Origin of the sequence: Chitinophaga sp. W3I9 (assembly GCF_050434025.1) — a bacterium.
Taxonomy (GTDB): domain Bacteria; phylum Bacteroidota; class Bacteroidia; order Chitinophagales; family Chitinophagaceae; genus Chitinophaga.
In genome coordinates this window covers 5,154,734-5,212,404 of sequence record NZ_JBNPWC010000001.1, presented here as the reverse complement: position 1 = coordinate 5,212,404, position 57,671 = coordinate 5,154,734, and the positions used below count along the sequence as shown (strand labels likewise).

Annotated in this window: 22 protein-coding genes and 1 tRNA gene (2 of these 23 running past the window's edge); 17 read left to right on the top strand and 6 right to left on the bottom strand. The window is 43.9% G+C overall.

Annotation, left to right across the window (positions count from 1 at the left end):
- The 4 genes from QFZ51_RS21135 to QFZ51_RS21120 all read left to right on the top strand — a co-directional run.
- Positions 1–456: the 3' end of a glutaminase domain-containing protein gene (locus QFZ51_RS21135; RefSeq protein ID WP_429048625.1), read on the top strand. The gene continues 2,013 nt to the left of window position 1, outside the view; only the last 456 of its 2,469 coding nucleotides appear in the window; the start codon falls outside the window, past its left edge; it ends in the stop codon at positions 454–456.
- 138 nt (positions 457–594) lie between these two features.
- Positions 595–670: transfer RNA gene (locus tag QFZ51_RS21130), tRNA-Lys, on the top strand.
- A 668-nt stretch (positions 671–1,338) separates the two neighbouring features.
- A complete protein-coding gene (locus QFZ51_RS21125; RefSeq protein WP_429048623.1) occupies positions 1,339–5,154 on the top strand; it encodes a DUF7149 domain-containing protein in 3,816 nt (1,271 codons plus the stop codon).
- A 323-nt stretch (positions 5,155–5,477) separates the two neighbouring features.
- On the top strand, positions 5,478–6,080 hold the full coding sequence (locus QFZ51_RS21120) for a master DNA invertase Mpi family serine-type recombinase (RefSeq protein ID WP_429048621.1): 603 nt from the start codon (positions 5,478–5,480) through the stop codon (positions 6,078–6,080).
- 60 nt (positions 6,081–6,140) lie between these two features.
- Here the strand turns inward: QFZ51_RS21120 and QFZ51_RS21115 are convergent, their stop codons facing one another.
- From QFZ51_RS21115 to QFZ51_RS21105, 3 genes are all read right to left on the bottom strand, one after another.
- Positions 6,141–7,337: an IS256 family transposase gene (locus QFZ51_RS21115; protein WP_429048619.1), complete on the bottom strand. Its 1,197-nt coding sequence runs from the start codon at positions 7,335–7,337 to the stop codon at positions 6,141–6,143.
- Positions 7,338–7,434: 97 nt separating this feature from the next.
- Entirely contained in the window at positions 7,435–8,100 is a 666-nt protein-coding gene (locus QFZ51_RS21110; RefSeq protein WP_429048617.1) for a hypothetical protein, read from the bottom strand.
- Positions 8,101–8,515: 415 nt separating this feature from the next.
- Positions 8,516–8,854: a hypothetical protein gene (locus tag QFZ51_RS21105; protein WP_429048615.1), complete on the bottom strand. Its 339-nt coding sequence runs from the start codon at positions 8,852–8,854 to the stop codon at positions 8,516–8,518.
- A 728-nt stretch (positions 8,855–9,582) separates the two neighbouring features.
- Between QFZ51_RS21105 and QFZ51_RS21100 the strand changes: the two genes are divergently transcribed.
- Positions 9,583–10,458 (top strand): cupin-like domain-containing protein, encoded by an 876-nt coding sequence (locus QFZ51_RS21100; RefSeq protein ID WP_429048613.1) that lies wholly within the window; start codon positions 9,583–9,585, stop codon positions 10,456–10,458.
- A gap of 32 nt (positions 10,459–10,490) precedes the next feature.
- Here QFZ51_RS21100 and QFZ51_RS21095 read toward each other — a convergent pair whose 3' ends face one another.
- The 3 genes from QFZ51_RS21095 to QFZ51_RS21085 all read right to left on the bottom strand — a co-directional run bounded on the left by QFZ51_RS21095 (position 10,491) and on the right by QFZ51_RS21085 (position 13,148).
- Positions 10,491–11,672, bottom strand: a complete 1,182-nt coding sequence (locus tag QFZ51_RS21095; protein ID WP_429048611.1) for an alpha/beta hydrolase-fold protein — start codon at positions 11,670–11,672, stop codon at positions 10,491–10,493.
- A gap of 93 nt (positions 11,673–11,765) precedes the next feature.
- A complete protein-coding gene (locus QFZ51_RS21090; RefSeq protein ID WP_429048609.1) occupies positions 11,766–12,473 on the bottom strand; it encodes a thioesterase II family protein in 708 nt (235 codons plus the stop codon).
- 36 nt (positions 12,474–12,509) lie between these two features.
- Positions 12,510–13,148, bottom strand: coding sequence for a response regulator (locus tag QFZ51_RS21085; protein ID WP_429048607.1), 639 nt, complete (start codon positions 13,146–13,148; stop codon positions 12,510–12,512).
- An 872-nt stretch (positions 13,149–14,020) separates the two neighbouring features.
- Here QFZ51_RS21085 and QFZ51_RS21080 point away from each other — a divergent pair.
- The 12 genes from QFZ51_RS21080 to QFZ51_RS21025 form a co-directional block, all read left to right on the top strand.
- Positions 14,021–15,487 carry a PfkB family carbohydrate kinase gene (locus QFZ51_RS21080; protein WP_429048605.1) on the top strand — a complete coding sequence of 489 codons (1,467 nt, stop codon included), beginning with the start codon at positions 14,021–14,023 and terminating at the stop codon, positions 15,485–15,487.
- Between the two features lie 288 nt (positions 15,488–15,775).
- Positions 15,776–16,324, top strand: coding sequence for a UpxY family transcription antiterminator (locus QFZ51_RS21075; protein ID WP_429048603.1), 549 nt, complete (start codon positions 15,776–15,778; stop codon positions 16,322–16,324).
- 53 nt (positions 16,325–16,377) lie between these two features.
- Positions 16,378–18,408 carry an AMP-binding protein gene (locus tag QFZ51_RS21070; RefSeq protein WP_429048602.1) on the top strand — a complete coding sequence of 677 codons (2,031 nt, stop codon included), beginning with the start codon at positions 16,378–16,380 and terminating at the stop codon, positions 18,406–18,408.
- Between the two features lie 7 nt (positions 18,409–18,415).
- A complete protein-coding gene (locus QFZ51_RS21065; protein ID WP_429048600.1) occupies positions 18,416–28,012 on the top strand; it encodes an amino acid adenylation domain-containing protein in 9,597 nt (3,198 codons plus the stop codon).
- Positions 28,013–28,016: 4 nt separating this feature from the next.
- Positions 28,017–28,901 (top strand): DUF6734 family protein, encoded by an 885-nt coding sequence (locus QFZ51_RS21060; RefSeq protein WP_429048599.1) that lies wholly within the window; start codon positions 28,017–28,019, stop codon positions 28,899–28,901.
- The gene (locus QFZ51_RS21055; protein WP_429048597.1) at positions 28,898–30,766 is read left to right on the top strand and encodes a lanthionine synthetase LanC family protein; all 1,869 of its coding nucleotides are present in this window, start codon (positions 28,898–28,900) and stop codon (positions 30,764–30,766) included. The genes QFZ51_RS21060 and QFZ51_RS21055 overlap by 4 nt, the downstream gene beginning before the upstream one ends.
- Positions 30,767–30,817: 51 nt before the next feature.
- Positions 30,818–46,732, top strand: coding sequence for an amino acid adenylation domain-containing protein (locus tag QFZ51_RS21050; RefSeq protein WP_429048596.1), 15,915 nt, complete (start codon positions 30,818–30,820; stop codon positions 46,730–46,732).
- Positions 46,719–50,402, top strand: coding sequence for a type I polyketide synthase (locus tag QFZ51_RS21045; protein WP_429048594.1), 3,684 nt, complete (start codon positions 46,719–46,721; stop codon positions 50,400–50,402). The genes QFZ51_RS21050 and QFZ51_RS21045 overlap by 14 nt, the downstream gene beginning before the upstream one ends.
- Before the next feature lie 37 nt (positions 50,403–50,439).
- On the top strand, positions 50,440–51,159 hold the full coding sequence (locus QFZ51_RS21040; protein ID WP_429048592.1) for a phosphopantetheine-binding protein: 720 nt from the start codon (positions 50,440–50,442) through the stop codon (positions 51,157–51,159).
- A 2-nt stretch (positions 51,160–51,161) separates the two neighbouring features.
- A complete protein-coding gene (locus QFZ51_RS21035) occupies positions 51,162–54,527 on the top strand; it encodes an amino acid adenylation domain-containing protein (protein ID WP_429048591.1) in 3,366 nt (1,121 codons plus the stop codon).
- Positions 54,528–54,560: 33 nt separating this feature from the next.
- Positions 54,561–55,823 carry a diaminobutyrate--2-oxoglutarate transaminase gene (gene ectB, locus QFZ51_RS21030; protein ID WP_429048590.1) on the top strand — a complete coding sequence of 421 codons (1,263 nt, stop codon included), beginning with the start codon at positions 54,561–54,563 and terminating at the stop codon, positions 55,821–55,823.
- A 34-nt stretch (positions 55,824–55,857) separates the two neighbouring features.
- Positions 55,858–57,671: the start of an amino acid adenylation domain-containing protein gene (locus tag QFZ51_RS21025; protein ID WP_429048588.1), read on the top strand. 4,282 nt of this gene lie beyond the right edge of the window; the window shows 1,814 of its 6,096 coding nt (coding positions 1–1,814); the start codon lies at positions 55,858–55,860; its stop codon lies beyond the right edge, outside the window.

Sequence of the window (57,671 nt, the reverse complement as noted above, 5' to 3'; positions counted from 1 at the left end):
GAAATGGCCGCCAACTGGGTGAAGCTCGCTGATGATGGCGATCATTTCAGTCTTGCTTTCGAAAGCAAAAACACCTGGAGCCAGAAGTACAATATGGTATGGGACAAAGTGCTCAACTTTAACCTGTTCCCTGCGGCGGTATACAAAAAAGAAACAAACTTTTACCTGACTAAACAACAGCATTTCGGGCTTCCACTGGACAGCCGTAAGACCTACACCAAATCCGACTGGATTATGTGGACAGCTGTACTCACTGATAACTCTTCCGACTTTGACGCCCTGGTAGCGCCTTTATACACCTATGTAACGGGCACGACTACACGGGTACCACTGAGCGACTGGCATGAAACAACTGATGGGAAGATGGTGGGATTTCAGGCGAGGAGTGTAGTAGGAGGGTATTTTATGAAGATGTTGGATGCGAAGTTTAATCCTTCGTCAATTTCTTCTAGGTGATTTGCATTGCGCCCTTTCTGCGTTGCGTAGAAAGGGCGTTTTATATATTCATTTCAATTGATGTGGATAAATTATTCAAAATGAGTTTGGAAGTAATTTAGAAATTCCTATCTTTGCACTCCGTTAAACAAAAAAGAAGATTCCCTAGCTCAGTTGGTAGAGCAATACACTTTTAATGTATGGGTCTTGGGTTCGAGTCCCAAGGGGATCACCATCAGGAGTAAAACAAAGTACTCTTACGTAATTCAAACCTTGTAGAAGCTGATTCTACAAGGTTTTTTTGTTTTTAGGGGTAAAGATGTGGGGATCAAGTTCAAAACTTGGGATGACTAGAACTGGTAATTTTTATTTTAATGTATTACGTTTGAGATTCAGATTTTGAGCATATAAACTAATAGTTCATTTTTTGTACAGTAAAGGTCACTGGAAAGTTTCAAAGCCTATGCGGTGTAGACTGGTAATTCATCAAGCACTATTATATAATTCTTACTTTTTTGCTTAGGACCTATGTGCGGATTTTTACAAGAAGTTGTTAATAGCTTATCTCGCACAGTATTTCATTGAGCAAATTAGAATAATTATAAAGAATGTTATTAATATTTTTTATAAGAAGTTAAGCGCGAAGGTAACAATTAAGTCTATTTTTCTTTTATAAACGATGTATTTATCGTTATATTAATGTACATTATTTACAAAAGAATAGCTTCTTTGTGTAACCTTAACTACAAAGAATAGTTTATTAGATCAAACGTTAGAAAAAACTATATGAAGCTGACATAGAATATAGCTTACTTTCAATTTGAATCGAATTTATCCTAAAGAGTAACTATTTTATATTTACAAGCCTCGAATTTTTAGTGATATCAGGAAAATCTTAGTACTATGGAATTAATAGCCCAAAAAGTAAAGAAAGCCTTAAATAAAGCCTACCTCAAAGAAAAGGTAAGTCGGGATAACATCAATGTTTTAAAAGAGAATCTGTCTAAGTTATTTAGTAGCATTGGGCGTGTAGGAGATGAAGAACATCTTAAATCTCAATTGACATATTTCTTACGTGATACCTGGTATAGAGACAAATACCAAATTAATCCAATAGGGAAAAATGATTTGGGGATTCACAGCGGGAAATCTGTTCAGGAACCCTTATCTGCAATTATTGAGGTTAAGAGTATTACGAATACAGTTGAAATGCTCAGTATAGATAAGCCTAATGTTAAAGCTTTACATGAATTGATTTTATATTATTTTAATGAGAGGCTGGTTAATAGAAATAATATATTGAAGTCACTAATAGCTTCTAACATCGAAGAATGGTTTCTGTTTGATGCGAATGAGTTTGATAAAAAGATTTTTCGCAATTCAAGAATTAAAAAGTTATATGAATTAAAAAAAAGTGACAATAAAGATAATCCTTTCTTTTATGGAGAATTAAAAAATATTTTGGATGATTCGGATATACATTTGGAGTGTACGGTATTACATCTAAGAGACTTTAAAAAGGCAGCTTTAAATAGTAATGAACTGGATGATGATAAGCTTATTCCGCTTTATAAAGTATTATCTCCAGTTCATCTTATTAAGGAAAAATTTGCAAATGATAGTAATTCGTTGGATACGCGATTCTATTCGGAATTACTTCACATAATCGGATTAGAAGAAATAAAGGAAGGCGGAAAGAAAATAATTAAGCGTAATGGGAAACCTGATAATGCTTCTCTATTAGAGAATACAATCTTGAAGCTGAATGATCGTGATGCGTTACACTATATTAAAAATGTTTCTGTCTATGGCATTAACAGTGAAGAGCAATCTTTTCACATAGCGCTAGAGCTATGTATTACTTGGATAAATAGAATTTTGTTCCTAAAGTTACTCGAAGCTCAATTATTTAAGTATCATAAAGGTGACAAAGCTTATCACTTTCTCAACAAAAGATTTGTCGGTGATTTTGATCAATTGAATAACTTATTTTTCCAAATCCTGGCCGAAAAACCAGATAATAGAAGAGTTGAGCTTAAAGAAAAATTTAAGTTTGTTCCTTATCTTAACAGTTCCCTCTTTGAGCGAACAGAATTAGAGCGACAGACAATTGACATAGGGAGCTTAGACAATGATATGTTGTTGTCATTTCACAGTGCTACTGTGTTAATGGATAGTGATGGGAAGAAAAAACGTGTCGGTAGTTTACTTACACTTGAGTATCTTTTTGAGTTTCTAGATGCTTATGATTTCACTAGTGAAGGAAGTGAAGCTATACAGGAGGAGAATAAGAACCTCATTAATGCTTCCGTATTGGGACTTATATTTGAGAAGATTAACGGATATAAAGATGGCTCTTTTTTTACACCCGGGTTCGTGACGATGTATATGTGTAGAGAAGTTTTACGCCGTGCAGTTGTACAAAAATTTAATGAAGTAAATGGATGGGAATGTGATGGGTTAGAATCTCTTTATAATAAAATCGTTGATAAAAAGGAAGCAAATAAAATAATAAATAGCATTACGATTTGTGATCCAGCGGTAGGATCTGGCCATTTCCTGGTTAGTGCCCTGAATGAAATGATTTCGATTAAAAGTGAATTGGGTATATTGTTAGACAAAGATGGTCGGATGTTGAGAGATTATGATATTGAGGTTGTGAACGATGAGTTAATTGTTTCTTCGGACGGAGAAGTGTTTGAATATCATTTTAATAGTAAAGAGAGTCAGCGAGTACAAGAAACTATTTTTCATGAAAAGGAAATCATTATTGAGAACTGTCTTTTCGGAGTAGATATAAATCCTAATTCAGTAAAAATTTGTCGACTTCGCTTATGGATTGAGTTGTTAAAAAGTGCATACTATAAGCCCAGTGACAGCGATCAACAGTCTCAACTGGAAACATTACCAAATATAGATATTAATATTAAGTGTGGCAACTCGCTTATAAGTCGTTTTGCATTCGATGCTGACCTACAGCCAGCATTAAGGAAGAGCAAATTTACGATCGATTCATATAAAAATGCGGTTCAATCATACAAGCATGCACACAGTAAATCTGAGAAGCGTGAAATGGAAGATTTGATTAAAAACATTAAAAATGATTTTAGAAAAGATATACAACTTCGTGATAGTAAGTTCAAAACTCTACAAAAACTTAGAGGTGAGTTATTTCAACTAACCCAAACTCAGGATTTGTTCGGCTCAACCCAAAAAAAAACTAACGATTGGAAGAAAAAAGTCGAGCGGCTATCAATTGAAATCGAAGAGCTAGAGATAGAAGTTGAAGAGATTCGGAATAACAAGATTTTTGAGAATGCCTTTGAATGGCGGTTAGAATTTCCTGAAATATTGAGCGTTAATGGTGATTTTATGGGTTTTGATGTTGTAATAGGAAATCCACCATATGTTCAACTACAGAAATTGAATGATCTAGATAAAAAAGCTTTAGAACAGCAAAAATTCGAAACTTATATAGGTAAGGGAGACCTTTATCAACTTTTCTATGAGCATGGAATAAACTTGCTGCGCCCCAATGGACTATTATGTTATATTACCAGCAATAAATGGATGCGCACAGATTATGGGAAGGTCACACGTGCCTATTTCTCAAGAAAATGTAATGTTAGATTTGTTGTAGATTTTGGTATGGCTCAAATGTTTGACAGTGCAACAACCTACACGAATATTCTTCTATTAAATAAGGAAGTCCCTGAGACCTCTATATTAATGTGTAGAATAGGAAACGACTATGACGTAGCACAATCCTTAGATATTTACGTACCTCAGAATCTTGTATCTATTGACTATCCCGTTGAAGGCGGTAGCTGGATTGCATATGATGAACAAGAATATGAATTGATAAAACGCATTGAGGCTGTTGGGAAACCATTGAAAGATTGGGATATACAAATAAACAGAGGGATATTGACAGGTTATAACGAGGCGTTTATTATAAGTACGGAAACCAGGAATGAGCTAATTGCGGCAGATGCTAGGAGTGCGGAAATAATTCATCCCATATTGAGAGGAGAGGATATCCAAGCTTATAGTGTCAATTGGCCCGGGAAATGGATAATCGGGACTTTCCCTGCCTTAAATATTAGAATAAGTGATTACCCTGCTATTGAAAAGCACTTATTAAAATATAAGAAGCGTTTGGAGCCTAAGCCCAAAAAATATATGGGAAAATGGGAGGGGAGGAAAAGTGGGTCTTACGAGTGGTTTGAAACACAAGACAGTATTTCCTACTATCGGGACTTTTTAAAACCCAAAATCATTTATCCTAATATGACCAAATATCTACCTTTTGTATACGATAAACACCAGTTTTTTACCAACGACAAATCCTTTATCCTTACAGGAAGTTCCTTAAAATATCTTATAGCCTTTTTCAATTCTAAGATATTTCGATTTGCTTTCAAAGAATATTTCCCTGAGCTACTAGGTGAATCGCGTGAATTGCGCAAAGTTTTTTTTGAAACAATACCCGTACTGCCCGCTCAAGATGAGGATTGGTTTGAAGAGAAGATAAATTTGTTGCTTGAAATAAAGGCCCTAAATCAATCATCAAAGGAGATTGAAAATATAATTGACGAAAAATTTTTTGATCTTTACAATTTAACAGATAGAGACAGACTTCTGCTGCTTTCCCGTATTGACTTTCCTGAATTTTCTCGTAAATCTATCAATGCTCTATCAGTTTCAGAAAGCGAATAGATTTCTGTAAGAATCTTCTCCATTTCTTGCTCGATAGTTTGAGTTTCTTTGTTTTCTGATTTTAATAGTTGTATCTGAGCTACCAGTTGTTCAAAGATGACATTCATTTCCGCATCAATGGGCTTAATACTTAAAGTTTCAAAGAAGACTTTGCTTAATTCCCGTGTATCGCCTAGTAGCTCAGGGAAATATTCTTTGAAAGCAAATCGAAATATTTTCGAGTTAAGAAAAAGCTGTAAGGTAAGCAAGATTACAGCCAGTTATAATGAAGCATTTCTGGTTGGTAAAAAACTGGTGTTTAAATTATACATAATTCTAAAGAAATGGTTTACGCATACGTCAGAGTAAGTACTGATAAACAAACAAATGAAAACCAACGTTTTGAAATTAAAAGATTTGCATCGCAAAGGAAAATTAATATTTCTAAATGGGTAGAGGAAACAATCAGTTCTCGAAAAAATCTTAATGAAAGAGCTTTTGGAGTATTATTGAGAAAATTGAAACAGGATGATATCCTTATCGTTTCCGAAATATCCCGAATGGGACGGAATTTAATGCAGATAATGAGTATCTTAAACATTTGTATGGAAAGACAGGTAAAAGTATTTGCGATAAAAGAAGGATATGAACTTGGAGATAATATAAATTCAAAGGTCTTGGCATTCGCATTTGGACTTTCAGCAGAGATAGAAAGAACGCTCATTTCACAAAGAATAAAAGAGTCCCTTGCAAGATTAAAATCCGAAGGAAGAACGTTAGGAAGACCTACTGGTAGTAAAAAGAGATTTCCAAAGTTAGCGCCACACGACGGGTATATAAGAAAGCGGCTTGCTGAAGGTGCGAAGCAGATTGAAATTGCGCGTGCATTAAAAGTACACAGACATACATTAAAAGACTGGATTGATCAGAATAATCTTTTAGCTTGATCCTAACGGGACTATTTCAATAAGTGTGTAAACTTAAAAATCGGGGAATCAGGATAATAATTAGATTCTCACTCTTTTATCAAAAATAGTTAAAAATTGATTCAGGATCATGCCCCAGTTTCTAATGGGCATGGTCCATTTTTTTGACACTTCCCGTAAAGCCAGGTACACCGATTTAAGCACAGCTTCATCAGTTGGGAAGGACAGCTTGTTTTTGGTGTATTTTCTGATTTTGCCGTTCAGGTTTTCGATGAGGTTTGTGGTGTAGATGATCTGTCTGATCTCCAGGGGAAAGTCAAAAAAGACGGTCAGTTCCTCCCAGTTCTCACGCCAGCTTTTGATGGCATAAGCATACTTTGTACTCCATTTAGCATCCAGAGCGTCAAGAGCAGCCATGGCAGCCTGCCTGGTCGGTGCAGCGTAAACATCTTTCATGTCCGTGGTAAATTCCTTTTTATCTTTCCAGACTACATAGCGGCAGCTGTTACGTATCTGATGGACTACACAAACCTGGGTGGCAGATTGAGGGAAGACTGATTTTATGGTCTGAGTGAAGCCATTGAGATTATCCGTGGCTGTTATCAAAATATCTTCCAGGCCACGGGCCTTCAGGTCCGTAAGTACAGTCATCCAATAGGCGGCGGATTCGTTCTTAGCCAGCCACATTCCCAAAACTTCTTTGAGCCCATCCCGCTTTAGTCCTACAGCGATATAGACCGTTTTATTTACCACTTTACTGTTCTCTCGTACTTTAAACACAATGCCATCCATCCAGACTATGAGATAAACCGGTTCTAATGGCCGGTTTTGCCAGGCGACAATATCTTCCGCCACGCGGCTGGTTATACGGCTAATCGTGGCCGTGGAAACCTCAAATTTATATACTTCCCTTATTTGCTCTTCTATGTCTGATACGCTCATTCCCTTGGCATAAAAGGACACAATTACCTCTTCCAAACCTTGAGCCATCCCTTCCCGTTTAGGTACGATCATAGGGTTAAAACTGGCATCGCGATCCCTAGGGACTTTTATCTCAGATTCACCATAGCTGGTCTTAATCTTCTTCTTGCCATAGCCATTACGGCTATTAGCACTATCATTGTGTTCATGCTTATCATAGCCCAAATGGCTATCCAGCTCCCCTTCTAACATCTTTTCAATGCCCCGTTTCTGAATCTGGGCAAGAAAATCATTTAGCTGATCTGCTGTCCTAAACTGCTTCAGAAAGTCGTCTGATAAAAAATCTTCTGTCTTCATAAAACTGTATATGATTTAAAATTAAAAAATCGAGGTGGAAAACCCCGATTTTTAATATTTACACAGTTTATGAAATAGTGTCATCCTAACTTATTTTTCATTCGTACTCATGTCTTTCAAAGCAAGTAAGACATATAACGTCTTGTGTATAATCCTTATCATCAAAAAGTACATTTCCTTTACATTCTTTGATATTGCATTCTTCCCTTTTTACATCAAATGTTTGGTGGCAATTAGAACAAGATACTTTGGTTGAAGTAGGTTCATTAGGATTAAGAAAGGCCCATTTACTTTCAAGTGTTCCGTAGTCTTTGTCAATATCATGTTTACATTCAGGGCAGAAATACGCATGCCCCTTTATATTCAAAGATAAATGTTTTTGTAGTGAAATTCTGCCAATTAGGGTGAGAGCAAAATCTAAAAACTTGTACGAAGTCTTACTTTCGTAATCAACATCAATGTATCCAAATAATGGGTTTTTCAAAATATTTTTTTTAAGTTCTTTATGCCATGCGTCTTTTCCAAACCAAATCGTGAAGGTTTTTAAAATATTTTCTATAATATACTTTGTGGATATGTCTTTGAGAGTTGTTCCATGAACGGCTTTATTTCTTTTCTGTCTGACTTCCTCGATAAAGCTTATTAATTTGTTGTCTCTTGAAATTTTCAATGGCAGAGCACAAAATGTTATCAATAGTATCTCTCCGCCTATTGTATACAAACTATCAAAATCTTTGTCGGGGGATGAAGGTAAGGAGGCCATTCCTTTCGTTGTTTATCAATCAGCAAAAGCGGAGAAGTTTCGCAGATAACTGATTTCATTAGGCTTTCGATGGCCTGATGCAATAAAATCAATGCTGTGCGTAGTGTGCCGTGATGATGTTTCCATATAGTTTCAACAGTAACCTCTTGCCTAATTATCTCCTCATTGTAGTTAAGATAATTTTCATATATTTTGAATAGAAGATCGAAGGCTTGTGTTAAATTTTCTTTGGATATATTCTCAAAGTCTGACGTCATTGGAGGATTGACAATCATGGAAATTTTTATTTAGGGTTACAGCTTGCCTGAATTTTTATATTGATGCGTGTTTCCAGATATATATTTATACGAATGTAAAAATATTGACTTAAATAACAATACCATTTTTTTCAATTTTTTACGTTCTTGTTTAGAATTTATTTAGCCGAATTTTCCAGCTTTTCCCACGATATGGCCAGGCATATAGTAGGCTCCTTGGCAACCAGCTTATCCATACTGGCTACCTGGTTAAAGAAACTCTTTACCGAAATAATCATATCATGTTCCGCAAAGAACCATTTCGCCTTTTCAGTACCATCTTTTATATATCTTCCCATAACCAGTCCTTTAATACAAAAGTAGCAGTACCGGCAGGTTTCGTCATAGTCCAGCAGGATAGCATTCCTCTTGAAAGAAAATACTTCACAGCTATCGATAATAGCATTTTTTAATGAGTCAGAGAAAAAGGGGAGATGTACTTTTAAATCTTTGAACATTATCTCAAAATAATGCTGAACTTCCGGGGACATGGAGGTAACTGTATGCAGCATGTTTCAGCCACGAGGCTTTCTTTTCATAGCAATGCGTATGTTTTGGGATGATTCAATTGCCGTGAATATGGGGGAATGATGTTAATGACAACCAGCTATAGCAGTAAATTAAACATTTTTATAAAAACTAACAATCTGGCAATCCTGAAAAAAACTTCTCTCAAGCCCGTTAGGCTCACATCTGCCGAATTCGCAGGGATTAATGCCTCAACCAAGCTACTTGGTTCCTTTTTCTCCAGATGGAAGAGGTAATTTTTATTGTTTTGACATAAGTTTTGTTGATTGGGTAAGCGAAGTGGGGTGTAAAGGTCCATGGAACTGCTGAATGGTAACATAAAATGAGGAGCGCATAATTTTATTTTGCTCCACTTGATTTTTAAATTTATTCTCTTATCTTTATTAGGCTGGGTTGTTTCAATTGTGTTAATCTAACGCGCAGTCGCTTAAAGAACGAGTTTAGTCTACCCCGGCATTATTTAAGTAAATATTTTCAATTTATTAGCGCTTATAACAATAGCCTGTTACGACTGGTAGCGGTAGCTATTGATATTAATGACGTGATCTCTCTCTCATCCGCCATGAGCTACAGTTACCCGCTTCGGATGCCGGTGACCGGTAGCCGTATGCCTGCTTCCCCGGGAAATTCAATTTATTTTCATTTTACGCTTATTGTTATGATAGAAACAGTTAATAATATTAGCAGAAGTACCTTTTACAGTGACTTTGTAATTCCTGGTAAACCGGTATTAATAAAGCATGCCCTGAAAAAATGGCCCGCCCTGGAAATATGGAATTACGAATATTTTAAAAAATTTGGCGACTCACTGCAGCTGCCTATTAAAACCGGTGATGTTTCTAAAGGAAATAAGGTGATGATGTCATTGGCAAATTATACCGCATTGCTGGAAGGATATGAAAAACAATTGGCCGAAAAACAGCAGGTGTCGAATCCACCTTATTTACATGATGTGCCCATTTTCCTGCTACTGCCACAACTTAAGGAAGATGTGTCGCCTTTCCCTTCTTTCCTGCTGCCTTCCTGGTATGGAAACAACTGGTGGAAGTTTGTGCAGTTTTTTATGGGAGGCACAAACAGTCTTACCCCGCTTCACTTTGATACTTTATGTACGCATAACTTGTTCTTTCAGATACAGGGAAGCAAGAAGTTTTATTTGGTAGCAGCCAAGGACCGGGAAAAATGTTATCTCAACAGTTGGCGTTGGGCCAATGTAGATCTGGAGAATCCGGATTTTGAAAAATATCCGCTACTCAGAGAGGCAGAAAGAGGAGAGGTAATTGTGGAACCCGGAGATATTTTATTTATGCCTTCTGGTACGCTGCACCAGGTAAGAGGCCTTAGTTATTCAATATCTTTCAATATTGATTGGCATACACGACGTAGTGTACTCTCCGGCCTGGCTTCAGGACTCAAGGGAGCGCCATCTCAGAATGTGTTTTATAACAGTGTTGTTGCAACAGGGCTATACCTGGGCGTTCCTTCAAATTATCTTTTCAGGTATTACCAGTCTTATCTCAATTATGTGTCCTGAAAATTTAAGTTGAGAAGATACCTGCCGGGTATTTATTTTTTACTGTTTTCGAGGGTTTTAAGTATCTCCATTCCTTTTTTATTGCCAGGGTTCAGGGCCAGGGACTTCCGATAGCATTCAATGGCTAATTGTTTATTGCCTTTAATAGTATATGCTTCTCCCATACTATCATATGCGTTGGCTGATCGCGGATAATTTTTGACATTGTGACTGAAAATATCGATCGCATTGTCTATGTTATTCAACTCCAGTTGTTTGTATCCGCAGGAATTTACAAAATCTTCGCCAGGCATAATGTCATAGCCGAATTCCGTGGATAATTTTTTGAAGTGGTTAGCAATAGACTGATAGTCCGACATATTGGTCGTGTCGTCAATATTTACATACCAGTTAGCATAAATGAACCGTAGTCCGTCGTACATCGCTCTCAGTGGCATTGAAAAGTGATCTTCTTCTTTGTAGGCTTTAAAGTCCCATTTCAAATCCGGTCCGGCATGGTTTTTCAGCTGGAGGATTAACGAGTCCACTTTCTCTGTTTTTTCATCGCCGATCGAAAGGAATATTCTTCCTTTTATCGCCTGGTTCTTTTTCAGAAACGGTGTTACCTCAGATAGCACTTTGTTATTGCCGCCATAAAAGGCCGGACTCATAACAATATTGGACTGGAACAGTGCAGGAGCAGTGATTTTGCTATACACGGTAAAAAGACCTCCCAGAGAGGCGCCAGCCAGTATACGGAATGGTTGTACCCTATAATGCTTTTGCATATAAGGCAGCAGTTCATCTTTAATGAATGTGAGAAATTTAGCTCCTCCGCCGGTGGTGGCCAGGCTGCTATCTATTTTATCATTGAAGATAAGTGAGTGCACGGGTGTGAAATCTCTCCGGCGATCAGTATTAATGATGCCCACTATAATCATTTTGGGCATCCGTTCGCGGTTAGTAAGGTATTCTGCCAGCGCCACGCTATACTTGAAATGAACGTCTCCATCCAGCAGATATAACACTGGGTATGATTCAGAAGAGGTATTGTAGCCTTCGGGTGTATATATCCACAGCACTCTGTTTTCCTGTAGTGTGCGGGAGAAAATACTTACCTGGGACTGGTTGGTTGCCGGGATACTGTCATCTGTTTGAGAAAATGCCTGTTGACATACGGTACACAACATGATAGCCTGTATTAGAATAGTGTATAAAGTCTGCTTGTTCATCATTAGAATATCCGGTTTTAGTTTTTTCAGTAATTATTTATACTGCTATATATAATTACTGCTTATTTGCATTCAATTCGCAGTTCTAAGATAAGGTTATTTAACAGCAGAAGTGATGCTGTTGCAATATGTATTGATAATAGCTGCAATTTTTTCCGGATGAGTGTGGATGAAGAAATGTCCGCCTTCAAAGAGGCTGTAGCGGAAAGAAGCATGGGTAAATCTCTGCCAGTTGCCGATGTTACCGGTATTTTCTTCCTGGCTTCCCATCATGGCATAAATAGGGACATGGGTAACGAATGGATCAAATGTACTTTTCTCTGCTAATTCAAAATCTGCCCTGAGTATCGGTAGGTAGTAGTTCATCAGGTCTTCATCTTCCAGGAACTCTGGTGGTATACCACCAAGTGCAGTCAGCTTCTCGATAAAATCACGATCATCCAACAGGTGCCAATCCGTGTTATTTCGAATGCCTGGTCCGGCATTACCACTGGTAAAAAGAAATGCAGGTGGTTGAAGATGTTTTTCCAGCAGCTGCGTAACTGCGAGTGCCAGGTAGGCGCCCAAACTGTGTCCGAATATAATAAAGCGGGCACTATTCCGCCCGGCGCAAATCTGTTCATATATATCTGTTACTGCTGATTTGAAATCGTATAGCAGGGGAGAGGAGCTTCTTTTTCCTCTCCCCGGAAGTTCCAGCGGGACGACATCAAATGCAGTCAGTAGAGGTATCATAGCGCGGAAGGAATATATGTTTCCTCCGGCGAAATGCAGTAGGAATAATTGCGGTTTATCTGCTTTCATTATAATATTTTGTCCAGTCCGGAATTGGTTTTTGTGCTAGAGTGATAACAGACCCTGTTTTATGGCATACTTAAGCAGTCCTACCGTAGAGGTTACACCGATTTTTTCTTTTATGTTCTGCCTGAGCTTCTCCACAGATCTGATTCCTACGAAAAGCTGATCTGCAATTTCTTTATTACTTTTTTCTTCCCATAATAATATAAGGAGTTTAATTTCCCTTTCATTGAGGGAGATCAGGTTTTTATTATGCTGCTGCCGATAATAGAGCATTTCGGTAAAATGCCCGTTACGGTAAATTCTTTCGCTGGAAATGGTCAAAATGGCGTCAAGTAGTTCGTGTACCGAATCAGACTTTGAAATATATCCGTAGATGTTATGTTCGACCTGTTGATCTGCCGCAAAGTTTCGTACATTCTCAGATAGCATCAATATTTTTATATCGGGATGTTCTTTCTGTACCAGTCGCATGATGCTGTTCGGGTGCACATCCTGCATACGGGGATCGAAAATTAATATGTCCACCGTAGTATGCCTGAGCTTAAGCAAGAGTTCGTGGACCTCCGTAGAATGGATTATTTTATTTATTTCCCTATGTTCAAGCAGAAAACTCTTTAGGATTTCAGTAAATAGTAGTTGCTTGTCCAGGAGCGCCAGGGTTATCGGTTTCGGGTACATAGCATGAAAAGTTAAAGGACAATGGAAATCTCAATTGGCAAATGAATTATTCGGACTATTTGAATTTAAAGTAAGCTAACATAGCGGTCTTGTGATTGAGGCAAAGCATTGCCAATCAGGACGACTTTTATGCAATTTACTATCGGTTGTAATTCTCTACTTACATTTTTTTCTCCTGCTCAGGCAATTTTCAGCGATCCCACGGGCAACAAAATAATAGAGAGAAATTTACAAATTTTTTTTGAGAAAATTACTTCAGCATAGTTAAAAATGGCAGATATGCCACAAATATATTGTTGACAAGGATTGTGAATGAAAGCGAATACATAGATGCTTGCGTTCTGAAAATTCTATAGCTCCAACAGGGCTCATTAAATGGAATCGGGTATCAGTTGTCATATTCGCAATTGATTTTTTTTTCGTTAACGGGTTCTTTGAGGATAACCTGACCAACACTGTAATTTTTTCAGTTCGTGCACTGCTACGCACTCCTTCAAATAGCTTCCATAATTAATACAGTTGCCAGATCTGCAGTGGCAGCCAGGTAAAATAATTGTTATTTTGAAGCTTGCGATACAGGAATAAATATATGGTTTTTTCGCAAAAACCGTATTAATTTTTTCGTAGTGATAACATCCTGGGTTTTATCAGAGATGTTATTTTTACGAATAGGAATTAAAGTTTGTTCCTTACAGTAGCGATAGCTGTACCCGGACCATACGTCCAACCGCTATGGTCAGTCTGATCAGTTCAAAGGGGATCACAGGGTGGCCGCCACAGGATGACTGCGATCTGCCTGCAGTTTTGCAGATTCCCGGGGAGAATAACACCATCTTAATATCTACATATCCGTAGAAAGTAAATTTTTTTATATGTATCAACCATTGATTGCCCGCTTCCAGCAATGTAGTGTGCTGGTAATTGGCGACATCATTCTTGATGTATACCTGAAAGGGGCCAGTACCAGGCTTACACCGGAAGCACCGGTTCCTGTAGTAGATATACTGTCGGGTATCACTGCGCTGGGAGGAGCTGCCAACACTGCCATGAACCTGAGATTACTGGGTGCAGAGGTAACGTTTTGCAGTATTGCCGGTCAGGATAATAAAGGTAACAAAGCGATCTCGATGCTTAAGGCTGCAGGGGTTAATTGTGTAGTACTGCAACACGATAGCAGAAGTACCATTGTAAAAACCAGGATAATGGCGCAGGATCGGTTATTACTCCGTTACGATAAAGGAACGGAAAGCGCTATCTCCACTGAATTGGAGGTGGCGTTTATCGCCGCATTGGAAGAGCACCTGAAATACCATACCGCCATTGTTATTGCGGATTACAATAAGGGCCTTATTACACCAGCCATTATCAGCTATCTTGAAACTGCCTGTTCGGGAGACGAAAATTTCATAGCGGTAGATTCCTGTCGCCTGGATTGCTTCACCAATCTGCGTCCAGCCCTGATAAAGCCTAACTATAAAGAGGCGATGGAGCTGCTGGGGCAGCAGCGGAAAAATGTGGGAAGAATACAACAGGTGAGTGAGTTGGGGCCTGAATTATTTCGCAAAACGGGCGCTACCATCACCGCAATTACGTTGGATGAGGAAGGCGCAGTTATATTTGAAGGACCACAACCGGCATACCGCTGTTATGCGCATCCGGTATCATCGCCACAGGTAGCCGGTGCCGGAGATGTATATATCAGTGCTTTCACACTGGCATCTTTATCGGGCGCCGATGTTACTACCGCGGCGGAATTGTCTGCAGCAGCTGCTGCAGTGGCTATCAGTAAGAAAACAACTGCCAATTGCAACTTCCAGGAATTGAGAGCCTATCTGGCCATCAATGAAAAGTATGTGCAGGATCTGCAACAGCTGGAGTATATCAGCGAAATGTACAAAGGCCAGGGAAAAAAAATCGTATTCACCAATGGTTGTTTTGATATTCTGCATAACGGCCATGTAAGTTATCTCAACAGGTCCCGGGAGCTTGGCGATGTATTAATTGTGGGGATTAATACCGATGAAAGCATCCGACGGTTAAAGGGATCCACCAGACCCATCAATAATCTGGCCGACAGAATAGAAGTATTAGCCGGTCTGGGCGCAGTAGACCATATTATAGCCTTTGGTAACGAAACAGACGATACACCTATCCCGGTGATATTGGCAGTTAACCCACATATAGTGACTAAAGGTGATGACTATACGAAAGATCAAATGCCGGAAGCCACTGTGGTAGAAAATGTTGGAGGAGAAATAGTATTGATTCCATTGCTGCCGAACCGATCCACGTCACTCATACTCAACCGTATCCATGCAGGAAAAGCTAAGTCTGAATAAACAACAACCTTTTCGTAAAAACCGAAATTAAAACGGCGGAAATTTCTACGGATTGTCACCCATTCAGTTATTAAATTGTACTTCCAAGAAACTGAGTAACGAAAATCAGTTTCAACTTATGCCTCCCCGGGCCAACGTAGAGTAAGTTTGTTACTTGCAGTTGCGGTAGCTATGTTAACTATCTATCAAAACTATCTTTAAAATTTGTTAGTCTATATATTTCGTGCAATAGGTACGAACGTTGTTTGCATAATTAAGGAAACCTAGTCTATGTTAAATTGAATCGTTATGAGCATATTCCAGATTGGTTGGTATCTTATTTATACCAGGTCACGCCATGAGAAAAAAGTTTGGAGCCGGTTAGCAGATAAACAAATAGAATGCCTGCTGCCTATGAGAAAGACCTTTAAAAAATTACATGATCGTTGTAAGTATGTTGATGAACCCCTATTTCCTTCCTACATTTTTGTCCGCCTGGAAGATATAAAAAGCTATTATGGTGGTATGGATACGGAAGGCGTACTTTCATATGTAAAATGCGGAAAACACGCGGTGAGAGTGAATGACTCCGTGATTAATAATATTCGCCTTATTGCCGACAAAGTCGAGGATGTAGAAGTCTCGAGAGATTATTTTCAACCGGGACATCGCCTGGTAATCAGCCATGGTGCGCTAACCGGGGTTGACGGTGAAGTAGTGACATATAAGAATAAGCAACAACTATTGATTCGGGTGCAACTACTGCAACGAAGTCTCATAGTAACACTGCCCGAAGAAGCAGTACTGTCGAGGGAAGAATCTTCGTGCTACTCCTGCGTTACCAATGACCGTTTATAACGGATAACACACGATAACGGAAATCTGTTTACCCGAAATGGCATCGTACAATAATGAGCGTTATCCACGATTACAAAAGTATCATCCATGCCTTGATACAGCAGTCTGCTTTGTCTCCTATGCAGCCTGTTTATATTTTCCCAAACAATAATGAAGGCGTAGAATGTGAAATTACATTCGCTCAATTGCTGAAACAAGTGGAAACACTGTCGGCCAGCCTCAATATGCTGCAACTATACGGAGAAAGAGTATTGTTGGTATACCAGGAAATACCGGAGTTTATCACGGCTTTCCTTGCATGCCAGTACAGTGGTATTGTTCCCGTGCCGGTATATTATTTTCAAAGAGCCGCACAGTTGCAGAAAATATTGCCGGTTATACGGGATGCAGACGCCCGGACTATACTGTGTACTTCCAAAACAGCAGTAGTGCTGCAGGACTGCGTAAATAAGCATCCGGATACAGCACATCTGCGGATTGTCGTAACGGATGAACATAATGGCAGCACCGCAGTAAATGCACCTACGCTGCATGAAATTGCATTCCTGCAATACACTTCCGGCTCCACCGGCCATCCGAAAGGAGTGATTGTTTCCCACAAAAACCTGATCTGTAATCAGGCCGCTATTAAACAAACATTTGGCTGCGATAAAGATGCTGTCATTTTTTCCTGGTTGCCATTTCATCACGATATGGGACTTGTTGGGAATATACTACACGCTATTTATGCAGGATGTACAGCCGTGTTAATAACACCACTGCATTTTTTGAGAGCACCCGACACCTGGCTGAAGTATATCTCTAAATATAAAGCAACACACAGCGGCGGCCCTAATTTCGCCTATGATCTGTGTGTCAGTAAAATTGATAGTACTATCATACCATCCCTTGACCTGGCGGGCTGGAAAATAGCATTCAATGGCGCGGAGCCTGTCCGCTATACTACCATAAATCATTTTTCAGAGAAATTTAAAAGTGCTGGATTCAATGCCGCCTCCTTTCATCCCTGTTATGGATTGGCAGAGGCGACACTGATGGTTTCCGGCGCCAAAGGAGATAATATACCGCGCACCATTTTTATCAGGAAAGAAGTGCCGGCCTCCGGAAAAATATCCCTGTGTGAGGAAGAAGATGCTGCGTCTCAGCCGATAGTAAGCGCGGGGAGCATCGCCAGTGGTATAAAAGTGAAAATTATTTCTACACAAGCATATATAGAATGCGGGGAGCTGGAGGAAGGAGAGGTATGCATTGGTGGCGACAGTATAACCCGCGGATATTGGAACAGAGATAGCGATACGCTGTTTCATTGCCAGGGGGATGAGGTGTTTCTCCGCACCGGAGACCTTGGATTTATGTACCAGGGTGAACTTTATATTCATGGCAGAAGAGATGAAATGTTAATCTTACGGGGACGCAATATTTATCCGTATGATCTGGAGTTAATGATCAGCCAGTGCAGTGAATCCATTGAAAATAACGGAGTAGCTATATTCCCGTTACCAGGCTCACCAGATAAAATAATTGTGGCAGTGGAAGTGAAGCGCTCCGCAATGAATACCCTGGATGCAGATAGCGTTATCCGCGCGATCAGCGATCTTACAGGTGGTTTGTTAGGCATGGCCCCTCATGATGTACTCCTTGTCCGTCCGCATGGCATACCCAGAACAACGAGTGGCAAATTACAGCGGGTTAAGTGCGGTGTATACTATGCAACGGGCGCATTCGATATTATCAAATCTCTCGGGGAGCTGAAGTCAGACAGGGCAGAAAACGTATCTATGCCGGAACTGATCCCTCCTTCACAGGTGATTGAGCTGGGAGACTATGACATCATTTATAGATATCTCACTGCTATGATCGCCCATAAAGTTAAGCATATGCGCGACGATTCACCTGATGCTGATACAGAGCTGACAGCCATGGGAATCGATTCTTTGCGTGCCACTGATTTGATTAACACCATTAACAGGGAGTTGCATATTAATGTGGATATAGCAAAAATACTACAGGATAATACTTTGTCTGGTCTGATTGCCACCATTGAAGGCAAATTATGGCTGAAAGAGAATAACGTTTTTGAATAGGTACTGTATGAATGTTTTGGCGATTATTACCGAGTTAAAGCGGAAGAAGATTATTCCACGGCTTATTCATGAGGAATTGCACCTGCACGGCGATGTGTCACTGCTGTCTCCTGCTTTATTGCAGGCAATAGAGGACCGTAAGCAGGAGCTGAAAGATTTCCTGAACGAAGCCCTGGACCGCCACAGATCAGCTGCGATTCTGCCTGTTCCATGGCAGCCGGACTACCTGGCTTCCAATGCGCAGCAAAGGATCTGGATGCTGTGTAGGGATAAATCCGGAAATGCTGCCTATAATATTGTAACGCCGTTGTACCTGAAAGGGGCACTGGAGAAAGACCGTCTGCTGACATCTTTTCAATGGCTGATAAATCGACATGAATCATTACGTACCGTTTTCAGAGAAGTAAATGGAAGTGTACGACAAACCGTATTGTCTCCATCAGCCTTAGGCCTGCGGTACCTGGATCTGAGAGCAGAACAATATCCGATGCAGCCGGTAATAGCGGAGATCCGGCATTTTATGCTGCAGGTTTCAGACCTCTATAATGGCCCTTTAGTAGGTGCTGCATTACTGCAATTGTCTGATGATGAACATGTGTTTATCCTTTCTGTACATCACCTGGTAAGCGATGGTCGCTCCGTGATGCTGATGATAAAGGAGATAATGCAGTGCTATGAAAATGGAGGCGGGCATAACGCGCCGCTTTCTATTCAATATAAAGATTACACAAAATGGCTGGAAATTTTACTGAACGGCGAATACGGCCGGAGAGCAAAGGCATTTTGGTCGCACTATTTATCACAGGCGCCCGACTCCTTGATGCTGCCTTCAGATTTCAGCAGACCATTAACGAGGTCTTTCGCGGGCGCTGTCGCAAGGTTTGATCTTGGTAACGGGTTTTACCCGGAGATTAACAATTACTGCAAGCAATCAGGTGTTACGCCTTTCAACTTTCTCATGGCTACCATCACGTTGCTGTTAAGTAAAATTTCCGGACAGCAGGATATTATTATCGGTACGCCGGTATCAGGAAGAAGTCATTATGATCTGCACGAACAGATAGGTCTATATGTGAATGTACTGCCGTTGCGGTCTGTTATCCGGGCAGATGTAACCTGGAGTGAATTTTTGAAGCAAACCGCTGATAATACCTTCCGCGTATTCGAATACCAGGACTATCCTTTTGATAAAATAGTGAACGACCTTGACCTGCGCTGGGAGCCAGGGCATAATCCTCTCTTTGACGTGCTGATGGTATTACAGGATGTTGCCGCCGGTGACGGGAGTATGTGGCAAAGCACTAAACAAGCGATTGAGATGAAGCCGATGGATACTGTATTACCCGGTGTAATGCAAACGGCAAGAGAGCAGACATTCTCAAAGTTCGATCTGAGTTTTAGTTTTAGCAGCGAACCAGGAAATTATTTTTATCTGGAAGTGGAATATGCAAGCTCATTATTTACCAGCGACACCATCGTCCGGTATTTTAATATGTGGCAGCACATCGTTAAACAGCTATTGTTTAACCCCGGTGCAACGCTGGGTAGTATAAAGATCACAGATCCGCTGGAGGAAGAACGCGTATTGCAGCTATTCAATAAAACGGAGGCACCGTTTGACCTTACAAGGCAGGTAACAGATCAGTTTGAAGCACAGGTAAGGCGAACGCCGGATGCCATAGCGCTGGTATATGGTGAACAATCTTTTACTTACAGCAGGTTAAATGACCTGGCCAATCAACTGGCGCATTATCTGCGTGTACACCACCAGCCGAATCGGGATGATCGTATTGCCGTGAAATTACCGCGTAGTGAATGGACTATCATTTCCATCCTGGCAGTGCTAAAAAGTGGAGCGGCTTATGTACCGATTGATCTTGATTACCCGGCAGAAAGAATCAGCTTTATTATAAGCGATAGCAGTTGCAAAACGACTATCGATATAAATATGTTAGAAGCTTTCAAAGCAGTGCGGGAAGAGTATAGTAAAGATAATCCGGATATCATTGTAACGATGGATGCGCTGGCGTATGTGATTTATACCTCGGGGTCTACAGGAACACCCAAAGGTGTGATGATAACGCATCGTAATCTGAACGCATTTATCCATTGGTGCAAGTCGGAGTTTTCGGATGATGATTTTGATACCGTGCTGGGTGTTACTTCTATCTGTTTTGACCTGTCAGTTTTTGAGATATTTTTTACGTTATCTATTGGAAAGAAACTACTATTTCTTCCCGGTTATCTGGCTGTGCCGCAGCAGTTATCTGCTACAGACAAATTTCTGCTAAATACGGTGCCTGGTGTGTTGAATGCGTTGCTGGACGGACATGCAGATCTGGGCAATGTGAGTGTACTTAACCTGGCGGGAGAGATGCTGTCTCCCCAGCTCCTCAGCAGAATACCCGATGGTCCCGTTGTCAGGAACTTATACGGGCCAACGGAGACAACTATTTACAACACAGTGTACAAAACAAAAAAGGATGGGCAAATACTGATTGGCCGTCCGATCGCCAATACCCGTATTTATATCCTGGATGAAGGTAAAAAGCCGCAACCAACAGGTATCAACGGCGAAATTTTTATTGCAGGTGAAGGAGTGGGAAAAGGATATCTGAACCGGCCCGACCTGACAATGGAGAAATTCCTGCCCGATCCGTTCGGACATGGTTATATGTATCGAAGCGGTGACCTGGGCAGATGGTTACCTGATGGTAATATTGCTTTTGTAGGTAGAAATGATGCGCAGGTGAAGATTAACGGGTTTCGAATAGAGCCGGGTGAAGTAGAAGAAGTGCTTGCCACCTACCCGGGTATCGGACCTGTTGTGGTAGTGCCCCATACGAATATGGCCGGCGATAAAAAGCTGGTGGCGTATCTGACTGGCGAACAACCCATTGAGGCCACTTACCTGGCTGATTACGGAAAGTCTTTATTGCCATCGTATATGATTCCTTCGGATTTTATTTATTTGTCTGAACTGCCAATGATGCCCAACGGAAAGGTAAACCGCAAGGAGTTGCAGCAAAGGCCGTTGGAAGAAGCTCCGGAGATAAATTACAGTATGCCGGGTAATGCCACAGAAGAAAAAATTGCCCTCATATGGTGTGAGCTGTTACATCTGGTAAAGGTGAGTATAACAGATAACTTTTTCTTAATTGGCGGCAATAGCCTCAAGGCAATTGCGCTTGCCAGCCGGTTACACCAGGAATTTGGTGTATCGGTGTTGCTTGATAATCTTTTGCTGCATCCTACTGTGGCGGAAATGGCTGCATGGATACAACAAAACAAAGAGCAGGTGCAGCGGCTCATTCCCCGGGCAGCTATTCGCAGGAACTATCCGTTGTCTGCTGCGCAGCAACAACTATGGATTCTCAGTCAGCAGCCTGAAGCCAGTGCTGCCTACAATATGCCCGGTGTGTATGTGATGGAAGGAGAACTGGTAAAAGACGCGTTGGAATATGCTTTCAGATGCGTTATTGAACGACACGAAGTTTTGCGCACCTCTTTCTCCGAAACTCCCGATGGAGATATCAGACAGATCATTCACCCGGATGGCCTGCTACCTTTTAATATTGCCTGTCATCACCTGGTAAATGAACCAGGGAAAGAGGCATTGCTGCAGCAACTGCTGCAGGCAGCACTTTTTCAGCCATTTGATCTGAATATACCCGTATTACTGCGTGCTTTCTTATACCAGGTAGAAGAGCATACCTGGATATTTGCCTGTGTATTGCATCATATTATTGCCGATGGATGGTCATTAGACGTGCTGTTTAGTGATATACGCCGGTATTACATCCAGTATATGGATGATATGGCTTTACCACCGGCAGCACTTACCATTCAATATAAGGATGTTGCCGTTTGGCAAAACGAATTGCTGGCGGAAAATGCATTCGGGCAACAACGGGACTATTGGCTGCAACAATTTCAAGGGGAACTGCCGCTTATCGATCTGCCGTTTAAAGTAAGGCCGGCAGTCAAAAGATATGATGGTGCAATTTTTACGATACCACTGGATAACCAGTTGGTAGAAGGATTGGATCAGGTGGCAAAAGAAAACGGCGCAACCGTTTTTATGTGTATGCTCGCAGTCCTGAATACTTTATTATACCGGTATACGGGAAAGGAGGATATTATTATTGGCAGCCCTGTTGCCGGCCGTGAACATGCTGCCGTAAAAGACCAGATGGGGCTTTATATCCACATGCTGGCGCTCCGGACAACCTTTAACGGGGAGGGCAATTTCAGAGACCTGGTAACGCAGGTCAGAAATACCGTCACCAACGCTTTTAAACATCAACAGTATCCATATCATCTTTTGGTCGATGCTCTCCACCTTCCTATGGATCCGGCAAGGAACCCGCTATTCGATATTGTACTGACCCTCTGGGAGGAAACACCGGGAGGAAGCAGCGGTAGCGGCGGGCTACCAAATTTGCGAATCCGGAAGTACGAACCGGAACTCTTCACTGCGGCCAAATTTGATCTGTTGTTTGATATTGTTATTAACAACGGAGCTTATTCCCTGCGGATAACTTATAACACCGGATTGTTCAACCATAATATAATTCGCAGCATGGCCGGACATTTTGTGGGAATCGCGTCAGCGGTTATACAATGGCCGGATACATCATTATCAAAATTGGATTACCTGGGTACCCGGGAGAAGGAGGTATTACTGGGGTTTAGCGGAACAAAACAATCATTCCCGGAAGAGCAAACAGTTGTGCAACTGTTTGAGCAACAAGTTCAACAAACTCCTGATAACATTGCCATTGTTTGTGGCGCTGGAACACTCACTTACCGCGCGCTCAACGAGCAGGCCAATCGTATTGCCGCCCGCCTGCGGGCAGATAGCCAGGTAAAGCCCAATAGTCTCATTGGTGTAAACCTTCCCAAAAGTGAATCACTTATTGTTGCGATACTGGGCGTATTGAAAAGTGGTGCTGCATATCTTCCCCTGGATACCGGATATCCGGCAGAGCGTATCAGGTATATGGTGGAAGACAGTCGTTGTGCCATGGTCATCGATGAAAACTGGTTACAGGCTTTTCATAAATTACAGGAAGAATATAGCGCTGCCGATCCTGTGCAGGTAAATAGTCCACAGGACCTGGTGTATGTGATCTACACTTCCGGATCAACCGGTGGCCCCAAAGGTGCCATGGTTCGTCATAATTCATTTACCAACCTGGTATGGTGGTATCAATCAGCGCTGCACCTGCAGGCCGATGATTGTGTGCTTCTGATGGCCCCGGTGAGCTTCGATCTTGCCCAGAAGAACATATTTGCACCTTTGATAAGCGGGTGTCGCTTATGTGTGCCGGATGACTTTTACGGCGATTATTATCAGTTGGCAGATACGATTACTGCCAGGCAGGTAACGGTGATAAATTCTGCTCCCAGCGCCTTCTATCCTTTACTTGATACTATTATCAGTGATCATTATAAAAAGCTGACCTCCGTGCGTAATGTGGTATTGGGCGGAGAACCAGTGCTCATGGGCGAACTCGATGGTTTGATTACTTCCGGGCATTTTCATGGGGCAGTGATTAATTCCTACGGTCCAACTGAATGCACGGACGTAGTAAGCTGGTATAAGATTAACACAGATGAATGGCATACTGCCGGTAGTTTTCCTATTGGTATACCGGTAAACAACTGCCGCCTGTATATTCTTGACCCACAACATCAGCAGCTGCCGATGGGATGTATAGGGGAAATTTTCATATCAGGCCTGTGTGTTGGTAATGGGTATATTTACCAGCCGGCATTGACCGCAGAAAAGTTTGTATCGGATCCTTTCCTGCCAGGTGCAGTGATGTATAAAACCGGTGACCTTGGAAGATGGTTGGCGGGAGGTGTAGTAGACTTCATCGGCAGAAAGGATGAACAGATTAAAATCAGGGGATATCGTATTGAACCGGGGGAAATTGAAACAGCCCTCAAACAATATCCTTCTGTTGAAGCAGCCGTAGTGATAGCACGGATAGCTGCCGATGGCTCAAAGGAGCTGGTGGCCTGCATTACCGGTAAAGAACCACTTCATATCAGCGGAATAAAAGCCCACCTCGCAAATGTCCTGGCTCCGCATATGCTTCCAGCCACATTTATCCAGCTGGATCATATTCCACTGACGCCCAGTGGTAAAGCCGACCGGAAGGCATTGGCGGCATTGAAGGGATGCGATCTGTCCGCAGACGTTACGCATATTCCGTTCCAAAATGAAGCAGAGATAGCGCTTGCAGCAATCTGGTCTGATATATTGGATAAGGAGGTGCTAAGTGCAGCAGATAATTTCCTTACACTCGGAGGCAATAGTTTGAAGACCATAAGACTGGCTGCTCAGATTCACCGTCATTTTGAAGTAAAAGTGCCGGTGAGGGAATTGTTTGAAAATCCCTTGCTGACAGCCCAGGCCCGTCGGATATCCGAATTACAGAAAGTATCTTTTTCTCAGATACCGGCACTGAAAGAGCAATCGTCCTATCCGTTATCTGCTTCCCAACACCGGATATGGGGACTTAGTCAACTTCACGGAGGGAGTATTGCTTACCATATTACGGGGATATATACACTTGAAGGTAATCTTGATATTGCAGCGCTGGAGCGTGCGTTCACCGCTACCATTGCCCGTCATGAATCCCTGCGTACCGTTTTTCGCGAAAATGAACAGGGAGAAATAACCCAGGTGATACTTAAGTACACAACGGATTTTCATATTCCGGTGACAGATCTCACAATGGCTGATAATGGTGAAGAGCAACTAAGAGGTTTGCTGGAAACAGCGAATGCACAGCCCTTTGATCTGACCACGGGGCCGCTGTTACGGGCCGGCTTGTTCCACCTCGCAAACAATAGCTGGGTACTCATCTATGTGATGCATCATATCATCAGCGATGGATGGTCTACACAGATTCTGGCGGCCGAACTTTCTCAACGTTATAACGCTTACAGAAGAAAGCTGGAGATAGAAATAACTCCACTTCCCTTTCAGTATAAGGACTATGTTTCCTGGCAATTATCACATTCGCAGCAAACGATATCCGATACAGACAGACCTTACTGGCAGCAGCAGTTTTCCGGAGTACTGCCTGTATTAAACCTTTACGGCGATACAAAGCGGCCTCCCGTAAAAACATTTTCCGGAGGAACCGTATACAGGAAAATATCAAAGGAAAAGAGTGATCGGTTGTTCTCCCTGGTGAAGGAAGTAGAAGGAGGAACACTATTTACAGCTTTGTTATCAGTTGTATTTGTATTACTCCATCGTTACACGCAACAGGAGGATATCGTGATTGGTAGCCCGGTAGCAGGAAGGGCGCACGCGGATCTGGAAAAACAAATAGGACTATACATCAATACCCTTGCATTAAGAATACGTAGCAGCGGGCATCATGATTTCAGAACTTTATTGGCGGAAGTCAGAGAGGTGTGTCTGGACGCCTTTGCACATCAGGAGCTGGCGTTTGAGGAGCTGGTGGCAATGTTGCCGTATAAACGCGACATGAGCCGCAATGCGCTTTTTGACGTAATGGTGGTGCTGGAAGATAAGGATAATCAAAGCCATGAGCAGCTGGTGCTGGACGATCTTGCTGTAGGTACCTATCCGGAGTATATTAATCCCACCAGTAAAGTGGATCTTTCATTCTTCTTTCGGGAGCGTGCAGCTGGTCTGCATTTTATGATAGAATACAATAGTGATATATATCATCGTGATACAATAGAGAGAATGGCGGGTAATTTTGAAGTATTGCTGGATGCCATTCTTATTAATCCCGCCGGGCCAATCAGTGAGTTACCATTCATTACGGCGGATGAAAGACAGAAAATCTGCGATGACTTTAACGATACATCCATTGAATTTCCGTCTGATGCCACATTTCTTCATCAGTTCAAGGAAAAAGCGGCCCTGTATCCTGCGTATGATGCGGTATTGTTTGAAGAGAAACGTCTTAGTTACCGTGAGCTGGATGAAGCCTCAGATGTAGTTGCAGCCTATCTTGCGGCATCGCGTCATTTATTGCCGGGCGACCTGGTTGGTGTGAAGCTCGAACGAAGTGAGTGGATCATCATTGTGTTGCTGGGAATTATTAAATCCGGTACCGCTTATATACCTGTTGATCCGGCATATCCGCAACATAGGATTGATTATATGATGTCGGACAGCGGTTGTAAATTATTGTTTGATGAAGAAGAACTGGAGCGTTTCAGAAAATGGCCGAAAGGTGAACCGGCGGTTTTGACTTACAGGCATCAGCCCAATGATACGGCATATGTGATATATACTTCCGGATCTACGGGAACACCAAAAGGCGTGGTGATTAGTCATCATAGTCTTAACACTTTTATCAACTGGTGCCACCTGGAATTTGACAGGGATGATTTTGACCTGGTTTATAGTGCCACCTCTATCTGTTTTGATCTTTCTGTATTTGAAATATTCTATACGCTGACTACCGGTAAAAGCATACGCTTTTTGTCCGGACCATTGTCGATCCCTGTTTTTCTAAGTCGCGAAGAAAAAGTATTGATCAATACGGTACCGGCTGTAATGGGGTACCTGTTGAACGAAAATATTGACCTGGGTGGTGTAACGGTGGTAAACATGGCAGGAGAGCCTTTGCCGCAGCGATATGCGGACCAGCTGCTGTCGAAAGGTATTGTTGTCAGAAATCTGTATGGTCCTTCCGAAGATACTACGTACAGTACCTGTTATAAGATGCAGGCAGGGGATGAAGTACTTATCGGATCTCCTGTTTCAAATACGCAGCTATATATCCTTGATAAGCGGTTGGACATCCGGCCTATTGGCGCGGTAGGGGAAATATATCTGAGCGGCGATGGCCTTGCGCTGTCATACCTCAACAAACCTGATCTTACGGCAGACAAGTTTATAACGCATCCATTCAGGACAGGTGAACGGCTCTATAAAACCGGGGACCTGGGCAGATGGACTTCCAATGGCAATGTTGTTTTTATAGGGCGGGAAGATTCACAGGTGAAAATTCATGGATATCGCGTAGAACTGGGAGAAGTTGAGCAGGCATTGCAACAGCATAAAGAGGTGAAAAATGCGGTGGTGCTTTGTTGGAAAAACGCCGATGGTGACGATTACCTCGCGGCCTACATCATCGTTTCGGAGAGTGTACCTGACATAAACTTTAAGAGTTATCTCAGTGCGCGCCTACCGGCTTATATGATACCATCCTGGTTCATACCGATGAATGAATTTCCCATCGGGGCAACGGGAAAGATTAACCGGAAATTGTTGCCCGAACCTGATAAGGTGGCTGCTGTTAAGGTTGCTTATGTGCCCCCTTCAAACGAGATAGAAAAAACACTGCAGTTGATCTGGAAAGATCTGCTTCATAAAGATAACATCGGCATCAGAGACAACTTCTTTGACCTGGGTGGTCACAGCCTGAAAGCCATACAGCTGATTATGCGGGTGAAGAGTATTTATCATGTAAGTATCAACCTTTCGTATTTTCTGTTAGAAGCAACGATAGAAGAATTGGCTAACCAGATAGCATTTGTGCTGGATCAGGAAAAGCAACTGCGCGACAAGGAAACACTTGTTCAAATTAAAATCTGAACCAATGAAAATAGTACAGAGCTTATGGTCTAAGCCCGGGCAGAAGGCCGGTGAATGGAACCGGTGCGGATGGCCAGACAGAAAGTATAACTATTATAGCTGGATGCTCAGTGCATTGCAGTTCAGGAAATTTTATGACGAGGTAGAACTGGTAACAGATAAGGCCGGTTATGATCTGCTCATTGATAAACTCGGACTGCCATATACCAGTGTAAAAGTAGTACTGGATGATTTGAATGGATATCATGAAGATCTGTATGCGTTGGGGAAGGTGTATGCGTATGGCTTACAGGATAAACCGTTTATTCATGCCGATGGGGATGTATTTATATGGGAACCATTTGGCGACAGATTGGCGCAGGCGCCACTTGTTTGCCAATGCAAGGAAGACGGGGAAGATTATAACAGGTGGTACTCAGGTGTATTTATAGAAGTGGCCAAAGCTTTCAATTCTTACCCATCTGTACTGGACAGGACCATTAGCCGGAACAACCGGTTGGTAGCTGCCAATGCAGGAATTATCGGCGGCCAGCATACGGATTTCTTTCATGCCTTTGTCAGAGAGGCCTTTGCTTTTATCGACAATAACATTGCCTCATTGAGTAAAATAAACATCGATTTGTTTAATACTATTTTCGAACAGCTGCTTTTCCATGCTATGTCGGAAGATGCCGGGATCAATATCAGCTACCTGCACCCGGATTTCGTACGCTTTGGAAATGACATTATTGATTTTACAGGAGTTCCGGAGAGGACCCGGTTCATTCATACGATCGGCGTGCTCAAAAAATCCTGGTTTACACTGGACGCATTGGAATTCCGTCTGAGACAGGATCATCCGCAATACTATCAAAAAATTAATCACCTGATTAAAACGCACCAGGTATGATTAAAGATCCATATACTCCTACTGTTGAATCACGAATATTAGATATGGCAGGTAACTTCGTGAATTATTTTCTGGATCACGGAACGGGTGCAGCCTGGAAAATGGAGGATCCGGCGCCTGTTGGAGCGCTGCAATGGGCAAATCCGGAAAATATTGATACCGGCGTTAGCGGCCTTATTCTGATGCTGATAGCATTATACAGGAAAACAAAGGAAGATCAATATCTTCTCCTGACAGATGCGCTCATCAGCGACCTGGTACAATACTGTGAGGAGCATCCCACAGATAATTATGCGCTTTATACAGGAAGAGCGGGTGTTGTATATGCCTTGATACAGGCGTATCAGTTAGGAGGGAGGGACCACCTGCTGCCGCTATCGCTGGAACTCATCAAACCGGCGAATGGACTTTTTTTGCAGGATGTTCATACCTCAGATTATCTCTACGATGGAAGAGCCGGCACCCTGTTGGTGATATACCATCTTTATCTGCTCACAGGCGCGTCTTTTTTGCAGGAATATATCGCCGCCTATACACTGAGAATTATTACAAATGCCCGCACTGAACAAGGAGGACGTATATGGTGGATACAGGAAGGAGAGACCTGTCAATATCCATCTGAAGGGTTTGCGTATGGTAGTGCGGGGATCAGATACGTATTGACGCAATTGCAGTGCGCCGCAAATAACGAAGGACTCGATCTTATCATCAGGGGGAGTGCAACATCTTTAACGGCTACTGATGATAACAGCTGGGCAAATGGCGCTATCGGTATTATGTTTTCTGGTGTTGAAACACCGGATAGCAATGTGCGGCACCTGAATACGAAATTAAAACCGGGTGGCATATTTACCGGCGATGATCTTTTTGAAGGAACAAGTGGATGGGGAATGTATTGTTTGTATCGTGAAAGATTCGCTCTGGGCACTACCATTGCTGAATTGACAGAGAGGTTATCATCCGTCCGGAAAGAAGAATATTTGAAAGGTGGCCTTATGCATGGTAAAATAGGCGTGCTGTATTTCCTTTTACATGCCTGCGGCGGAGCAACCATTGCAGAAAATGTGTTAGTTCCATTTGTTAACATGGCGCATACACAAGTGCCACTATCCCTTCCATTCGGGTTGCCGGAAGTAAGGCGTTGTTTACTACAAGCTGACTATCCACGTACTATTTATTTCCTGGAGAAAGAGGCCCCTACGGTATTGGAGGCGTTTTTGCTGACACCATCCCCAACAGGTGCTGGTAATATTTCCGTTTTTATCAGCAACAATGCCGTCGGATTACTGCCTGAAAAAACTTATCAATGTTTGTCAGACCTGTTTTCCCTGGAACACCAAAAGCTCTTATGGTGGAAGCAGGATCATCGCTCTTTATTACAACTCTTTGCAGACAGGTGCCGTTACCAGGAGATGTCAGCCACTCAGTTGAGTAAACCCGATGAATGGTTGAAAAACCAGCAGATCAGTATATCTCACCGGGTAAAGCTGGTAGAAACAAAATGGGATTGGAGTTTTGCCAATGATCTGAACCACCTGTCCCCGAAGCAACAGGAGAATGTTCAGCGATCGGCCGGGAAATTTGAATATATTATTCAGACAATCCATGGGGCACATAGACAGGAAATGATCCTTCGGCAGGATACCGCTATGCTGTTTCATCTTTTTCGACAGCCTAAATCCATCCATCAGGCGTTGACGGAAATCGGTTATTACATTCAGTCTCAGCCCCCCGCTCTGCTGGAAGATGTTCTATTTTCTTTGACAGGCTCCCGTAATACGGATAATTTTCTTGCACAACTGGATCGTGTAATCCTGGAGAAAATAAGACAATGGATATATAGAGAAATATTCATTATCAGTTAATGATAACTGCGGAACTACCTGCTTGTCCCCAAAGCATGAACAGATAAGATCATGAAAGAGCTTTTAAAAAACGTCAGAAAGCATAATATTTTACTGGAAGTAGTAGATGGTGAATTGAACGTTTACGCAGGCAGCGCTAACATCAATCCGGACCTGCTTGCTGAAATCAGGAAGCATAAAAGTGAACTCGTTCAGTTTCTTTTAGAAAATAAACATACCCTTTCGCCGGAAACGGACGGACATTATATTCCATCTGCAGCACTGCAGGAGGCTTATTACGTGTCATCTTCTCAAAGAGGGATATGGTTGTCGAGCCAAACCGCAGACGGGAATATGGCCTATAATATGCCCGGATTCTTCAGGTTTGAAGGCCCCCTGAACATAGGTGCATTGAAATTTGCATTCGAAAGACTACTGTCCCGTCATGAGATTTTGCGTACCGTATTCAGAGAAAATGAGGAAGGAGAGTTAAGGCAGTATATTCTGAATGAAGCAGCTTGCCCATTTGACCTGTCAACGACAGATCTGCGCAACGAAACGCATCCCGGAAGAGCCTTACACGCGATGATCCGGCTGTTCAGTACCCAGCCATTTGAACTTGACAAGGGACCGCTGCTGAAAACATGCCTGTATCAGCTATCAGCGGATAGTTATGTGCTCGGGGTAGTCATGCATCATATCATCAGCGATGGGTGGTCGGTGGGCATATTGATGAAAGAACTGCTCGCTCATTATCAGGCATATCTGGATAAAACCCTGCCGTCACCGGAACCGCTGAATTTACAATACAAGGACTTTGCTGTATTTCAACAACAACAGCTGGCCAACGGGGCGATGCAGGCGCATAAATTATATTGGCTTGAACAGTTGCAGGGGGATCTGCCGGTGCTTGACCTGAAGGGGGATAAACCCCGGCCGCTATACCGGACATATAATGGCGCTACCGCCTGTTGCAGGCTGAGGCCACAGGTATTCCACCAGATAAAAGCCATCTGCCGGGAAAATAACAGTACAACATTCATGGGTTTACTTACTGTGGTAAATGCCTTGTTATACCGGTACACAGAGCAGCAGGATATTATTGTTGGCATACCATTATCAGGAAGAAACTCCTTTCAACTGGAATCCCAGCTTGGTTTATATACCAATATATTACCTGTAAGAGCGGGTTTACAGGAAAGCGATCAATTCACCGATTTGTTGCAAAATATCAGAGTAGCGGTATTGGATATGCATAAACATCAGCGCTATCCATTTGAACATATTATCAGTGACCTTCATCTATCATGGGATCAGAGCCGTCATCCACTATTTGACGTGGTAGTGATGTTCCAGGACGGGGAGATGACCCGGCATTATAATATCGGGGAGCTCCACATCAGCGCTTATGAGAAAGAACAGGTACAGGAAGGAGCCAAGTTTGATATCGTATTCAATTTTCTGGAGAAGAATGGAGAGCTGGAATTGAAGCTGGAATACAATAGCGATATTTATTCTGCCGCATTTGCCCGGCAACTGGCTGACCACTTCCAACAGCTTTCCGACAGTATTGTAGTACAGAAAGATGTTCCTGTTTCTCAGCTTGATTTTCTGACTACAGGAGAAAAGATACAGTTGCTGGAGTCTTTCAACAAAACAGCCCATCCTTATCCTGCTGATAAAACAGTGATGCAGCTTTTTGAAGAGCAGGTGCAGCACACCCCGGGAAATACTGCATTGGTTTATCAGGAACAATCATTTACCTATCAACAGCTCAATGAGCGGGCCAACTGTTTTGCGCACTACTTGAAAACATATGGTCATTTGCAAAGGCAGGAAGTAGCCGCTATTCTGCTGGATAGAACCGAATGGGCGATAGTGGCCGTATTAGGCGTATTGAAAGCCGGTGGAATTTACCTGCCAATAGATCCCGAATATCCCATTGAACGTGTGCTGTATATGCAGGAAAACAGCAAGTGTAAAGTTTTGATAGATGAAAATTTCATCCGCAAATTTGAAAAGAATTTTCCGGTCGGCAAAGTAGAGAACCCTGCGATGGAAATCTCGCCGGAAGACCCGGCATATATCATTTATACTTCCGGATCTACAGGAAAGCCCAAAGGCGTAACCATCACCAATAAAAGTCTGGTAAATTTATGTGCCTGGCATATCAGTGCGTTCTCTGTAACCGCTGGTGACCGTGCCACTTTGTATGCCAGCTTTTCATTTGATGCGGCGGTATGGGAGCTGTTTCCTTACATTATTGCCGGAGCATCGGTGCATCTTTTATCCGGTGATCTCAGAATGAATGTAAACGAGTTATCTGATTACTATACTACACAACAAATCACTATCGGCTTCCTGCCTACGCAACTGGGTGAAAAATTTATTATTCAGAACAGCCATCTCCAGCAGCTGCGATATTTGCTTTTGGGGGGTGATAAGCTGAATATATTTGAAAAACGGCCCTATCGTATTGTTAATAACTATGGTCCAACAGAAAGTACTGTGGTAGCGGCTTCTATGGAAGTGCGGCAATATGAAACGAATATTCCGGTAGGAAAACCTGTATTTAATACACAGCTGCTGGTGTTGAACAAGCACTGTCAACTTTGCCCTATCGGGGTAACAGGTGAAATTTATATAGCCGGAGATAGTTTGGCTAAAGGATATTTTAATAACGATGCGATTACGGCGGAGCGATTTATTGCGCACCCATTCAAAAAAGGAAGTGTGGTGTACAAAACCGGCGACCTGGGGTGCTGGCGTAGCGATGGCAACTTGTTGTTCATGGGCAGGATTGGCCAGCAGATGAAGATCAGAGGTTTCAGGATTGAAGCCGGTGAAATAGAAAGCGCACTGTTAAGTCATCCTTCCATCTCTGCGGCACATATTATTGCCCGACAGGACGATACTGGTGAAAAGGAGTTGGTTGCTTATTTTATCAGCGGGGAGAAATGGACTGATGAAGCCCTCAGGGCATATCTCAACACCCAGTTGCCGGTATTTATGCTGCCTGCCTATTATATACAGCTGGGAAGCTTCCCCACTACGCAGCATGGAAAGATTGATCTGAAAGCATTGCCAGACCCGGTGTTGGCACACGGGGGGAAGGAGACGATACTTGTGGCGCCGCGCAATAAAACAGAAGAAACGCTGTTGCATATCTGGGAGCAGGTATTGAGCCGTCAAAATATCAGCGTAACAGATAACTTCTTTTCCCTGGGTGGTCATAGCCTGAAAGCCAGCAAAATGGCTGGCCTGCTGCATAAAACTTTCGGGGTAAAGATCCACTTGCAGGAAATATTTACGCATCCGGTGCTGGAACAACTGGCTTTGCTGCTGCAGGAAAAAGGAACAACCGTTTTTAGTTATATTGAACCGGCAACTTACCAGGAGTCTTACCCTTTATCTTCTTCACAGCACCGTATCTGGACATTAAGTCAAACAGAAGCAGGAAACATCGCCTATAATGTTCCTGGTACCTACCTATTGGAGGGAGAGCTGGATGTTGCCGCTCTGCAAAGGGCTTTTGAAAAGTTAGCAGAACGGCACGAAGTACTGCGTACCGTGTTCAAAAGCAATGATGCCTTAGAAATCAGGCAGTTCATAATGGCACCCGGAACGCTGCGAATAAAGATCCAATACAGGGATTTGAGAGAAGATCCGCATTGGCTCCATACACTTGAAAACGTAGTGGCAACAACATTAATGCATCCATTTGACCTGGCAACAGGGCCATTGTTGCGGGTATCTTTATTCCAAACAGGGAATGAAACGCATGTTATTGCCTGTACCATACATCATATTATCTGTGATGGATGGTCCATGGAAATTTTTAACAGAGAGCTGGCAACCTGCTATAATGCCATAGTATCAAAAAGGACGGAATTACTGCCGGCTCCGCTGCGTATTCAATACAAGGATTTTTCCGTATGGCAGCAGGAGCAGTTGCAAAGCGGGGCGATGGAAGATCATCGGCAATACTGGATAAAAAAGCTGAAAGGTGAGCTGCCAATATTAAATCTGCCTACAGATAAAGCCCGTCCGCTCATAAAAACATACAACGGTGACGCAGTAGTGTATCAGATGAACCCTGACCTGTATACCCGGTTAACGCGGCTGCTCAGGGAGCAGGACTGTACGCTGTTTATGGGCATACTGGCAGCAGTTACCGCATTAATGCATCGTTACACAGGACAGGAGGATATCATGCTGGGAACCGTTACATCAGGAAGAGAACATGCCGACCTGCAGGATCAGCTGGGGAATTATATCAACACGCTGGCATTGAGCATCCACTGCCATGATGAAGTGAGTTTCAGAAGTTTGCTTAACCATGTCAAACAAGTATCGTTCGATGCGTATGAACACCAGCGCTATCCTTTTAATTTATTGATAGATGATCTTCAGCTCCGCGTGGACAGGAGCCGTAATCCACTATTTGATGTGATGGTGATATTGCAGAATATGGATCGGTATAATCTGGAAAATAATATGGAGAATGGGTTGTCCATTAAACCCTTCCGGCAGCAGGCAGACAAATCCGGCAAGGTGGACCTGTCTTTTATCTGCAGTGAGCATGGCGATGGCCTGCAGGTGGAATTAAAATATAACACAGATATTTTTGAGAGACACACCATAGATAATATTACTCAGCACTTCAACCGGTTGTTGCAACAGCTGGTGGTACATCCGGATGCGCCTTTGTACCAGCCGGAGCTGTTGTTATCAGCAGAGAAGGATTTGCTGATGGCTTCTTTTCACGAGTCTGCTCCCGATTATCCGCGTGATCAGACGATTATCCAGGTATTTGAATCACAGGTGATACAATCACCGGAAAACAGGGCACTGGTATTCCAGGATACTGCCTATACTTACCGGGAACTGAATGAAACGGCCAATCGGCTGGCTGATTTTTTGCAGAGAGAACACGGTGTTCGTACAGGCGACAACGTTGCTATAAGCGCAGAAAGAAATGCCTGGTCGATCATTTGTATATTGGGTGTGCTTAAAGCAGGAGGCGCCTATGTACCCATTGACCCCGCCTTCCCCGATCAACGTATTTCATTTATCCTGAAAGATAGTGGCAGCCGGTTATTCCTCGATGAAACCGAGTTAGTGCGTTTCAGAAATGCTGCACATGAATACAGGGCCGACAATGTTAGCCATGAAGCTACTTCGCAGAGCCTGGCCTATGTAATATATACTTCCGGTACCACAGGACAACCCAAGGGGGTGATGATCACGAATCAGTCACTGATGGATTATGCCTATGGCATCAGGGACAAAACCAATGTATCGGATTGTAAAGACTTCGGGCTGGTATCCACTGTTGCAGCAGATCTTGGTAATACGATCATCTATACTTCTTTACTGTTGGGAGGGACATTACATATCTATTCCATCACGGATGCTACTGACGCAATAAAGATGAGACAGGAAAAGCTGGATTGTCTGAAAATTACGCCTTCACATTGGAAGGCGCTTCAGGACGATCTTCCACTTTTCGCACCATCTCAATGCCTTATTTTCGGCGGAGAACCACTGACTGCGGACATTATTTTGCAGCTGCAACAGCAGCACGCGACCTGCCAGGTATATAACCACTACGGGCCTACGGAAACAACCATAGGAAAACTCATTCGTCAGTTTGACCTAAGCCGTCCCGTAGAGTATATTTCATTGGGCTGGCCCATCGGCAATAATCATGTTTTTATCTTGGATAATCATCAGCAGCTGTTACCGGAAGACGCTACCGGTGAAATCGGTATTTCCGGAGACGGACTGGCTGCGGGTTATATGAATCTTCCGGAACTTACCGCACGCAAATTTGTGCCGGCTCCTTTTCTTCCCGGGACATTGATTTACAGAACCGGCGACTTAGGAAAACGCCTGGCAGATGGAAGCATTCGCTTTCTGGGCAGAAGCGATGAAATGCTTAAAATAAGAGGTTACAGCGTAGAACCCAACGAAATAGCCAACGCGCTTCAGTTATATCCGGACATTGAAAAAGCAATCGTTATCCCCGCTGAAAGTGCGCGGGATGAAAAGGAACTGGTAGCCTATCTCGTGACTAAATCAGCCTTGCAGGTACAGGATATCATTTTGTTCCTGAAGCAGCGCCTTCCGGCATATATGATACCGGCAAATTTTATCAGGATAGATAGTATTCCGTTAACACCAAATGGGAAAATTGATCGTTCCGCCTTGCCTGTACCGCTATATTCCGGCCGGTTGCCGGGTGCGGAATATGTAGCACCCCGTAATGATATAGAGCAGGGATTGGCGCTCATCTGGCAGGAATTGCTATTCGTGGAAAAAGTGAGTGTGAAAGATGATTTCTTTGGTCTTGGAGGCCATAGTCTGAAGATGACGAGCCTGGCGGGAAGGATACATCAGTCTTTTAAAGTGAGAATCCCACTGAAGGATTTGTTTGTGAATACAACATTGGAAAGCCAGGCGACATTGATTGCCGGTTCCGACCAGCGGGGTTTTGAACACATCAAAGTACAGCCGCTGCAGGCAGGATACCCGTTATCATCTTCGCAGCAAAGGTTATGGACCCTGGCCCAGATAGAGAAAAGCGGTACCGTATATAATATGTCCAGGACCTGGATGTTGACGGGCATGCTGAACACCGGAATAATGGAAGCAGCATTCCGGTTGATGTTGGACAGGCACGAAATACTGAGAACTATATTCAGACATGAGGCAACGGAAGGAACGGTGTGGCAGGAAGTGTTGTCGTCAGCAGCTGCGGGATTTTGCCTGAAAACGGAAGATCTCAGAGCTGCGGGTCTCTCCGGATCTGCGCTGCAGCAAAAGGTAAGCGAAGCACTGTTATCACCTTTCGACCTGGAACGCGGTCCGCTGTTACGTGCCGCCATATACAGACTGGAAGAAGGAAAATGGTTATTCGTTTACACGATGCACCATATTATCAGTGATGGCTGGTCGATGAACAGGCTTTTCAATGAACTGCTGATCTGTTACAATGCTTTGCTGGCACACACACAGCCAATACTACCGCCACTGTATATACAGTACAGGGATTATGCGGTATGGCAGCGGGAGCAGTTGATGAATGGTGCATTATTTAAACAGGAGCAGTATTGGCTGCAACAATTTTCAGGAGAAATACCCGTGCTTAACATGCCGGTAGATAAGACGCGGCCGTACCAGAAAAGCTATAACGGTAAAACTATTAGCAGGGTAATAGATCCTGCTGTCAGCAAAGCGTTGGAGCAACTATGTCACGAAGAGGGGACCACTCTTTTTGCAGGTCTGCTGACGGTACTGAACATTTTGTTATTCAGGTATACAACGCAGCGGGATATTGTAATTGGTACACCCATCGCAGGCCGGGAACATATTGACCTTGAAAATCAGATTGGTTTTTATATAAATACACTGGCCCTCCGGACACGGTTTACTGAGGAGGATAGTTATATATCACTGCTGGGAAAAACAACGCAGGTGACTGTGGAAGCGAATGAGCATCAGGCCTATCCCTTTGAAGAACTGGTGAGGAAGTTGAATCTGAAACGGGACCTGAGTCGCAGTCCGTTATTTGATGTGATGATCACGCTACAGTACCCTGAGCAGGAACAGTTATTTAAGGGGATACCGGAATTGGATATCATCCCCTATTCAGATAATACTGCTATGGGCAGTAAGTTCGATCTCACCTTTTACTTTATAGCAGGGAACAATGGCCTTGATCTGACACTGGAATTTAATAGTGATATCTTCCTGGAACGTACAGCTTACAGGCTGGCAGATCATCTGCAGCAACTCATGCAAACATTGGTGTTGCACCCTTTGGAGGCTGTTGGTAAGCTTAGCTTTCTGTCTCCGCAGGAGCAGCAACTTATACTTACCACCTTTAATCGACCTGCGGTAGATTTTGCAGACAGCAGTACACTGGTGTCTCTGTTTGAAGATCAGGTGAGCCTGTCACCTGAAGCTACTGCGCTGATATTTGAGGACGAAAAATTTACCTACCGCAGGTTGAATGAGCAGGCCAATCTATTGGCTGCCTGGCTGCGGGAACAATATCAAATTCAACCGGATGATCTTGTAGCCGTGCAGTTGGAAAAAAGCCCGGAGATGATTATTGCGTTATTGGGAGTGCTGAAGTCAGGTGCAGCCTACATTCCGATAGGGCATGATTATCCGCCGGACAGAATCAGCTATATGGTGGCGGACAGTCAGTGTAAAGTGCTGATAGATCAGGAACTGTTATCTGCCATCTCCGGACAAATAGCATTATCAGATGTCAGTAACCCGCCACGGGTAAATAAACCTGAAGATCTGGCCTATGTGATCTACACATCCGGTTCTACCGGTCGACCTAAAGGATGTATGCTGGAACACCGCGGCGTTGTAAATCGCCTCGAGTGGATGTGGAATGCATATGGATATAGCCGCCGCGATATTATTCTGCAGAAAACAACATTCACTTTTGATGTATCTGTCTGGGAGATATTTATGCCGCTGTGTTGGGGCGCCACAATGGTACTTTGTCAACAGGAAGATATTGGGTCTCCTGAGCGCATCCTGGAGCTGGTGGAGAAACATACGGTCTCCTGTATGCACTTTGTGCCCAGCATGTTTAATAGCTTCATCGGTGTATTGGACGAGAATACAGACCTTGTAAAACGTCTTAAAAGCCTGCGACTGTTGATTACCAGCGGGGAAGCTTTGTCGCCGGAACTGGTGAAAAAATGGTATGCAAAAGCAGCAGCGCCGGTACATAATCTGTATGGCCCTACAGAGGCATCGGTAGATGTGACCGCTTATACCACCGCTGCGGGAGATGTCCGGATACCTATTGGAAAACCAATCAGCAATATCAGCATCTATATACTTGATGAAGCGGGCCAACTGGCGCCCGTGGGAGTACAGGGAGAAATCTGTATTGCCGGAGTAGGTGTTGCCAGAGGGTATCTGAATAACAAAGAACTTACCCTGCAACGTTTTTCCGTTGATCCTTTTATGCCCGTAAACCGGATGTATCGCACCGGAGATATGGGGCGATGGTTGGAAGACGGCAATATTGAATATATTGGGCGGAGAGACAACCAGGTAAAAATACATGGTTACCGCATCGAAACAGGCGAGATAGAAAGCGCTTTGCTAACTTATCCAGGTCTTACCGCCAGCTGTGTAACCGATTGGGTAACTCCTGCCGGGGATAAGGAGCTGGTCGCTTATATTGCTGCTGCAAAAGCGTTATCGGTGGCTGATCTAAAACAATTTCTGTCAGGTAAGTTGCCTTCCTACATGATCCCCGTACTTTTTATACAACTGGATCAACTACCACTAACAGATAGCGGCAAAGTAAACAGGAAAGCGTTGCCACTTCCTCATGAAAAATTATTTGTCAGACAAGCTGATCACATAGCGCCCCGAAACCCGACAGAAGAACAGTTGTTGGTCATCTGGAAAAAAATATTGCATCGGGAAACTATCAGCGTAATGGATAGCTTCTTCGATCTGGGCGGGAGTAGCCTGACAATAATAAGTTTATCGGGCCTGATACATAAGAATTTTGAAGTCAAAATACAACTGAGGGAATTATTTGCCCATCCTGTTTTGGAGCAACAGGCACTGCTGATAAATGCCGCTGCAAGAAAATCTTATACGGAATTACAACCGGTAAAAGAGCGGTCAAGTTATCCGTTGTCTTCTGCGCAAAGAAGGCTCTGGATATTAAGCCAGTTGGAAGAAAGCAGTATTGCTTACAATATACCGGGCTACTTCCATGTTTCCGGTGAGCTGGACATAGACTCCCTGAATAATGCTTTCAGGTGGATGATCGCACGGCACGGCATTTTGCGCACCGTATTCCGCGAAGACGAAGACGGGGAAATACGGCAGTTTATTTTACCGGAAGCATCTGTTTCTTTTGAAGTAGCATATGATGACCTCAGGGGTGCTGCCAATCAGGATCCGGAGGCGATTATCCGCCAGGAAGCATGGCAACCTTTTGATCTTAGCACGGGGCTCCTGTTGCGGGCAGGCTTATATCATCTTTCTGCCGGAAACTGGTTGTTTACCTGCACTATGCACCATATTATCAGCGATGGCTGGTCAATAGGTATACTTATAAGTGAGCTATTGACTGTTTACCGTTACCTACACGAAAGAAAGCAGGTGGTATTACCGAAGCTCCGCATTCAATACAAAGATTATACAATCTGGCAGCAGGATCAATTGAAGGAGGGAGTTGTTAATGCTTCAAGAGACTACTGGTTGAGACAGTTTTCCGGTGAGTTGCCTGTGCTGGAATTACCTGCTGCGTATGCGCGTCCTATCATAAAAACTTACAATGGCGCCGTGATAACCAGGCAAATTTCTGCCGCTACCATTGTGCAGCTGAAAGCATTGGATAACGGAAAAGAGTATACGCTTTTCATGAGGTTGCTGGCGGTCATAAACATCCTGCTATATCGTTATACAGGACAAACTGATATTATTACAGGCAGCCCGGTTGCAGGCAGGGATCATGCAGATCTGGAAGATCAGATTGGCTGCTATGTAAATACGATCGCCCTGCGTGCAAGGTTTCAGGGAACCCACAACTACCGGGAACTGTTGGAACAGATCAAACATATTACCCTGGAGGCTTATGAACATGCTGTTTATCCTTTTGACGAGTTGTTGGAAGATCTGCAGTTACAAAGGGATATGAGCCGCAGTCCACTGTTTGATGTACTCATTATTCTGAATGAAAACATAGCTGCCACTAACCTCGTTATACCAGGTGCAGTGGTGAAACCCTATGAACGTGCGGAGCATGTTGTTAGCAAGTTCGACATCAATTTTATTTTCACGGAGAAAGGAGACGATATTCAGCTGACACTTGAATATAATACGGACATCTATACGGAGTCGATAGCCGGAAGTATGTGTACTCACTTCATGACGCTGCTGGAAGCGATTATACAACAACCGGAGATGCCGATAGCAGCACTGGATTACATACCGGTAGCTGAAAAAGAGCAGCTCATCGATATGTGCAAAGGGCCCGAAACTTATTATCCGGCAGATGCCACATTAATCGCGTTGTTCGAATCACAGGTAGCAAAAATGCCGGACAACACCGCATTGATTTTTGAAGATGTTATACTTACTTATACCGCATTGAACGAGGCCGCCAATCAGCTGGCTTATTATCTCCGGGAAACTTTTAATATAAGGCCGAATGATGCCATTGGTGTAAAACTGGAACGTAGCGAACAGGCGGTGATAGCCATGCTGGCAGTCCTGAAAGCAGGTGCGGGATGTGTACCTATTGACCCGCAATATCCGGAGGAGCGCATTCGATATATTACCGGAGATAGCCATTGCGCCGTATTGATTGACGATGTGCTGATGCAGAATTTCAGGAAAGAAAATAAATACCCGACAATAAATCCTCCCCACATGAACACGGCTACAGACCTGGCTTATGTGGTTTATACTTCTGGTTCTACCGGTCATCCCAAAGGTTGCATGTTACACAACAGGGGTGTGATAAATCATCTCTGGAGTAAACTGGAATTACTTCAGCTGACCGCGGAAGATACTATCTGTCACTGTTCAGAACTTTATTTTGTAGGCGGCATCTGGCAACAATGGGCGCCGCTGATAACCGGTGGTAAGGTAGTGTTATGTAATTATGAAGAGTTGCGGGATATGGAAAAACTATTGGAGAAGACCCGCGCGTATCACTGCCGTATGCTGGAAGTGATTGCCTCTCAGATAAGTGATTATTTATCTTATGGAGAAAGCATTCAACTGGACCATATACAAACATTAATTCTCACCGGAGAGCGACTAAGCAGGTCTCTTGTTGACAAATGCTATGACGGACATCCAGGTTTACGCATCGTCAATACTTACGGACAAACAGAGTGCGCTGACGTAACCTCTTATTATGAAGTGCCACGGCAGTGTGAGCGGATGCTGGTAGGCAGACCGATTCAGCATACACGGAATTATATATTGTCGCAGGAAGGACAGTTATGTCCTGTAGGGGTGATCGGAGAAGTTTGTACGAGTGGAGATGGTGTTTGCATTGGCTACGCCAATAAGCCGGAACAAACAGCCAGCCGGTTTATTCCGGATCCCTTCCGGCCCGGCAGGATGATGTATAAAACTGGCGATCTTGGAAGATGGATGCCCGATGGAAACCTGGAGGTGTTAGGTAGAATTGACAACCAGATCAAGATCAGGGGATTCCGCATTGAGGCAGGTGATATTGAAAGTGCCTTGAATACATATGAAGGTATCAGCGAAGCCAGGGTACTGTTGAGTGATAGCAATACGATAGAAAAAAGTCTGACAGCCTATGTTGTTAGCAAAGTACCGCCGGATACTGCTGCTGTAAGGGCGCACCTCGTGAAATTGTTGCCGTTGTATATGTTGCCCGACAGATATGTATGTGTGGAAAGAATACCATTGTTACAAAATGGAAAGGTGGATAAAAAGGAACTGGCTTCCTATAAAGCCCTGGACCAGGATACACCGGCACTGATGGAATATCCAATGGATGCTATGGAGACAAAGCTCGCAGACATCTGGAAGAGTTTATTACCATCAGCAACAATTGGCCCGAAAAGCAATTTTTTCGAGTCGGGAGGTCACAGTTTAAAGGCAGCACGGTTGTCGCATCTTATACATAAAGCATTTGAAGTAAAAATTGCGCTAAAGGAGATATTTTCTCACCCATTGCTGACGCAACAGGCACAGCTCATCAGGAAAGCAGGTAAAACAATCTATACCGGGCTACTTCCGGCGCCGGTACAGGACAGTTACCCTTTGTCTTCTGCACAGCGCAGGCTATGGGTATTGAGTCAATTCAAGGATGGTAGCAGGGCTTATAATATGCCCGGTTTTTACCGCATTTCCGGCGAATTGGATATTGCATCCCTGCAGGCGGCTTTCAGCGTATTAATAAGTCGTTATGAAATACTACGTACCGTATTCCGGGAAAATGAAACCGGTGAAATTCGTCAGTATGTAATATCTGAAAATGAGGCTGGCTTCTCGCTGCGTCAACAGGACCTGAGTGAATTCAGTCCACAGGAGATCGCCACATTCCTCCGGGAGGAGGCATTGCGTCCCTTTGATCTCACGAAAGATATATTGATTCGGGCAGGATTACATCAGTTGTCTGCCAATGAATGGCTGCTCACCTGTTCATTACATCATATCATTACTGATGGCTGGTCAATGGGACTGCTTATAACAGCACTCTTAACGTACTACAGGAGCCACCGGAACGGTGATGGTATCACAGCTCCGGCGCTTCGTCTTCAGTATAGAGATTATGCAAGCTGGCAGCAGGGGCTTTTAGTTGGTGGTGCACTCAGCGCTTCGAGGGAATATTGGATAAAACAATTCTCCGGCGAACTTCCTGTACTGGAGCTCCCATCAGAAAAACGCCGCCCTGCTGTGAAAACATATAATGGCGCAGCTGTAACAAAAATAATCACAGCTGATATTTTGCGGCCAACTGCGCTTTTAGACAGTGAAGAATGCTATACCGTTTTCATGAAGTTACTCGCCGCTTTAAGTGCTTTACTGAATCGTTATACCGGCCAGGAAGATATTATCATAGGTACCCCGGTGGCAGGGCGGGATCATGCGGACCTGGAAGATCAGATTGGTTGTTACGTAAATACCCTCGCGTTACGTACCAGGTTTGACAGCACTTACAGCTACCGGCAATTGCTGGCACATATCAAAACCGTAACCCTGGAAGCCTATGAGCACGGAGCATATCCTTTCGACGAACTGATAGATGATCTGGGCCTCAAAAGAGATACGAGCCGCAGCCCGCTTTTTGATGTAATGCTGGTACTGCAACAGCCTGACAATAATCCGCATATCCGGCAACATCATCCGGGAGATCCTGTGATAGCGGCATTTGAAAACAGCCCGTACCTGGTTAGTAAGTTTGACCTTACCTTTTTCTTCACAGCGATGGACGGTGAATGGCAAATGATAATGGAGTATAACACAGAGATCTATCATCATGATAGTATTTCCCTGCTGGGAGAGCATTTCATCAGGATACTGACGAGTATGGTACGGCAGCCGGATGTTCCGATACAACAAATAAATTACCTGAGTGAAGAAGAAATAGTGCAACTGACAGTGGACTTTAACCATACAACCACCGCTAAGGATCATGTTTCGTCCGTGCTGGATTTATTTGAGCAACAGGCACTCGAACATCCTGAACAAATCGCATTAAGATATGCAGGAAACGATACTACCTACGGTGCATTAAATGCGCAGGCCAACCAGCTGGCGGCCTGGATGCTGGATCGGTATGCAGTTAAAGGGAATGACCTGGTAGCTATCCGGCTGGAACGCAGCGATAGTATGATTGCAGCCATCCTGGCAGTCCTCAAAACCGGCGCTGCCTACATACCCGTTGACCCGGCCTATCCGGCAGAACTTGTTGCATATATACTGAACGACAGTCAATGTATTACGTGTATAGATACTGCAACGCTGACAAAATTTGAAGAAGAACGGCACGCCTGGGAAACACATAATATCTCTCTGAAACGTGCGCCTGGAGACCTGGCATATGTAATGTACACCTCTGGCTCCACCGGCAAGCCCAAAGGATGCATGGTAACGAATGATAACCTGCTGAATTATATACAATGGGCACTGGGTTATTATTTTAAAGAAGAGCGACCCCATTTTGGCTTATATACTTCCCTGTCGTTTGACCTCACCGTTACCAGTATTTATTGCCCGTTAACGGCGGGAGGTATGTTGTATATATATCCGCAGCATGAAGATCTCTCCGACATTTTCCGGCATACCTTCAGTAAAGACGGCGGTATCAATGCCATCAAGTTAACACCTGCACATATCGGTCTGCTGAAACATATCTCATTGCCACCGGATGGTCCGGTTTGCGCTATTGTAGGCGGGGAAGAAATGACTCCGGAGCATGTGAACATTCTGAAAAATATCCGGGCGGATATAAAGATATATAACGAGTACGGCCCCACGGAGGCAACAGTAGGTTGTGTGGTAAAAGAACTCGATGGCGCCGGCCCCGTGTTGATTGGAAAACCCATTGCCAATACGGTTATCTATATATTGGACGATCAGCAAATGCTTTGTCCTGCCGGTGTTACCGGTGAAATATATATAGGGGGAAGATCCGTCGCCAACGGCTATCTGAACAGGGAAAAGCTAACGAAGGAGCGGTTCATAGCAGATCCAATCCGTACAAACGGGAAGCTATATAAAACCGGCGACCTTGGAAAATGGCTTCCGGATGGAAATCTGGCTTTCATTGGGCGCAAAGATGAACAGTTGAAAGTACAGGGGTACAGAATAGAATCAGGCGAAGTAGAAGCAGCTCTGCAGCAATGTGATGGGATATTGGCAGCGACTGTGCTTGCGCGGCCTGACGAATCAGGTATGAAAGAACTAGTTGCGTGGCTGGTAACAGAAAATATGCCTGATGTACCGCATATCAGGGAACAGCTTAGTAATATAATTCCTGCTTATATGATACCCACTAAATTTTATAAGCTGGACAAACTGCCACTGACACCCAATGGAAAAGTGGACCGGAAACGGTTGCTGACAGATGAGGGTGTACAGATAAAAACAACGTTACGATACGAGCCACCGGCGAATGATGTGGAGGAAAAATTGCTGATGATATGCCGGGAAATATTGGGTAATGACCAAATAGGCGTAAAAGATAATTTCTTTGATGCCGGTGGTAATTCCATCAAGCTGATTCGTATGGTAACGCAGATAAACCGGCGCTTTGGCAGCAACCTGAATGTGGTCGATGTTTTCAGAAGACCTGCAGTCAGTGAACTAGCTGCTTACTTCCAACCAGGCGCGGAAAAGGGAATAGAAGAATTAAATAAAGAAGCCCTGGCATCTGCAGACATTCTGGAAGAAACCTTCAGACATTTAAACAGCATTGATTATGGCGACGAATGAGACATATACAGGCCTGGAGATAGCGATTATAGGGATCGGGTGTCGTTTCCCGGATGCCGATAACTGGCGGGAATACTGGAATAACCTGAAAAATGGTCATGAGTCAGTTCGTTTTCTGACAAATGAACCTTTGGCAACAGGTAAGCCTGATAATGGAAGCCTTATAAAAGCATTGATCACCCTGCAGGGAAAAGAGCTGTTTGATTATTCCTTTTTCGATTATAGTCCTGCCGAAGCAGCTTTCATCAATCCTTTGCACAGAGTATTTCATCAATGCGTATGGGAAGCGCTGGAAGATGCGGGTTACAATCCGGATCATGTTAAAGCGCCTATAGGTATATATGCAGGCGCCTGTGATGATACTAACTGGAAGGTTTATACGATGTTGAGCAATGTGGCACACCAGGTAGATGACTTCTCATTATCTGTTATCAACAACAGGGATTACCTGAGTACCCTCCTTGCCTATAAGCTGAACCTGAAAGGCGCCGCAGTTAATATCAACACGGCTTGTTCCACCTCACTGGTGGCTGTTAATATGGCCTGTAAAGCATTATTGCTGGGAGAAGCGAGGATGACGATAGCGGGAGGCGTGTCTATGTCGTCCCGCATCAGGGAAGGGTATCATTACCAGGAAGGCATGATATATTCCGAAGATGGCCATTGCCGGGCTTTCGACAGGGATGCCAGCGGCACTGTTGTAGGGGAGGGTGCAGGCGCAGTAATATTGAAACGATTAAAAGATGCACAGGCAGACGGTGATCATATATATGCCATTATCAAAGGGAGCGCTATAAATAACGATGGTAACAGAAAAGTGGGGTTTACTGCTCCCAGTGTAGAAGGGCAGGTAGAATGCATCCGTAGAGCCCAGGTAATGGCAAAAGTAGATCCGGCCACCATTGGTTATGTAGAGGCTCACGGAACAGGTACCAGACTGGGCGATCCTATAGAAGTGACCGCATTGAATATTGCGTTCAACAAAAAAACGGGGGATCATTGTGCATTGGGATCGGTAAAAACAAATATAGGCCACCTCGATTCGGCTGCAGGAGTTGCCGGCCTGATAAAAGCCGCTTTGGCGCTTAAATTTGGGCAAATTCCAGCCAGTCTTAACTTTGAAGCTCCAAATCCGGAAATTGATTTTGCAGGGGGCCCTTTTTACGTAAATGCCGGTCTGCAGAAATGGGAAGCACAAGGAGATGTATTGCGGCGAGCCGCAGTAAGTTCTTTTGGTATCGGGGGCACCAATGCCCACGCGATACTGGAGGAAGCTCCTGTGCCGGCATTCAGTGACGCCGGGAGTAAATTTAAAATACTGACATTATCCGCACGGACAGAAAACGGATTGACACGATACCGGCAACGGTTCAGTGATTTTCTGCTCGCTGAGCCACATGTGGACGGTGCCGATCTTGCCTTTACTATGCAAACCGGTCGCCGTCATTTTACGCACCGTAAAGCAATTGTCTTCTCTGATATCCACGAACTGCAGGAGCTGTTGAAACAACCAGGTGCGGACATATCTTCCTCATCAAAAGCACCGGGCGTCGTGGTGTTCATGTTCCCGGGCCAGGGAGCGCAATATATTCACATGGGTAAAGAGCTGTATGAAAGTATACCCTTGTTCCGGGAATGGATGGATACCGGATTTGATATCATACAGCAGGCAAACGGTAAAGACTATCGGATTATCTTATGGCCGCTGGAACCGCAGGCATCCGAACTGATAAACGAAACATGCTACACACAACCGCTGATTTTCCTGCTGGAGTATGCGTTGTCAAAATACCTGATGTCGCTCGGGGTTAAGCCCGATTACATGATTGGACATAGTCTTGGTGAATTTGTTGCTGCCTGCTTAAGTGGCGTGTTTTCTTTTGAAGATGCCGTAAAGCTGGTGGTGAAGCGGGGAGAATTGATGGGTACAACAGGCCATGGCGCCATGTTGGGAGCATCTCTTAGTCGCGAAGAAGCACAGCAATACCTGAACGCTGCTATTTCGCCGGCAGCTTTTAACGCACCTGGACAAACGGTATTTTCGGGGGATGGTGCCGCCATTGCAGCGCTGGAAACGACATTGAAAAGTAAAGGAATATCTTCCATCAGATTGCGTACCTCGCATGCTTTTCATTCACATATGCAGGCCACTGTTTTGCCTGCATTCAAACAGGAATTGGAGCAGGTGAAAATGAATAAACCAGGCATTCCTTTTATAGCCAATACAACGGGCGGCTTCATCAGAGATGAGGAAGCTACATCAGTTGATTACTGGGCAAATCAGTTGATACTGCCGGTATTATTTGCAGATGGCATCGGGCAATTACTCGCGTTGGAAAAAGATGCATTGTTCATAGAAGCAGGACCCGGACAGGCATTAAGTGGTTTGGTGAAAACGCAGTACAGGAATACTCGTAGGATGGTACATCTGATGAAAACACCAGGGGAAGCTGCGGGTGATAGTAAGATACTGACGCAGCGCCTTGGCCAGTTATGGGAGTGTGGACTTAATATAGACTGGATAGCTTTTCATAGCAATGAGAAAAGGAATAAGTGCGCACTGCCTACCTATCCGTTTGAGGAGATCCGTTTTCCTGCGGAAGTGGACACTTTAGGCATGCTGACGGGACACCTGGGTATGCAACCCGATATCAGGAAGACTTCCACTAGTGACTGGTGTTATAGTGTTCAGTGGAAACAATCTATGCTGCCTGTTTCAAATACTGCTGTTCATGCAACTGATATGGTATTGCTATTAGCTGGTTCGGATGAGCTGAGCGACCTTATACTTCAGCATTTTCAGCAGTCAGACGCCACTTGCATTACGGTGATACAGGCCGATCAGTTTATACAAAAGAATAACAGGCTATATGGGGTGAATCCGGGCAGGGAAGAGGATTTCAATGAATTATTCGAACGGCTGTCTTTGAAAGATGTTACTGCGGTGCAGGTGGTGTATATGTGGAATCATATTTTATCTGATCACACGGATCAGGCAGTAGCTGGTTACAGTACATTGCTGAATCTGGTGAGAGGATTTGCATCGCGGATCACGGGAATTCCTTTGAAGCTGAACGTGATTGCGAAAGGCTTGTTTAATATTTCCGGGTATGAAACGGTATATCCGGATAAAGCTACCCTGACGGGCGCGCTCAGGAGCATAGGTGAAGAGTTTGAAGACATTGCCTGTTGTGCGGTTGATATAGCCGAAACCAGCCAGGATACTGTTAATAGCCTGTTGAAAGAGTTGACAGAAAGAACGGAGGATAAAGAAGTTGCCATCAGAGGGAAAAAGAGATATGTGAAAGTCTTTGAGCAACTACAATTGAAGCAGGATGATAGTGCAGGCGCTTTCAGGGAAAACGGCACTTACCTGATCACTGGTGCCTCCGGTGGAATGGGACAATTGCTGGCGACTTTTCTGTCAGAAAAATACCGGGCCAATTTGGTATTGATAAGCAGAAATGTATTACCGGAAGCATTTCTTTCCGGGCTGAAGGAAAAAGGTGTGGGAGTTTTAAGTCTGCAGGCGGATGTTTCAGATCTTATCCCAATGCAGGAAGGTATTAATGAGGCAATACGACAGTTCGGTGAGATACATGGGGTATTGCATACAGCCGGCATGGCGGATTATGGTGGTGTGATCCTGAGAAAGAAAACAAGCCGATGACGAGAAGGTTTTCACTCCCAAGATTGCCGGCACGCGTGTGTTGGAATATATTTTCAGGGGCCGTCGGCCCGACTTCTTCATTAATTTTTCTTCGATAGCTGCATCTGTTGGTGCATTTGGCGAGGCGGCATATGTTGCTGCAAACTCCTGGATGGATGCTTTCGCAGAAAGCGCAGATAGAGGCTATCCTTTCCTCAGTATCGAATGGACGGCATTAAGGGAGACCGGTATGGCGAAGAATGCGTTGGCACATTTGCCGGCAGCCGAAAGAATGCAGCGTCTGGAAGGTGCCATTACCAATGATGAATTTATTGAGGTGCTGTTGAAAGCGATAAACCTGAAGTTGCCGGTTGTTATCATATCACCCCGCAACTTCCATCAGCTTTTGGCGAGGCGCAGCAAGCCGAAAATATCTGTGCAGGAAGAAATGGTCATCCGGCCGGATCTTGTGACGGAACGCCCCGCACTTGGCACTCCTTACGCTCCACCGGATTCTGCTACAGAAAAAAAGCTGGAAACACTGCTGAGTACTTTTACCGGTATTGTAAGCATAGGAGTGAACGACAACTTCCTGGATCTTGGTATCGACTCATTAAAAAGCATGATGCTGCTGAAGAAATTAAGAACTGCCTTCGATATCGATTTTACACTGAAACAGCTCTTTGAACAACATACCATCAGAAAGCTGGGAGCACTGATAGATGAAATCAATTTTATTGGTACCAGAAGTGAAAGAACTTCCAAACTAACAATTTAATAATGGAGATAGTAAGTTTTTTAAGGACACTGAAAGAAAGCGGTATCGACATTTCTCTTCAGGGAAGCGATCTGGAAATTTCATACGATGGGGAACAATTGCCACCCGACATAGTCGCCAGTATCAGGCAAAAGAAATCCGGGATCATTGATTTCCTGAAGCAATTTTCCGGTGTAGAAAAAATTCCTTTGGCCCCGCTGCAGAAGGACTATCCGTTGACCTTTTCACAGAAAGGGTTGTGGTTACTTTGCCAGGAAAGCGAAGGTAACGCGGCCTATAATATGACCAATTTGCTCCGGTTAGAAGGAAAGTTGCAGATAAATGAACTGGAATATGCTTTCCGCCAGCTTATTGTAAGGCATGAAAGCCTGCGGACCCTGTTCAGTGGATCTGATCCGGACGATGTCAGACAATGCATCGTGCCTGCTGAAAACATTTCGTTTGGTATTGTGCATGAGCATTGGTCCGGGGACGAAGATGCGTCGCAAAAGGCCATGACAGCCATCCAGGCACAGACAGCCAAGCCTTTTAATCTCTCTGCTGCACCACTGTTACGGGTATGTCTTTATCAAACAGGACAGAAAGAATGGCTGCTGCTCTGTGTCATGCATCATATCATTGGTGACCGGTGGTCTATGGAAATACTGACAAAAGAGTTACTGCATTTATATCAGGCAGCTGTGGAAGGTCGCGCGGTAACGCTTGAGCCACTACGCATTCAGTATAAAGATTACGCGGTATGGATGGAACGCAAACTGGGAGAAGGTCTTTTGGAAAAATGCAGCCGCTACTGGCAACAGCAATTTTCCGGAGAGCTGCCTGTATTGCAGCTATGGGGAGGAAAAACCCGCCCGCCGGTAAAAACATACAACGGCGCTTTCTTTAACAGAACAATGGCACCTGCATTGGCACGCGATTTCAGGGTTTTGTTACAGCAACACAACTGTACGCTTTTCATGGGATTGCTGGCAGCGGTGAAAGCGCTTTTTTATAAATATACCGGGCAGGAAGATATCGTCATCGGTACATCTGTTGCTGGCAGGGAAGATACAGGACTGGAGAACCAGATCGGATTGTATTTGAATACACTGGCGTTGAGAACAAGGTTCCGCGGAGAGGATAGTTTCTCCTCACTGCTGGAGAATATCCGGGAAACCACATTGGAGGCACATGAACATAGTGCCTATCCATTCAGCGAATTGCTGATGGATATTAATCCACCAAGGGATATCAGCAGGAGCCCGTTATTTGATGTGACAGTGAGTACTTATAGTACAGATTTGAATCCTCATCAACAAGCACCGGTTAGTGATGTACAAATCACGATCCCGGAAACGGATTTACAACCAGCGAGCAAATTTGATCTCTCTTTTGATTTTTTCAGCACAAATGAGGAGATACAGTTGTGTATTGAGTACAATACAGATGTGTTTACAACGGAGATGATCACTCAGTTATATACACACCTGGAACAACTGCTGATGGCTGCTGTTGCGGATCCTGGTGTTCCGCTCCGACAAATGGAGTATATCCCTGAGCAGGAGAAACACAAACTGATACATGACTTTAATACATTCCAGGAAGGTGCCACCGACAATGTCACCTTTGTAGAGTTATTCGAACAACGTGTTGCAGCATATCCTGATAAAGCTGCGGTAGTATTTGAAAATCAGCGGCTGTCTTACCGGGAATTGAATGAAGAAGCAAACCGTTTAGCCGGCTATCTCCGGAAAAATTACCTGGTAGGTGCAGATGATATTGTAGGTATTAGTCTTGAAAGAAGTGAGCAAATGGTGGTGGCGGTGATGGGTGTATTAAAAGCCGGTGCTGCATATATGCCTTTGGACCCGGCCTTTCCTCCGGAAAGGGTGCGTTATATGCTGGAAGATAGCCAATCAAAAGTAGTGATAGACAAAGCGATGCTTGACCTGTTCCGCATTCACGGGACGGACTATCCGGCACAGAATCCGGATATCATTCATCACGGAGGTCATCTTGCCTATATCATATATACCTCTGGTTCTACCGGAAAGCCCAAAGGGGCCATGGTTGAACATGCCGGCATGCTGAATCATATGATTGGCATGGTAGAGGCGCTGGAGATGGATGCCGGCAGCAATCTGGCACAAAATGCAGTATTCACATTTGATATCTCTGTGTGGCAGCTATTAACGGCACTCATTACCGGTGGCACCACTACTATCTATAGCAATGAAGTAGTACTTGATCCGCAGCAATTTTCAGAAAGACTCACGAATGACGGGATCACTGTGCTGGAAATAGTACCCAGCTATCTTAAAGTGATGCTCGACAGTATTGAGGAAACATCTGCCCATTGCTTTGAGTCGCTCAGGTGCCTGATCGTAACTGCCGAATCAGCTTCTCATCAGATTATTAAAAGGTGGTTCAGGATGTATCCGGATACGAGGGTGCTGAATGCCTACGGACCGGCAGAAGCAGCAGATGACGTGACATTATACATTATGAATGAAACGCCTCCGGAAGGTATTATTCCCATTGGAAGACCAATCAGAAACCTCCGGATTTATATACTCGATCAGGCAGGTAAAATTTGCCCGCCCGGCGTTACCGGTGAAATATATGTTGCGGGTATTGCTGTAGGCAGAGGGTATGTCAGTGATCCGGAAAAGACAGCCAAAGCTTTTACCACTGATCCTTTCTGTGGAAATGGCCTTGTAAGGATGTATAAAACAGGTGATCTGGGACGATGGTTGCATAGCGGAGAACTGGAATTTTTGGGCAGAAGGGATAACCAGGTAAAGGTGCATGGTTATCGTATTGAACTGGGCGAAATAGAGAATTGCCTGCAAGCATGCCCCGGTGTGGATGCTGCTGCAGTCCTGGTGTGGGAAAACAGTGTAGGTGATAAGAGACTTGTGGCGTATGTAACTGGTAAAGAGCTGCTGGATGATGCCACTATGGACGCTTTTCTTGCCACCCGGCTGCCTGCCTACATGATGCCACATTGTTTCATCCGGCTGGCCGGAATGCCGATGTACAATAACAAAATAAACCGCAAGAAATTGCCTACGCCGGAAGAACATGGATCAACAGGAAACAGAGATTATGTGGCTCCAGGCAATGATATCGAAAAAAAGCTGGTAAGCATCTGGGAAGAAGTACTCAGGAAAGAACCTATTGGTATCAGGGATAATTTCTTCAGAATAGGAGGTCACAGTTTATTATGTATTAAAGTGATCTCAAGAATACATGCGGCTTTCAATGTGAAAATTAAAATAAAATACTTCTTCCGTTATCCGGTGATAGAATCATTGGCGATGTATATCGTTGCTGTACAACAGCAGGAAAATATCACTACGGAATCTGAAGAAGCTATCATTATCTGATAAAAAAACTTTGTCACCCGAAAAACTACCAACATGCTGAATGAATCCAATGTAAATAGCTATGGTAAATCTTTCCCTGCCATTTTTGATACCGCTCAGGGAGAAATTCTTACAGATCATCATGGAAGGAAGTATATTGATTTCTTTAGTGGTGCAGGAACCCTGAACTACGGACATAACCATCCGAAGTTAAAGCAGGAAATCCTTTCTTTTCTTGAATATAATCATGTAGTGCATTGCCTGGATATGGATAGCAGTATAAAGAGCAGGTTTCTTAAAACATTCGATGAAGTAATCCTGCAGCCAAGAGGACTACAATACAAAGTGCAGTTTCCCGGACCCACCGGAACCAATGCGGTGGAAGCGGCGGTGAAACTCGCGAGGAAAGTAACCGGGAGAAGGAAAATTGCTGCGTTCACCCGGTCTTTTCATGGTATGACGGCCACTTCGTTAGCATTGTCTGCCTGCTGTACAGAAAATCATAAAATGAATCCCTCCCAGGACACGATTTTTTTCCCCTTTGATGGTTTCCTTGGAGAAGATACCGATACCTGTACGTTCTTTGAGAGGATGATTACGGCGAGTGGATCAGGTATTGAATTACCGGCAGCCGTAATTCTTGAAACCGTGCAAGGCGAAGGGGGTATAAATATCGCTGGTAATAAGTGGCTGCAGCGACTACGGAACTTCACCGTGGAGAAGGGTATTCTGCTGATCGTGGATGACATACAAACGGGCTGCGGACGTACAGGCCGGTTTTTCAGTTTTGAAAGAGCAGGTATCGTACCTGATATGGTTTTGTTATCAAAATCTATCAGTGGATTCGGGCTACCCCTGTCGCTCATCTTATTGAAACCTGAACTCGACATCTGGAAGCCGGGAGAACATAATGGCACCTTCCGCTCTAATAACCTCGCACTATGCACGGCTATCGGTGCTCTGGACTTCTGGAGAACGAACTCGCTGGAAAAAAGTATTCTCAGTAATGCCACTTTAATAGCGGATAAACTAAACAGGTTACTTAACGAATCGCCGCTGGTAATCGCCGTTAGAGGTATTGGTATGATGTGGGGAATTGAGATGGAGAGTACGGCTGCTGCAAAAGGAATTTCATCGGAGCTATTCCGGAAAGGTTTGATGATAGAGGTCTGTGGTCCGGAAGATACGGTACTGAAGATCCTTCCTCCACTGACAATTACGCCGCATTACCTGGAAGAGGGATTAAACCTCATTATAAATGCGGTGCTGCACTATGTACCACATAGCGTTGAGGAACTTAAGGTGTTGGCTGTATAGTTTATTTATCAATGGTTTAAAGTGATGATAGCTTATGGATAAGTCCATACTGGATTTTATTGTTAACCTGGGCAACAGGGGCGTGTCAGTGAGGGCACTGAATGGACAACTGAAAATTACCGGGGCGCTGTCTTCTTTGAAAGAAGAGGACAAAGAGCGGCTGCGCGCATTTAAACCTGATATTCTGGAATTGTTGGGGCAGGAGGTGGAGGCAACAGCAGATCATTTTCAGCATATTCTACCGGCAGATAACTGCCACGCATATCCGTTGTCATCTTCCCAGAAAAGGCTATGGGTGCTGGGACAGCTGCCGGAAACAAGTATTGCATATCACATTCCTGCAACATTTATCTTCAGGGGGAAGCTGGATATACCATTTTTGACGGAATGTTTCAGGATCATTGTTAACCGTCACGAGATACTTCGTACCACTTTCAGAGAGGATGGATCAGCAGAAGTAAAACAATTCATCTTCTCACCGGATACGGTGCATCTGCGGGTTAAATATCATGATGTCAGAAATGAGATCAATGCAGGCCCGTTGACGAACGATCTGATCATGAAAGAGTTTTCCGCTCCTTTTGATCTCTCCGCCTGGCCGCTTATTCGTACCGGCGTTTTTCATATCGCAGATGATAAGTGGGTGTTCTATTGCATATTGCATCACATTGTCAGCGATGCCTGGTCTATGCGGATCCTGATGAACGAAATGACAGGACTCTACAGATCATTGGTCGCCAATATACCGCCAATGTTGCCGCGACTGCGTATCCAGTATAAAGATTACGCCCAATGGCAGCAACAGCAATTGCAGGGTGGTATATTGGAGAAATCCAGGCAGTATTGGCTTTTGCAGATGGAAGGAGAGCTGCCGCTGCTGGAATTGCCTGTCAGCAGGCCCAGACCGAAAATCAAAACCTTTGGTGGGGATGCGGTGGATACGGTATTGGATAAACGTCTTGCCGGCAAGCTAAAGTCATTCGTTGCGGAAAAGGAAACGACCCTCTTTATGGGATTGCTGGCAGGTGTAGCAGCGGTGTTATTCAGGTATACCGGTCAGCATGATATGATTATCGGCACACCGGTTGCCGGAAGAAGTCATGTTGATCTGGAAGACCAGATAGGTTGCTATATCAATACGCTTCCCTTGCGTATACGCCTGGAAGAGAAGGATAGTTTTTACGACCTGTTGAATAGTACCCGGCAAACAACGCTGGGAGCCTTTGAACATCAGGCCTATCCACTGGATATGTTACTCGATGATCTGCAGTTTCAGCGGGATACAAGCAGGAATCCGCTGTTTGATGTAATGATGGTATTGCAGAATAATGAAGAATACCAGGAAGGTGCAGCTGCATCTATTAATGGCCTGGAAATCGATAGTTACCAGGGAGAGACATATGCGATGAGCAAATTTGACCTCACCTTTTATTTTCATGAAACAACTGATGGCATTTCTCTTAAAGTGGAGTATAACACAGCGCTTTTTGATAGAGATATTGTCCACAATATGGCCGGGCATTTTACACATTTGCTGTCCAATTTGCTGGAGGAACCGCAGGCTCCGATGGTTCAGGTACCCTACCTTCCCGAAAAAGAACAACGATTGCTGGCTGCATTCAACAACACTGCGCAGCCCTTTCCGGATGATAAAACAATCATTGATTTGTTCGAAGAACAGGTGGGTGTATCGCCGGACCGGACAGCACTTGTAGCCGGTGAGAAATCGTTATCTTTCCGGGAGTTGAATGAGTATGCCAATCGACTGAGTAATTATCTGCAGCATATTTACCATATTGGTTCAGATGATATTATAGGTATCCGGCTGGAGAGCAGCGAATGGATGAT

What these genes read in the sequence shown, in the direction of transcription:
- QFZ51_RS21100 (WP_429048613.1), top strand. Translation starts at nt 9,583, where the DNA reads ATGATAGAAACAGTTAATAATATTAGCAGAAGTACCTTTTACAGTGAC.
- QFZ51_RS21115 (WP_429048619.1), bottom strand. Translation starts at nt 7,337, where the DNA reads ATGAAGACAGAAGATTTTTTATCAGACGACTTTCTGAAGCAGTTTAGG.
- QFZ51_RS21080 (WP_429048605.1), top strand. Translation starts at nt 14,021, where the DNA reads ATGTATCAACCATTGATTGCCCGCTTCCAGCAATGTAGTGTGCTGGTA.
- ectB (WP_429048590.1), top strand. Translation starts at nt 54,561, where the DNA reads ATGCTGAATGAATCCAATGTAAATAGCTATGGTAAATCTTTCCCTGCC.
- QFZ51_RS21085 (WP_429048607.1), bottom strand. Translation starts at nt 13,148, where the DNA reads ATGTACCCGAAACCGATAACCCTGGCGCTCCTGGACAAGCAACTACTA.
- QFZ51_RS21105 (WP_429048615.1), bottom strand. Translation starts at nt 8,854, where the DNA reads ATGTTCAAAGATTTAAAAGTACATCTCCCCTTTTTCTCTGACTCATTA.
- QFZ51_RS21095 (WP_429048611.1), bottom strand. Translation starts at nt 11,672, where the DNA reads ATGATGAACAAGCAGACTTTATACACTATTCTAATACAGGCTATCATG.
- QFZ51_RS21120 (WP_429048621.1), top strand. Translation starts at nt 5,478, where the DNA reads ATGGTTTACGCATACGTCAGAGTAAGTACTGATAAACAAACAAATGAA.
- QFZ51_RS21075 (WP_429048603.1), top strand. Translation starts at nt 15,776, where the DNA reads ATGAGCATATTCCAGATTGGTTGGTATCTTATTTATACCAGGTCACGC.
- QFZ51_RS21125 (WP_429048623.1), top strand. Translation starts at nt 1,339, where the DNA reads ATGGAATTAATAGCCCAAAAAGTAAAGAAAGCCTTAAATAAAGCCTAC.
- QFZ51_RS21055 (WP_429048597.1), top strand. Translation starts at nt 28,898, where the DNA reads ATGATTAAAGATCCATATACTCCTACTGTTGAATCACGAATATTAGAT.
- QFZ51_RS21065 (WP_429048600.1), top strand. Translation starts at nt 18,416, where the DNA reads ATGAATGTTTTGGCGATTATTACCGAGTTAAAGCGGAAGAAGATTATT.
- QFZ51_RS21045 (WP_429048594.1), top strand. Translation starts at nt 46,719, where the DNA reads ATGGCGACGAATGAGACATATACAGGCCTGGAGATAGCGATTATAGGG.
- QFZ51_RS21090 (WP_429048609.1), bottom strand. Translation starts at nt 12,473, where the DNA reads ATGAAAGCAGATAAACCGCAATTATTCCTACTGCATTTCGCCGGAGGA.
- QFZ51_RS21050 (WP_429048596.1), top strand. Translation starts at nt 30,818, where the DNA reads ATGAAAGAGCTTTTAAAAAACGTCAGAAAGCATAATATTTTACTGGAA.
- QFZ51_RS21035 (WP_429048591.1), top strand. Translation starts at nt 51,162, where the DNA reads ATGGAGATAGTAAGTTTTTTAAGGACACTGAAAGAAAGCGGTATCGAC.
- QFZ51_RS21060 (WP_429048599.1), top strand. Translation starts at nt 28,017, where the DNA reads ATGAAAATAGTACAGAGCTTATGGTCTAAGCCCGGGCAGAAGGCCGGT.
- QFZ51_RS21070 (WP_429048602.1), top strand. Translation starts at nt 16,378, where the DNA reads ATGAGCGTTATCCACGATTACAAAAGTATCATCCATGCCTTGATACAG.
- QFZ51_RS21110 (WP_429048617.1), bottom strand. Translation starts at nt 8,100, where the DNA reads ATGGCCTCCTTACCTTCATCCCCCGACAAAGATTTTGATAGTTTGTAT.